Annotated in this window: 54 protein-coding genes (2 of these 54 cut by a window edge); 29 read left to right on the forward strand and 25 right to left on the reverse strand. The window is 64.0% G+C overall.

Translation table 11 applies throughout. From position 1 onward, the window contains the following. Nucleotides 1-179, reverse strand: partial view of a sensor histidine kinase gene (locus tag AC0QTX_RS08730; protein ID WP_474603444.1) — the 5' portion only. Its footprint begins 1,885 nt before the window's first position; 179 of the gene's 2,064 nt are visible here — the first part of the coding sequence; its start codon is at nt 177-179; its stop codon lies off the left edge, out of view. Between the two features lie 226 nt (nt 180-405). Between AC0QTX_RS08730 and AC0QTX_RS08735 the strand changes: the two genes are divergently transcribed. Both AC0QTX_RS08735 and AC0QTX_RS08740 read left to right on the forward strand, forming a co-directional pair. Beyond that, entirely contained in the window at nt 406-2,214 is a 1,809-nt protein-coding gene (locus AC0QTX_RS08735; RefSeq protein ID WP_474603445.1) for an ABC-F family ATP-binding cassette domain-containing protein, read from the forward strand. 107 nt (nt 2,215-2,321) lie between these two features. Further along, entirely contained in the window at nt 2,322-3,287 is a 966-nt protein-coding gene (locus AC0QTX_RS08740; RefSeq protein WP_474603446.1) for a DUF6454 family protein, read from the forward strand. Nucleotides 3,288-3,312: 25 nt separating this feature from the next. Here the strand turns inward: AC0QTX_RS08740 and AC0QTX_RS08745 are convergent, their stop codons facing one another. Next, complete coding sequence (locus AC0QTX_RS08745; protein ID WP_474603447.1) at nt 3,313-3,528, reverse strand: dodecin; 216 nt, start codon at nt 3,526-3,528, stop codon at nt 3,313-3,315. A 68-nt stretch (nt 3,529-3,596) separates the two neighbouring features. Next, nucleotides 3,597-4,352: a tellurite resistance TerB family protein gene (locus tag AC0QTX_RS08750; RefSeq protein ID WP_474603448.1), complete on the reverse strand. Its 756-nt coding sequence runs from the start codon at nt 4,350-4,352 to the stop codon at nt 3,597-3,599. A 187-nt stretch (nt 4,353-4,539) separates the two neighbouring features. On the opposite strand from AC0QTX_RS08750, the gene AC0QTX_RS08755 reads away from it, so the two are divergent. Beyond that, entirely contained in the window at nt 4,540-5,064 is a 525-nt protein-coding gene (locus tag AC0QTX_RS08755) for a DUF4142 domain-containing protein (protein WP_474603449.1), read from the forward strand. Nucleotides 5,065-5,154: 90 nt separating this feature from the next. On the opposite strand, the gene AC0QTX_RS08760 is transcribed toward AC0QTX_RS08755, so the two are convergent. After that, nucleotides 5,155-6,174, reverse strand: a complete 1,020-nt coding sequence (locus AC0QTX_RS08760; RefSeq protein ID WP_474603450.1) for a fumarylacetoacetate hydrolase family protein — start codon at nt 6,172-6,174, stop codon at nt 5,155-5,157. A 73-nt stretch (nt 6,175-6,247) separates the two neighbouring features. Here AC0QTX_RS08760 and AC0QTX_RS08765 point away from each other — a divergent pair, with 73 nt between their 5' ends. From AC0QTX_RS08765 to AC0QTX_RS08790, 6 genes are all read left to right on the forward strand, one after another. Continuing rightward, nucleotides 6,248-7,336: a TRAP transporter substrate-binding protein gene (locus AC0QTX_RS08765; RefSeq protein ID WP_474603560.1), complete on the forward strand. Its 1,089-nt coding sequence runs from the start codon at nt 6,248-6,250 to the stop codon at nt 7,334-7,336. Nucleotides 7,337-7,338: 2 nt separating this feature from the next. Beyond that, nucleotides 7,339-8,100, forward strand: coding sequence for a hypothetical protein (locus tag AC0QTX_RS08770; protein ID WP_474603451.1), 762 nt, complete (start codon nt 7,339-7,341; stop codon nt 8,098-8,100). A 140-nt stretch (nt 8,101-8,240) separates the two neighbouring features. Then, entirely contained in the window at nt 8,241-8,699 is a 459-nt protein-coding gene (locus AC0QTX_RS08775; RefSeq protein WP_474603452.1) for a MarR family winged helix-turn-helix transcriptional regulator, read from the forward strand. After that, a complete protein-coding gene (maiA, locus tag AC0QTX_RS08780; protein ID WP_474603453.1) occupies nt 8,696-9,322 on the forward strand; it encodes a maleylacetoacetate isomerase in 627 nt (208 codons plus the stop codon). The genes AC0QTX_RS08775 and maiA overlap by 4 nt, the downstream gene beginning before the upstream one ends. Nucleotides 9,323-9,407: 85 nt before the next feature. Then, nucleotides 9,408-10,523, forward strand: coding sequence for a 4-hydroxyphenylpyruvate dioxygenase (gene hppD, locus AC0QTX_RS08785; RefSeq protein WP_474603454.1), 1,116 nt, complete (start codon nt 9,408-9,410; stop codon nt 10,521-10,523). 504 nt (nt 10,524-11,027) lie between these two features. Continuing rightward, on the forward strand, nt 11,028-12,239 hold the full coding sequence (locus AC0QTX_RS08790; RefSeq protein ID WP_474603455.1) for a porin: 1,212 nt from the start codon (nt 11,028-11,030) through the stop codon (nt 12,237-12,239). A 146-nt stretch (nt 12,240-12,385) separates the two neighbouring features. Here AC0QTX_RS08790 and AC0QTX_RS08795 read toward each other — a convergent pair whose 3' ends face one another. Then, a complete protein-coding gene (locus AC0QTX_RS08795) occupies nt 12,386-13,267 on the reverse strand; it encodes an alpha/beta fold hydrolase (protein WP_474603456.1) in 882 nt (293 codons plus the stop codon). 44 nt (nt 13,268-13,311) lie between these two features. After that, a complete protein-coding gene (locus AC0QTX_RS08800; protein ID WP_474603457.1) occupies nt 13,312-15,354 on the reverse strand; it encodes a lytic transglycosylase domain-containing protein in 2,043 nt (680 codons plus the stop codon). Nucleotides 15,355-15,543: 189 nt separating this feature from the next. Between AC0QTX_RS08800 and dapA the strand changes: the two genes are divergently transcribed. Genes dapA through AC0QTX_RS08815 form a run of 3 tightly spaced genes read left to right on the forward strand, consistent with a single transcriptional unit; the run spans nt 15,544 to nt 17,495 of the window. Beyond that, nucleotides 15,544-16,428, forward strand: coding sequence for a 4-hydroxy-tetrahydrodipicolinate synthase (dapA, locus tag AC0QTX_RS08805; protein WP_474603458.1), 885 nt, complete (start codon nt 15,544-15,546; stop codon nt 16,426-16,428). A gap of 11 nt (nt 16,429-16,439) precedes the next feature. Next, a complete protein-coding gene (gene smpB / locus AC0QTX_RS08810; protein WP_474603459.1) occupies nt 16,440-16,913 on the forward strand; it encodes an SsrA-binding protein SmpB in 474 nt (157 codons plus the stop codon). A 51-nt stretch (nt 16,914-16,964) separates the two neighbouring features. Further along, nucleotides 16,965-17,495: a glycine cleavage system transcriptional repressor gene (locus tag AC0QTX_RS08815; protein ID WP_474603460.1), complete on the forward strand. Its 531-nt coding sequence runs from the start codon at nt 16,965-16,967 to the stop codon at nt 17,493-17,495. A gap of 68 nt (nt 17,496-17,563) precedes the next feature. On the opposite strand, the gene AC0QTX_RS08820 is transcribed toward AC0QTX_RS08815, so the two are convergent. The 6 genes from AC0QTX_RS08820 to rpoZ form a co-directional block, all read right to left on the reverse strand. Further along, entirely contained in the window at nt 17,564-18,208 is a 645-nt protein-coding gene (locus AC0QTX_RS08820) for a LabA-like NYN domain-containing protein (protein WP_474603461.1), read from the reverse strand. Between the two features lie 238 nt (nt 18,209-18,446). Then, the gene (pyrE, locus tag AC0QTX_RS08825; RefSeq protein ID WP_474603462.1) at nt 18,447-19,034 is read right to left on the reverse strand and encodes an orotate phosphoribosyltransferase; all 588 of its coding nucleotides are present in this window, start codon (nt 19,032-19,034) and stop codon (nt 18,447-18,449) included. Nucleotides 19,035-19,143: 109 nt separating this feature from the next. Further along, the gene (locus AC0QTX_RS08830; protein WP_474603463.1) at nt 19,144-19,854 is read right to left on the reverse strand and encodes an HAD family hydrolase; all 711 of its coding nucleotides are present in this window, start codon (nt 19,852-19,854) and stop codon (nt 19,144-19,146) included. Between the two features lie 14 nt (nt 19,855-19,868). Then, entirely contained in the window at nt 19,869-20,576 is a 708-nt protein-coding gene (locus AC0QTX_RS08835) for a gamma-glutamyl-gamma-aminobutyrate hydrolase family protein (protein ID WP_474603464.1), read from the reverse strand. A gap of 6 nt (nt 20,577-20,582) precedes the next feature. Continuing rightward, nucleotides 20,583-22,754 carry a RelA/SpoT family protein gene (locus tag AC0QTX_RS08840; protein WP_474603465.1) on the reverse strand — a complete coding sequence of 724 codons (2,172 nt, stop codon included), beginning with the start codon at nt 22,752-22,754 and terminating at the stop codon, nt 20,583-20,585. A 190-nt stretch (nt 22,755-22,944) separates the two neighbouring features. Further along, nucleotides 22,945-23,355 carry a DNA-directed RNA polymerase subunit omega gene (rpoZ, locus tag AC0QTX_RS08845; protein WP_474603466.1) on the reverse strand — a complete coding sequence of 137 codons (411 nt, stop codon included), beginning with the start codon at nt 23,353-23,355 and terminating at the stop codon, nt 22,945-22,947. Nucleotides 23,356-23,769: 414 nt separating this feature from the next. On the opposite strand from rpoZ, the gene fabD reads away from it, so the two are divergent. The 7 genes from fabD (at nt 23,770) to gmk (ending at nt 30,408) form a co-directional block, all read left to right on the forward strand. Then, nucleotides 23,770-24,717 carry an ACP S-malonyltransferase gene (gene fabD, locus AC0QTX_RS08850; RefSeq protein WP_474603467.1) on the forward strand — a complete coding sequence of 316 codons (948 nt, stop codon included), beginning with the start codon at nt 23,770-23,772 and terminating at the stop codon, nt 24,715-24,717. A 12-nt stretch (nt 24,718-24,729) separates the two neighbouring features. After that, complete coding sequence (fabG, locus tag AC0QTX_RS08855; RefSeq protein ID WP_474603468.1) at nt 24,730-25,467, forward strand: 3-oxoacyl-[acyl-carrier-protein] reductase; 738 nt, start codon at nt 24,730-24,732, stop codon at nt 25,465-25,467. Nucleotides 25,468-25,703: 236 nt separating this feature from the next. Next, nucleotides 25,704-25,940 (forward strand): acyl carrier protein, encoded by a 237-nt coding sequence (locus tag AC0QTX_RS08860; RefSeq protein WP_036347903.1) that lies wholly within the window; start codon nt 25,704-25,706, stop codon nt 25,938-25,940. Nucleotides 25,941-26,006: 66 nt separating this feature from the next. Next, nucleotides 26,007-27,269 carry a beta-ketoacyl-ACP synthase II gene (fabF, locus tag AC0QTX_RS08865; RefSeq protein WP_474603469.1) on the forward strand — a complete coding sequence of 421 codons (1,263 nt, stop codon included), beginning with the start codon at nt 26,007-26,009 and terminating at the stop codon, nt 27,267-27,269. A gap of 138 nt (nt 27,270-27,407) precedes the next feature. Then, on the forward strand, nt 27,408-28,772 hold the full coding sequence (gene mltG, locus AC0QTX_RS08870) for an endolytic transglycosylase MltG (protein ID WP_474603561.1): 1,365 nt from the start codon (nt 27,408-27,410) through the stop codon (nt 28,770-28,772). A gap of 93 nt (nt 28,773-28,865) precedes the next feature. Beyond that, entirely contained in the window at nt 28,866-29,753 is an 888-nt protein-coding gene (locus tag AC0QTX_RS08875; protein WP_474603470.1) for a YicC/YloC family endoribonuclease, read from the forward strand. A gap of 4 nt (nt 29,754-29,757) precedes the next feature. Then, nucleotides 29,758-30,408 carry a guanylate kinase gene (gmk, locus tag AC0QTX_RS08880; protein ID WP_474603471.1) on the forward strand — a complete coding sequence of 217 codons (651 nt, stop codon included), beginning with the start codon at nt 29,758-29,760 and terminating at the stop codon, nt 30,406-30,408. On the opposite strand, the gene AC0QTX_RS08885 is transcribed toward gmk, so the two are convergent. From AC0QTX_RS08885 to lptF, 7 genes are all read right to left on the reverse strand, one after another. Further along, complete coding sequence (locus AC0QTX_RS08885) at nt 30,405-31,004, reverse strand: hypothetical protein (RefSeq protein WP_474603562.1); 600 nt, start codon at nt 31,002-31,004, stop codon at nt 30,405-30,407. The genes gmk and AC0QTX_RS08885 overlap by 4 nt on opposite strands. A gap of 50 nt (nt 31,005-31,054) precedes the next feature. After that, on the reverse strand, nt 31,055-32,167 hold the full coding sequence (locus AC0QTX_RS08890; RefSeq protein WP_474603472.1) for a D-alanine--D-alanine ligase family protein: 1,113 nt from the start codon (nt 32,165-32,167) through the stop codon (nt 31,055-31,057). Nucleotides 32,168-32,317: 150 nt separating this feature from the next. Beyond that, nucleotides 32,318-33,178 (reverse strand): 16S rRNA (adenine(1518)-N(6)/adenine(1519)-N(6))-dimethyltransferase RsmA, encoded by an 861-nt coding sequence (gene rsmA, locus AC0QTX_RS08895; protein WP_474603473.1) that lies wholly within the window; start codon nt 33,176-33,178, stop codon nt 32,318-32,320. Next, entirely contained in the window at nt 33,175-34,185 is a 1,011-nt protein-coding gene (pdxA, locus tag AC0QTX_RS08900; protein WP_474603474.1) for a 4-hydroxythreonine-4-phosphate dehydrogenase PdxA, read from the reverse strand. The genes rsmA and pdxA overlap by 4 nt, the downstream gene beginning before the upstream one ends. Nucleotides 34,186-34,197: 12 nt before the next feature. Then, the gene (locus AC0QTX_RS08905) at nt 34,198-36,723 is read right to left on the reverse strand and encodes an LPS-assembly protein LptD (RefSeq protein WP_474603475.1); all 2,526 of its coding nucleotides are present in this window, start codon (nt 36,721-36,723) and stop codon (nt 34,198-34,200) included. A gap of 35 nt (nt 36,724-36,758) precedes the next feature. Beyond that, nucleotides 36,759-37,844, reverse strand: a complete 1,086-nt coding sequence (lptG, locus tag AC0QTX_RS08910; protein WP_474603476.1) for an LPS export ABC transporter permease LptG — start codon at nt 37,842-37,844, stop codon at nt 36,759-36,761. Nucleotides 37,845-37,846: 2 nt separating this feature from the next. Beyond that, a complete protein-coding gene (lptF, locus tag AC0QTX_RS08915) occupies nt 37,847-39,007 on the reverse strand; it encodes an LPS export ABC transporter permease LptF (protein WP_474603477.1) in 1,161 nt (386 codons plus the stop codon). A gap of 215 nt (nt 39,008-39,222) precedes the next feature. On the opposite strand from lptF, the gene AC0QTX_RS08920 reads away from it, so the two are divergent. The 4 genes from AC0QTX_RS08920 to AC0QTX_RS08935 all read left to right on the forward strand — a co-directional run bounded on the left by AC0QTX_RS08920 (nt 39,223) and on the right by AC0QTX_RS08935 (nt 43,454). Beyond that, a complete protein-coding gene (locus AC0QTX_RS08920) occupies nt 39,223-40,713 on the forward strand; it encodes a leucyl aminopeptidase (protein WP_474603563.1) in 1,491 nt (496 codons plus the stop codon). Nucleotides 40,714-40,830: 117 nt separating this feature from the next. Next, the gene (locus AC0QTX_RS08925) at nt 40,831-41,283 is read left to right on the forward strand and encodes a DNA polymerase III subunit chi (protein ID WP_474603478.1); all 453 of its coding nucleotides are present in this window, start codon (nt 40,831-40,833) and stop codon (nt 41,281-41,283) included. A 228-nt stretch (nt 41,284-41,511) separates the two neighbouring features. Continuing rightward, nucleotides 41,512-43,068 (forward strand): S10 family peptidase, encoded by a 1,557-nt coding sequence (locus AC0QTX_RS08930; RefSeq protein WP_474603479.1) that lies wholly within the window; start codon nt 41,512-41,514, stop codon nt 43,066-43,068. Then, nucleotides 43,068-43,454, forward strand: coding sequence for a hypothetical protein (locus AC0QTX_RS08935; RefSeq protein ID WP_474603480.1), 387 nt, complete (start codon nt 43,068-43,070; stop codon nt 43,452-43,454). Before AC0QTX_RS08930 ends, AC0QTX_RS08935 begins: the two co-directional genes overlap by 1 nt. A 105-nt stretch (nt 43,455-43,559) precedes the next feature. Here AC0QTX_RS08935 and AC0QTX_RS08940 read toward each other — a convergent pair whose 3' ends face one another. From AC0QTX_RS08940 to AC0QTX_RS08955, 4 genes are all read right to left on the reverse strand, one after another. Beyond that, entirely contained in the window at nt 43,560-44,231 is a 672-nt protein-coding gene (locus tag AC0QTX_RS08940; protein ID WP_474603481.1) for a calcium-binding protein, read from the reverse strand. Nucleotides 44,232-44,689: 458 nt separating this feature from the next. Continuing rightward, the gene (locus tag AC0QTX_RS08945; protein ID WP_474603482.1) at nt 44,690-45,097 is read right to left on the reverse strand and encodes a hypothetical protein; all 408 of its coding nucleotides are present in this window, start codon (nt 45,095-45,097) and stop codon (nt 44,690-44,692) included. Between the two features lie 297 nt (nt 45,098-45,394). After that, on the reverse strand, nt 45,395-45,577 hold the full coding sequence (locus AC0QTX_RS08950; RefSeq protein ID WP_474603483.1) for a hypothetical protein: 183 nt from the start codon (nt 45,575-45,577) through the stop codon (nt 45,395-45,397). 117 nt (nt 45,578-45,694) lie between these two features. Next, nucleotides 45,695-47,572, reverse strand: coding sequence for an ABC-F family ATP-binding cassette domain-containing protein (locus AC0QTX_RS08955; protein ID WP_474603484.1), 1,878 nt, complete (start codon nt 47,570-47,572; stop codon nt 45,695-45,697). 204 nt (nt 47,573-47,776) lie between these two features. Here AC0QTX_RS08955 and AC0QTX_RS08960 point away from each other — a divergent pair, with 204 nt between their 5' ends. Then, entirely contained in the window at nt 47,777-48,463 is a 687-nt protein-coding gene (locus tag AC0QTX_RS08960) for a Crp/Fnr family transcriptional regulator (protein WP_474603485.1), read from the forward strand. On the opposite strand, the gene AC0QTX_RS08965 is transcribed toward AC0QTX_RS08960, so the two are convergent. Next, the gene (locus AC0QTX_RS08965; RefSeq protein ID WP_474603486.1) at nt 48,460-49,374 is read right to left on the reverse strand and encodes a DMT family transporter; all 915 of its coding nucleotides are present in this window, start codon (nt 49,372-49,374) and stop codon (nt 48,460-48,462) included. The genes AC0QTX_RS08960 and AC0QTX_RS08965 overlap by 4 nt on opposite strands. Before the next feature lie 70 nt (nt 49,375-49,444). Next, the gene (locus AC0QTX_RS08970) at nt 49,445-50,113 is read right to left on the reverse strand and encodes a TetR/AcrR family transcriptional regulator (RefSeq protein ID WP_474603487.1); all 669 of its coding nucleotides are present in this window, start codon (nt 50,111-50,113) and stop codon (nt 49,445-49,447) included. Between the two features lie 137 nt (nt 50,114-50,250). Between AC0QTX_RS08970 and AC0QTX_RS08975 the strand changes: the two genes are divergently transcribed. From AC0QTX_RS08975 to AC0QTX_RS08995, 5 genes are all read left to right on the forward strand, one after another. Further along, on the forward strand, nt 50,251-51,438 hold the full coding sequence (locus AC0QTX_RS08975) for an HlyD family secretion protein (RefSeq protein ID WP_474603488.1): 1,188 nt from the start codon (nt 50,251-50,253) through the stop codon (nt 51,436-51,438). Nucleotides 51,439-51,443: 5 nt separating this feature from the next. Continuing rightward, on the forward strand, nt 51,444-53,036 hold the full coding sequence (locus tag AC0QTX_RS08980; protein ID WP_474603489.1) for a DHA2 family efflux MFS transporter permease subunit: 1,593 nt from the start codon (nt 51,444-51,446) through the stop codon (nt 53,034-53,036). 211 nt (nt 53,037-53,247) lie between these two features. Beyond that, nucleotides 53,248-54,417 (forward strand): ABC transporter ATP-binding protein, encoded by a 1,170-nt coding sequence (locus AC0QTX_RS08985; protein WP_474603490.1) that lies wholly within the window; start codon nt 53,248-53,250, stop codon nt 54,415-54,417. A gap of 2 nt (nt 54,418-54,419) precedes the next feature. Then, nucleotides 54,420-55,325 carry an ABC transporter permease subunit gene (locus tag AC0QTX_RS08990; protein ID WP_474603491.1) on the forward strand — a complete coding sequence of 302 codons (906 nt, stop codon included), beginning with the start codon at nt 54,420-54,422 and terminating at the stop codon, nt 55,323-55,325. Beyond that, nucleotides 55,322-55,819, forward strand: partial view of an ABC transporter permease gene (locus AC0QTX_RS08995; RefSeq protein WP_474603492.1) — the 5' portion only. Its footprint extends 306 nt past the window's final position; the window shows 498 of its 804 coding nt (coding positions 1-498); the start codon lies at nt 55,322-55,324; its stop codon lies off the right edge, out of view. Before AC0QTX_RS08990 ends, AC0QTX_RS08995 begins: the two co-directional genes overlap by 4 nt.

Genomic DNA, 55,819 nt, shown 5'->3' on the forward strand with positions numbered 1-55,819 from the left:
TGGACGCCGTCGAAGATCCTCTCGATTTCCGCGCCGACCAGCTGAGCCTGCCGGATCGCGAGGTCGTTCACCTCCGCTTCCCGGGCGCGGCGAAGGGACACCTCGGTATAAGTCCAGATGACGATCGCCGGCAGAACCGAGATCAACGCCAGAAGGAGCAGACGCCTCGTCAGTGTCATTCAAACGCTCAGCTTATCCTCAGCAGGGGAGCACAAAGATCGAAGACCGTCCACCCTTCTAGCGCATCGGCGGAAAAGTGGATCCGGTTTTCCGGCGATGCGCTGTCTTAGAGATAGAGCATCGGATGGATCCCAAAACTGTAGGTCCACTTTTGGGATCCATCCGATGCTCTAACACTCCGGGTGCGTCTTGCATCTGCGACCAAGAGGTGTCAGGGGAGCAGGAATGGCGCTTCCTCCTCTTTTGACTCTCCAGGATATTGCTCTCACCTTCGGCGGCACGCCCTTGATCGAGGGCGCGGAACTGTCCGTCGCCGCGGGCGAGCGGGCCTGCCTCGTCGGCCGCAACGGCTCGGGCAAGTCCACCCTGCTGAAAATCGCCGCAGGGCAGATCGAGGCCGATCGCGGCAAGCGTTTCGTCCAGCCGGGCGCGACCGTCCGCTATCTCGCTCAGGAGCCGGACCTGTCGGCCTATCCCACCACGCTCGCCTATGTGGAGGCGGGTCTCGGGCCGGGCGACGAGCTCTACCGGGCGCGTTATCTGCTGGAGCAGCTGGGGTTGACCGGCGAGGAGAGGACCACCGATCTGTCCGGGGGAGAGGCCCGCCGTGCGGCCCTGGCTCATGTGCTGGCGCCGGAGCCGGACATCCTGCTCCTCGACGAGCCGACGAACCACCTGGACCTGCCCGTCATCGAATGGCTTGAAGGCGAGCTGAAGAGCCTGCGTTCGGCCCTCGTGCTGATCAGCCACGACCGCCGCTTCCTGGAGAGCCTCTCCCAGGCGACCGTCTGGCTCGACCGCGGCCGCACCCGGCGCATGGAGCGGGGCTTCGCCCATTTCGAGGAATGGCGCGATCAGGTGCTGGAGCAGGAGGAGGCCGAGCACCACAAGCTCGGGCGCAAGCTCGTGGCCGAGGCCGACTGGCTGCGCTACGGCGTCACTGCCCGGCGCAAGCGCAACGTGCGCCGCCTCGGGAATCTCCACGCCATGCGCCAGCAGTACCGGCAGCGCCAGGGCGCGGTCGGCACGGTGACCATGAGCCTGGCCGAGGCCGAGCAGTCCGGCACCCTCGTGGTCGAGGCCGAAGGCATCTCGAAGGCCTACGACCGGCCCATCGTCACCAACCTCTCCTTACGCGTTCTGCGCGGGGACCGGCTCGGCATCATCGGCCCGAACGGCGCCGGCAAGACCACCCTCATCAACATGCTCACCGGCGTTCTGGCGGCCGACGAGGGGAGGGTGCGCCTCGGTGCCAACCTTCAGATGGTCACCCTCGACCAGCGCCGGGCGAGCCTCGACCCCGACGCCACGGTGGCCGAGACCCTCACGGGCGGGCGCGGCGACACCGTCACCATCGGCGGCCAGACCAAGCACGTCATCGGCTACATGAAGGACTTCCTGTTCGCGCCCGAACAGGCCCGCACTCCCGTGGGCGTGCTCTCCGGCGGCGAGCGCAATCGCCTCATGCTGGCCCGCGCCCTGGCGCAGCCATCGAACCTGCTGGTGCTCGACGAGCCCACCAACGATCTCGACTTGGAAACCCTCGACCTCCTGGAGGAGATGATCCAGGACTATTCCGGCACTGTGATCCTGGTGAGCCACGACCGCGACTTCATCGACCGCACGGTGAGCTCCGTCCTGTTGTCGGAAGGCGAGGGGCGCTGGCTCGAATACGCGGGCGGCTACACGGACATGGTGGCCCAGCGCGGGCGCGGCGTTCAGGCGCGCGTCGTCGAAAAGGAAGCCAAGCCGAAGAGCGCAGACAAGGCTGCTCCCTCGGCTCCGGCGCAGAACAGGCGCAAGCTCTCCTTCAACGAGCAGCACGACCTCAAGACGCTCCCCAAGCGCATGGCAGAGCTGGAGGCCAAGATCGCCAAGGTGCAGGAGATCCTCGCCGACGCGGATCTCTATTCCCGCGACCCGGCCCGGTTCCAGAAGGCCATGGACGCACTTACCCAACTGCAGTCGGAGCTGCACGCCGCTGAGGAGCGCTGGCTTGAGCTGGAGATGCTGCGGGAGGAGCTGGAGGGGTAGAAGGTCGAAGGCTCATCTCCCCAATCGATTGCGGAGAATCCACGCACGACACTAAACTGACATCACCCGCTCGCTAGAAGCGGGATCGTCACCGAAGGAGGAATGCGATGGACTGCCTATCGAAACGGAGCCTGACCACGATTCTGACGATGCTCTGCCTCGGGGCTGCGCCCTGGGCTGTCATGGCCGCGGAGCCCGACCGGAGCGTTCTCGCCGACCGCGTGACGAAGCTCTCTCGCGGCACGCAGTGGAAGCCTGTCTCTGCGGTTCCGATCAACTTCCTGACCCATCACCCGCAGGGCATGGTGAAGATCGGCGACACGCTGTTCGTGTCCTCGGTCGAGATCCAGCAGCCGACCAAGCGGTTCCCGCAGCCGGTCGACGGATATGACCGGGATACCGGTGCCGGCATCGGGCATTTGTTCAAGCTCGACATGAAGGGCAACCTCATTGCCGACATCACCCTCGGCGAAGGCACGATCTATCATCCGGGCGGGATCGACTACGACGGGAAGTACATCTGGGTTCCCGTGGCGGAGTACCGGCCCAACAGCCGCTCCATCGTCTACCGGGTCGATCCGGAGACCATGAAGGCGGAGGAGATGTTCCGCTTTGCCGACCACATCGGCGGCGTGGTGCACAACACCGATGATAAGGCCCTGCACGGGGTGAGCTGGGGTTCGCGCCGCTTCTACCGCTGGTCTCTCGACTCCGACGGAAAGCCTGCCAATCCGAGCGAGGCTCCCGAGAAGCTGAGAACCCTGAACACGTCCCATTATCTCGATTATCAGGACTGCAAATATGTCGGCAAAAGCCGCATGCTGTGCTCCGGCGTGACCGAGATGCGGGTCACGCCCGACGCGTCGCCGTTTCGCCTCGGCGGGCTGGATCTCGTCAATCTCACCGACGGCCGCCCGATCTTCCAAACGCCGGTGCTGCTCTGGTCCGCGTCAGGAATGGACATGACCCACAATCCGGTCTGGATGGAGGCGAGCGATGCGGGAATCCGCGGCTACTTCATGCCTGAGGACGACAAGTCCACGCTGTACATCTACGAGGCCGAGTTAAAGTAGATCCGCGCACGAAAGCGGGCAGCCGCTAGCTGCCCGCTTCCAAGGTGAACCCGGCCTTCAGCATGACCTGGTAGTGATGCACCTCGCCGTTCTCGATGTGCCCGCGGGTCTGGATGACCTCGAACCAGCGCAGGTTTCTCAAGGTCTCGTTGGCCCGCCGGATCGCGTTCTGGATAGCGTCCTCGATGCTGGTCTCCGACGAGCCGACGAGTTCGACGATCTTGTAGACGTGGTCGCTCATGAGGCGCTCCATGTGTCGTGGGGAGAGACGAGGCTCCATGGGATCGTCACGGAGCCCCGTCGGTTGGATCAGGCTCCCGGTGCGGTGGCAACCGTCTGGCGGACGGCGCCGATCTGCGCGTCGAGATGGGTGACCAGATCTGTCGGAAGATCCATCAGCGCAACCAGGCGGTCGAGATAAGCCTTCTCTTCCGGCGTATCCGCATCGCCGATGGCCACCCGCGAGGCCACATAGAGCTCGGCGGCCTGCTCCTTCGTCTTGGGGAGGCGGGCGATGGCGGCGGCATCGGCGGGCTTGGCCATGAGGTCGAGCAGGAAGCCCTTCTCCGCGTTGCCGAGGCCGAGCTGCTGGATCTGCTCCTGGATCCGGGCACTTTCCTCGCCGTCCAGGTGCCCGTCGGATTTCGCCGCCGAGATCATGGCCTGCACGAGGGCGAGGCCCATCTCATGGCCGTTCTTGTCCTTCTCCTCCTCGAGATGGAAGCCGCTGCCGGCCGGCGGCTGCGCGGGCACGGTTCCAGCCCGACTGGCGCCCGGCGCCTGGTTGGCCTGCCAGTCCTGATAGGCCTTGAAGGCCACGCTCGCGAGCACCGCGAGGCCGCCGGCCTTCATCAGCGAGCCGCCGGCGGAGCGTCCGCCGCGGGAGCCCAGGATCAGGGACAGAAGGCTTCCCGCCGCAAGGCCGCCCATCCCGCCCGGGATCTGGGAGCCGAAGCCGCCGGACCCGCCGAGCATGCCGCCAAGCCCGCCCTGCTGGTGCGGCCGTCGGCCGCCAAGCGAGCCCTGACTGCGCATCAGGCCATCGATGATGCTGCCGAGATTCATGGTCAATTCTCCCTGTGCTGAGGATGTGCATCAGGAAAAGACAGGGCAATTCCAAGAGTTCCGCACGGCAGCGTTCACCGATTGGTTAGGAATTCAGGCTGCGCGGCCGGAACTTGGAGCCGTGTTCCTTAGTTGGAGAGCCGTCAGCTCGGCCTTTTGGACCGGGCGCAGGAAGGGAACTCCCGCGATGAACCTCAAGATAGCTCTTGTCGCCGGTGCCATGGCACTCGGCGTTGCCGGCTGCATGACGCCCATGGCGTCGGCTCCGCCCCCGATGGCCGTCACCAGCGCGGCGGTGTTCGTTCCGACGGCGGTTTCGTCCAACCTTCTCGAGATCGAGTCGAGCCGTATGGCCCTGCAGCGCGCGCGGAATCCCGAGGTCCGCCGCTTCGCCCGGCAGATGATCCGCGACCACAACCTCGCGACCCGCCGGATGGCAGCGGTTGTGCGCAGCTCAGGCCTGCCGGTGCCGCCTCCCGCGATGATCCCGCGTCATCAGCAGATGGTGGCCTCGCTCCAGACGGCTTCCGATTTCGACTCGGCCTATATGGGCGTTCAGGTCATGGCCCATCAGGAATCCGTGGCCCTGTTCTCGTCCTATGCCTCGAACGGCGACGTTCCGCCGCTCGCGGCCTTTGCCCGCCAGACCCTGCCGAACCTTCAGATGCATCTGGAGCATGCGCAGAGCATCGGCGGGGCCCGCACCATGTAAAACTGCATTGCCTGCAAGACGACAAAGGCCGCCGGGACATCCGGCGGCCTTTGTCGTTCGAAGCGAGCTGAACGTGATCCAGGCCCAGCATCACACCTCTTTGCGGTAAGCCTGGACTTCCTGCTCGATGGCTCCGAAGATCGAGTGGCCCGCCCTGTCCTTCATCTCGATGCGGATCGTGTCGCCGAAGCGCATGAACGGCGTCCTGGCCTCGCCATGCAGGATCGTCTCCACCGTGCGCAGCTCCGCCAGGCAGGAATAGCCCTGACCGCCTTCCTCGATGGGCTTGCCCGGTCCGCCGCCCTCGTCCTTGTTGGAGACGGTGCCCGAACCGATGATGGTACCGGCACCGAGCGGCCGGGTCTTGGCTGCGTGGGCGATCAGGGTCGGGAAGTCGAAGGTCATGTCGATGCCGGCATTGGGCCGGCCGAAGGGCTTGCCGTTGAGGGTGGAGAGCAGGGGCAGGTGCAGCTTGCCGCCGTTCCAGGCGTCGCCCAGCTCGTTGGGCGTGACCGCCACCGGCGACAGGGTGGAGGAGGGCTTGGCCTGGAAGAAGCCGAAGCCCTTGGCGAGCTCGCCCGGGATCAGGTTGCGCAAGCTCACGTCGTTGACGAGAACCACCAGCCTGATGGCCGCTGCAGCCTCCTCGCGGGTGGCGCCCGCGCGCACGTCGCCGGTGATCACCGCGACCTCCGCCTCGAAGTCGATGCCATGGGCTTCGTCGGCGGCCGGGATCGGGTCCCTCGGCCCCAGGAAGGAATCGGAGCCGCCCTGGTACATGAGCGGGTCGGTCCAGAAGGAGGCGGGCATCTCCGCGCCGCGGGCTTTGCGCACCAGCTCCACGTGGTTCACGTAGGCCGAGCCGTCGGCCCATTGGTAGGCGCGGGGCAGGGGCGAAGCGCAGTCGTGCTCGTGAAAGCGGAAGGCCGGAACCGAGCCGTGCTCCAGCTGCTCGGCGAGGTCACGCAGGCGAGGCTCGACTTTTTCCCAATCGTCCAGGGCTTGCTGGAGCGTCGGAACAATGAAAAATGCATCCGTCGCGCGAGTCAGGTCCTTCGAGACGACGACGAGGCGGCCATCACGGCCTTGATTCAGGGAGGAGAGCTTCATTGCCACCGACCGGGTTGTTATGGTCCACTCAACTTGCAACGAAATGCTTTCCGGGGAAACGCCAATGACGACGATGAAGAGAAGAAACTTTCTGAAAGGCGCCGGGCTCGCTGCGGCAGCCGGCACGGTGGCGGCTCCTGCGATCGCCCAAAGCATGCCGGAGGTTCGCTGGCGCCTGACCTCGAGTTTCCCGAAGTCCCTCGACACCATCTTCGGCACGGCCCAGACATTCGCCAAGTACATGGCGGACGCGACCGACAACAAGTTCCAGATCCAGGTTTTCGCGCCGGGCGAGATCGTCGGCGGGCTTCAGGCCATGGACGCGGTGCAGAACGGTTCCGTGGAATGCGCCCATACCCCGACATATTACTGGGTCGGCAAGGAGCCGGCGCTGGGCATGGGCACGGGCCTGCCCTTCAGCCTCAATGCGCGCCAGCTCCATTCCTGGTGGCACTTCGCCGGCGGCAAGGAGATCATCAACGAAATCCTGGCGAAGTATAACTGCACCTCCCTGGTCTGCGGCAATTCCGGCACGCAGATGGGCGGTTTCTTCCGCAAGGAGATCAACACCGTCGAGGATTTGAACGGCCTGAAGTTCCGCATCGGCGGCCTCGGCGGCATGGTGCTGGCCAAACTCGGCGTGGTGCCGCAGCAGATCGCGCCCGGCGAAGTCTACCCGGCCCTGGAGCGCGGCACCCTCGACGCAGCCGAGTTCGTCGGCCCCTATGACGACGAGAAGCTCGGCTTCCTGAAAGTGGCGAAGTACTACTATGCCCCGGGCTGGTGGGAGGGCGGCGCCATGCTGCATCTCGTGGTCAACCAGCAGAAGTTCAATGAACTGCCCAAGCACTATCAGGCCATCATGTCCAACGCCTGCGAGGCGGCGAACAACTGGATGCTGGCCAAATACGATGCGGTGAACGGCCAGGCGCTGCGCCGCATGGTCGGCGCCGGCGCTGAGCTGCGCACCTTCTCCCCGGCCATCATGGAAGCCTCGCTCAAGGCGGCCAACGAGCTCTATGGGGAGCTGTCCGCCAAGGATGCGAACTTCAAGAAGGTCTACGATTCGATGGTGGCCTACCGCACCGACGTCCTGCCCTGGTGGCAGCTCAACGAATACGCCTTCGACACCTTCATGATCCGCACCCGCGGTCGGGTGTAACCGTGAGGTGCCGTCAGGCGAGGCTCGCTTCCTGCCTGACGGCCATACTCTTCAGCCTTGCCTCTGTCGTTGCGGTTCTCCCGTCTCGAATCGCAGCGGCTCAGGATCTCGCCATTCCCGAGGTGGCTTATCCAAGCCTGCCGCGGCAGGCCGAGACGGCCGAAGGCTTCGTCCCGCCGGGATGGATCCTTGATGCGCAAGCCTCCGGCGATCTCAATCGGGACGGCAATGCCGATCTGATCCTGGTTCTGCGCCAGAACGACCCTGTTAACGTCATCGAGGATTTCGACGGGCTCGGCGAGAAGCCGTTCGACACCAATCCGCGGATTCTGGCCGTCGCCTTCCGGGTCGCAGGCAAGTTCAGTCTGCAACTCGAGAACCATACCCTCATCCCCCGCCGCACCGAACCGGCCGCCGATGATCCCTTCGACAGAGAGACCGGGATTGCCATCCTGCGGGACGGGTTCCAGGTGCGCCTGAACTGGTTCATGAGCGCGGGCGGATGGGAGACTTCCAGCACGACCTATACGTTTCGGCACCAATCCGGCCGCTTCGAGCTGATCGGCTATGACCGAAATACAACTCACCGGGGGAGCGGCGACACGAGCTCTCTCAGCATCAACTACCTGACCCGTAAAGCGAAAAAGACCACGGGCAATATCAGCCGAGACTCCCATGGGGTCCGCTGGCACACACTTCGTAAGAGATCTTCTCTGACGCTCGAGAGCATCGGCGACGGGCTGAGCTTCGAGCCCGACCTTTGATCCGATCAGGGATGACTTGACGTTTCGTCATGCAAATCTAGTTGCTCGTGCAACGAATCCTGATATTGGTTGCGGCAGCAACGAACGGTAGGGCGATGGCAAGCGGATCTGCAGCGAGGAAGCCGGCATCGGAGCCCCTGGTGGTTCTGGAGGAGTTTCTGCCTTACCGGCTCAACGTGCTGGCCGGGCTCACGTCAAGCGCTCTGGCCCAGATCTATGCCGAGCGGTTCGGTCTCTCGATCCCAGCATGGCGGGTGATCGTGACTCTCGGGCAATATGAATGCCGAACGGCCAGGGACATGGCGCCCGACGGCGTCATGCACAAATCGACCGTCTCCCGGGCTGTTGCGGCACTGGAGAAGCGCGGTCTGGTCAGGCGCCGCCCGAATCTGGACGATCGGCGTGAGGAATGGCTCGCCCTGACGCCGGAAGGGCGGGCGATCTACGAGGCGGTGGCCCCTGAAGCCCTTGCTGTGGGCGAGCGTCTGCTGTCGGTGCTGACTCCCCAGGAGCAGAGAACGCTCTCCGGCTTGATCGACAAGCTCACCCGGCAGGCGCGGTTGCTGGCGCCGCAGGCAAGTGGGGAGGACGAGGCGTGAGGCTCTACACGTATTTCCGTTCGTCCGCGGCCTACCGGGTGAGGATCGCCCTCCATCTCAAGGGCGCATCTTATGAAGCCGTGTCCGTGAACCTGCTGAAGGGGGAGCAGCGCGAGGCGGATTATCAGGCCGTCAATCCTCAGAGGCGGGTGCCCTCCCTCGACATCGGCGGGACGACGCTCATCCAGTCACCCGCCATTCTCGAATATCTCGACGAGATCTATCCCGAGCCGCCGCTGCTTCCGATGGGTGCGGTCAACCGAGCCAAGGTCCGGGCCATCGCCAGCCTGATCGCGTGCGATATCCACCCGCTCAACAATTCCGGAACGCTGGCCTATCTCAAGAAGCGTCTCGGGCACGATCAGGCCGCCGCGGACGAGTGGTACGCCCACTGGGTTCGTGAGGGTTTCGAGACCATCGAAACCCTGCTCGGGCCGGGACCCTATGCTTTCGGGTCCAAGGTGACGCTGGCCGATGTCTATCTCGTGCCGCAGGTCTTCAACGCCCGACGCTTCAACGTCCCGCTCGAGGCCTATCCGAAAATCGTCGCCGTGGATGCGGCCTGCGCCGAGCTCAAGGCCTTCCAGGATGCCGCGCCGGACAACCAGCCCGACGCTGCCTGACGAAGAATTGCATCCGCCGAATGGCGGATGCGTTGGTTTCACACGCAAACGCCTCCCTCAGGGGAGGCATGACAGGAGGAAGACCATGGGACCGTTCCCGCACGATGCGCCCCCGGCGGAGATTTCCGAAGAGAACCCGATGGGGACCGATGGCTTCGAGTTCGTGGAATTCTGTCATCCCGATCCGGCGGCCCTCGACCGTCTCTTCAGGACCATGGGCTTCAGCGTGGTTGCCAGGCACCGTTCGAAGAACGTGCTGCTCTATCGCCAAGGCGACATCAACTTCATCGTCAATGCGCAGCCCGGCTCCTTCGCCGAGCGGTTTGCGACTCAGCACGGCCCGTCGGCTCCGGCCATGGCCTTCCGTGTCGCCGATGCGAAATACGCCTACGAGCGCGCGCTCTCCATGGGGGCAAAGCCCGTGCAGACCCAGGTCGGCCCCAATGAACTCGAGATCCCTGCGATCGAAGGCATCGGCGGCCTGCAGATCTATTTCGTTGATCGCTATGGCGCGAAGGGATCGATCTACGATGTCGATTTCGAATGGCTCGGCGAAACGGATTCGAAGCCGAGGGGCGTCGGTCTCCATTACATCGATCACCTGACCCATAACGTCTATCGCGGGCGGCTCAATGAATGGGCGGGCTTCTATGAGCGCCTCTTCAACTTCCGCCAGATCCGCTACTTCGACATCGCGGGCAAGCTGACGGGCCTTCACTCCCGCGCCATGACGAGCCCGGACGGTAAGATCCGCATCCCGATCAACGAGGACGCGGGCGAGACCGGGCAGATCGAAGAGTATCTACAGGAATACAAGGGCGAGGGCATCCAGCACGTGGCCCTGGGCTCTCACGACCTCTACGAAAGCATCGAATCGCTCATAGTCGCAGGTCTCGAGTTCATGCCGGCGCCGAACGAGATCTACTATTCGCGCATCGACAAGCGCCTTCCCAAGCACGAGGAGCCTCTCGAGCGGCTCAGGAAGAACGGCATCCTCATCGACGGGGAGGGCGTGGTCGAGGGCGGTTTCACGAAGGTGCTGCTCCAGCGCTTCGGCAAGACGGCCATCGGGCCGATCTTCTTCGAGTACATCCAGCGCAAGGGCGATGACGGATTCGGCGAGGGCAACTTCAAGGCGCTCTTTGAATCGATCGAGGAGGATCAGATTCGCCGGGGAGTGATCGGTCCGAAGGTGGCCTGAGGCCGTTCACAACAACGATTCGAGAAGAGGCCGGACCTGCTCCGGCCTCTTTTCTTTCGGAATTGGGACGGAGCTGTGGCCGCCGGTGCGACGCTGTTATTCACAGGGGCAGCCCCACGGGAGAGCGGCCGAAAGGGGCTTGCCTGAATGATCACGCGACTTTGAGAGGCTGCCAAAAGCCTTTTTTCTTAAGGATTTATGAAGAACCGGGCCGAAGTCTTAACCAAAAGTAAAGAAGTCCGGCGGGAACGTTGCGTTTGTGCAACATGCCCCTGAAAAGCCCCCTCTGCCGCCCGTTTTGCGCCTTCATTTGGTTGCTTGCGGGGCAGTGATGGATAATGTGGCTCCAGCGACGGGGGCACCCCAGTCGTGATCCTGGTGGGTTCGACCGAGAAGGCGAGCCGCCGGGTACTAGGGGAAAAGGGACGTGTTTAGGGCTTCGATGAAGTCACCGAGGCACAAAAACCCGGCCCCCCAGGGTCTCGAAACTTTGGAGGTTTAACCATGAAGCTCGCTAAGAGCCTCTTCCTCGGATCGGTCGCGGGTCTCGCGGCTGTTGCCGGAGCTCAAGCTGCCGATCTTCCCGTCCGGAAGGCCGCTGCTGTTGAATACGTTCGCGTCTGCTCCACCTACGGCGCAGGCTTCTTCTACATCCCCGGCACTGAAACCTGCCTGCGCGTCTCCGGCCGCGTCCGCGCTGAGTATCAGTACCTCGAGCCGCTGTCCCGCGCCAGCAACGCCATCGGCTTCCGCGCTCGTGGCCGTGTCGCTCTCGACGCCCGCACGGCAACGGCTTACGGCCTCCTGCGCGCCTACATCCGCATGGAGATGGACCGCAACACCGGCGTCTACTTCTCTGGTGCGGGTACGGGCGCTGGCACTTCTTCGAACCTCGCTCAGGCCTACATCCAGTTCGGTGGCCTGACCGCCGGTCGTACGACCTCGTTCTTCGCCAATGGCGATCTCCCGAACGAGAACATCACCACGCTCCGCTTCTACGACTATCCGGACGTGAACCTGCTCGCCTACACCTTCTCCTTCGGCAATGGCTTCTCGGCCACTCTGTCGCTCGAAGACGGCCAGAGCACCATTGTCAGCAACGACATCGGCTTCGGTCAGGGCGGTCAGCGTTATCCCGACCTCGTCGGTAACGTGAAGTACGCTGGCACCTGGGGTTCGGTGCAGGTCTCCGGTGCTCTGCACCAGGCTCGCAGCGCTTTCGCTGACTTCGACAGCGAGCTCGGCTGGGCCATCGGCACGCAGATCGGCTTCAACCTGCCGGCTCTCGGTGCAGGCGATGCCCTCTGGTTCTCTGCCGCCTACGCTCAGGGTGCTCTCGGCTACCTCGGCTTCACTGGCGCCACGACTGGCGTGAGCGATGCGTCCGCCCCGACCGTCGACGCCTATATCGGCGCTGACGGCGGCGTCGAGACGTCAAGCGGCTGGCAGGTCGCCGGTGGTCTGCGTCACTACTGGACGCCCACCATCCGCTCGGCCGTCCATGGTTCGTACGCCAGCGTTGAGTACGACGACGCTCCGATCGGCCTGGCTGACTTCACCGAGTGGCGCGTTGGCGTCAACACCTTCTGGACCCCGGTTGCTGGTCTGAACATCGGTGTTGAAGCTCTCTACGCGAACCTCGATGTCGATGGCGTCGTAGCCGGCGTCGACGACGACCGCTGGGAAGCTCGTCTGCGCATCCAGCGCGACTTCTAATCGGCTCGTCTGATCGGACAGGAAAACCCCGGTGGCAACACCGGGGTTTTTCTTTTGGCCGTTGCCGAAGCTCTGGCAAACGACTGCCGTATCGTTAGGGGTTAGGCGTAAGAATCCGTGCGAGATGGGCCGTGCGCGTCCCCGCTTCAGGCGGAGCCTTCCACCGACAGGATGAATTGATCGATCACCTGCGTGAGATCGCCATCGAGGGCAGGGGCATGTCCCTGCCCCGGAACCGTGATCGCCCTGAGCCGTGGATGCCTTTCCTGCATGGCCCGCAACGTTTCGTCCGACAGCAGGTCCGAATGCTCGCCACGGATGGCGAGAACGGGGAACGGCTTCAATCCCTCGAAGAGCGGCCACAGATCAGGCAGCGGAGCCTCCGGATCGGCAGCCTCGAGCGTCTTCATCAGGTTCGGGTCGTAGTTGAGGATAAGCTGGCCGTCGCTCTCCCGCCATGTGACCCGTGCCAAGGCCTGCCACTGCTCATTCGAGAACGCGGGAAACTCGGCTCCTGACATTTGTCGAAGGATCTGCACGGCTTCCTTCATGGTGCGCGGCTCCGGCAACTTTCCGACATAGCCTCGGATCCGCATGAGTCCTCGGGCTTCGAGCACAGGACCGATATCGTTGAGAACCGCACCGGCGATCAATGTTGGGCGAATGGCGCTCATGGCCATGGTGATCAACCCGCCCCGGGACGTGCCGACGAAGAATGCCTTCTCGATGCCGGCTGCCGTCAGCACTTGCAGAACATCGTTCAGCTCGATCTTGACGTCGTAATTGCGCCAATCCCGATCCCAGTCGGAACGGCCGCGGCCGCGATAGTCCAGGGACAGAACGCGGCGGGGACGCGACGAATCGCGGCTCAGAGCCACAGCGAGCGCGTGAAAATCCTCCGATGATCGCGTGAGGCCTGAGAGGCATACGACCGGCAAGACTCCAGGCCTGCCTGGGGCGTAGTCTCGAGCATAGAGGCGCAGTCCGTCGGCTGCGGATGCGAACAGATCCCGGTAGGTGTCGCTCATCTCAATCCATTGTCATGGGCATCGATGAGCCGCATCTTGCATGACTAGTTGGTGCTTGTCGCGTCCGCAGTTGCCGGAGCCGCCGGCGCGGCTTTCTCGTTCAGGCGCTGCCGGTAGACCCTCAGGTTTTCAAGAACGCGCTGCACGTAATTGCGGGTCTCGTAGAAGGGGATGCGCTCGACCCAGTCGACCTCATCCACCTCGGGCTTGCGGGGATCGCCGTAGGACCGGACCCATTTGATCACGTTGCCGCCGCCCGCATTGTAGGACGCGAAGGCAAGGATATGGGAGCCTTTCCAATCCTCCATCAGTTCGCCGAGATGGGCGGAGCCGATCTTTGCGTTGTAGGACGGATCCTCGATCAGGCGCTTCAGGTCGAACCCGACGCCGAAGCGCTGGGCGGTTCTCTTGGCGGTGGCCGGCATGAGCTGCATGAGGCCGCGGGCCCCGGCGCTGGAGATGGCGCGGGGATTGAAGGCGCTTTCCTGGCGGGCGATGGCATAGACCATGGCCGGCTCCACCTCATCACCAACCGGCTGGAAGTCCGGAATGGCGGCCAGGGGATAGGCGTGCTGGTCGAGCGGGAATCCCCTCTGCAGGGCGATCTTGCCGATGGCGAGAACCGCCCGGGGGTTCTGCTGCGATGTGGCGAGGCCTGCCAGAGCATCGAGCTGGCCAGGATCGCTCATGGTCTGAGCCAGGTCGGAATACAGCCCCATAGCCAGATCCTGCTCGCCGATCTGCTGCAGCAACTGCAAGGCCTGCACCGGAACGAGGGCGTTGAAAGCCTTGCGCTCATCCTCCGTGAGAGGATCGACTTTCCTCAAGGCGATGGTTCGACCGAGCTTCTCCTGGGCCAGCTGCCCGTAATAGGTCGTGGGGTTGTCTGCGGCGCGCTCATAGGACAGGCGGGCGTTCTGAGCCTCGCCGGCCGCCTCCGCCGCTCGACCCTGCCAGTAGGCGACGCGCGAGAGGGAGATGGGTGTCGAGGCCGTCTTGGCGACGGCAGCGAAGTGCTGGGACGCCTTCGACGGATCGTTCAGGAAGCGCAGGGCGATCCAGCCCGCATGGAACTCTGCCTCGATCTGCTGCACCGGGGATTCGGCCGCATGGTGGCTTGCCACCTCATAGGCCGTCTTGGCATCGCCCTTGTCGAGAAGCTCGCGGGTGATCAGGCGCTGCTCGACCCACCACTCGTCGCCATCGACCCGGAGCTCCGGGTCGCGCGGCGCCTGCATGATGATGCCGGCGGCCTCGATCAGGTTGTTGCTGCGGCGCTGGAGCAGGGCACGGGAGAACAGATAGGACGGGTCGCTGCGCAGCGAGGTCGGAACGGCAGCGAAAGCCTTCTGGGCTTTCTTCTTGCCCTGGAACACGGCCATGCGCGCCTTGACGAGGAGTTCGTAATCCTTGCCAGCATGACCTGCAGCCCGCTGGGCTCCGCCCCAGTTTTCCTTGAGGAGAAGCCGCTCCATGCGGAAGCGGTGATCGGCCTGGGTGAGCACGCCGGGGAACTGGTCGAGGATGCGGCGCTCCAGATCGGGGCCGAACGTGTCCTCCCGCCACACATGGCGGATCTTTTCATGAGCCTCCTGATCGAGGCCGTCCGCCTTCAGGGCGAAGGCAAGCGCAATCCGTCCACCCACCGTGACGGGGGCTTGATCGGCGAAGAAGAAGCGAACCTGAGGCGGCGACCGGCGGTCGGACAGCAAGGTGTCCTCGCTTCTGCGCCGGATCTGGTTCGTCAGGGGCCAGTCCGGATATTCCTTCCGGAAGGCCATGATCCGGTCGAAGGTGATGGGGGTGCCGCTGCGGATCGCGAACCACTCCCCGAGGGCACGGGCGGCGGGCTGCGTGAGCTTGGTCCTGAGGATCTCGGCCTCGGTCAGATCGTTGTCCCGATAGGCCTTGAAGATCCCGGCCAGATGATCCAGGTCTCCCGGCACCGGATTGGCCGGAACGAAGGATTCCAGGGTGCTGGTCTGAGGTGCCTCGATTTTCGAAGGGGGCGTTTCGGTGGCATGAACCGCGAGGGTGGAGAGTTGGACAAGCGCGACCGATGTCACAAGACGTATGAGAAGACGCATGTTGAGGCTCACCCGCTAACCCCTTTGCTGTCGCCCGTATCCCATAGTGACGACGTTTCTCTTGAGGAAACACTATGAGCCGAGCTAGGACAACTCCCCGAAGGAACGTTTGCGCCCATGCGCCGCACCCCCTATGTGTTAAACCCTTGTGGCCTTTAGGACCCGGCGCATTTTACCCGAGGAAGATTCATGACCCAATTCAAAGGCTCCATCACGGCCCTGGTGACTCCGTTCAAGGATGGCGCCGTGGATGAGGCGGCGTTCCGGTCCTTCATCAATTGGCAGATTCAGGAAGGCACCAGCGGCCTCGTTCCCGTGGGAACGACCGGTGAGAGCCCGACACTGAGCCACAAGGAGCATGACCGGGTTGTCGAGATCTGCGTCGAGGAGGCCAAGGGTCGGGTGCCGGTGATCGCCGGCGCCGGCTCCAACAGCACGGGGGAGGCGGTGGCCTTCGCCAAGCATGCGGAGAAGGTGGGCGCCGATGCGGTGCTCATCGTCACGCCCTATTACAACAAGCCCACGCAGGAAGGGCTCTACCAGCACTTCAAGGCGATCAACGACGCCATCGGCATTCCGATCTTCATCTACAACATCCCCGGCCGCTCCGTGATCGACATGTCCGTGGAGACCATGGCGCGGCTCTACGAGCTGAAGAACATCGCCGGCGTGAAGGACGCCACCGCCAACATGGCGCGCGTCAGCCTCCAGAGGCAGATGCTGGGACCCGATTTCATCCAGCTCTCCGGCGAGGATGCCACGGCTCTCGGCTTCATGGCCCATGGCGGGCATGGCTGCATTTCGGTCACCTCCAACGTGGCGCCCCGCCTCTGCGCCGAAATGCAGAATGCCTGCCTCAGCGGCGATTACGCCTCGGCCCTGAAGGTGCAGGACCGGCTCATGCCCCTGCATACGAACCTGTTCATCGAGACCAATCCGACGCCGGTGAAATACGCCGCGTCGCTGCTCGGCCTCATGGAAGCCGATGTGCGCCTGCCGCTGGTGCCGGCCTCCGACAACGCGAAGCAGGCCGTTCGCTCGGCCATGGTCCATGCGGGCCTGATCAACGCTTAAAAACAGAGCTCATGGCAAAAGACCCGAAGAGTCCCAACCGCGTCGTCGCCGACAACAGGAAGGCGCGGTACAATTATGAGATCATCGATACCTATGAGGCAGGGATCGCGCTCACCGGCACGGAGGTGAAATCCCTGCGCCAGGGAAAGGCGACCATCGGCGAGGCCCATGCCGGGCCCTCGGGGGAGGAGTTCTATCTCTTCAACGCCTATATTCCCGAATACCTGCAGGCCAACCGCTTCAACCACGAAACCAAGCGCCCCCGGCGCCTGCTGCTGCACAAGCACCAGATCGACAAGCTGATCGGCGCCACGCAGCGGGAGGGGTTCACGGTGATTCCGCTCAAGATCTATTTCAACGAGCGCGGAAGGGCGAAGGTGGAGCTGGGCCTCGGCCGAGGCAAGAAGCTGCACGACAAGCGCGAGACGGAGAAGGAGCGCTCCTGGAACCGGGAGAAGGCCCGCCTCATGCGCGACAAGGGCTGACGCAACGGCATCGTGCGCTAGATTTCCCTGGACTCGTTCAGGAGGAAAGACATGGCGTCCGTGGCTCTTGTGTCGGTTCTCGGGCCCGATCGGGTCGGGCTGGTTGCGGCCATTGCCGAGCACCTGTTCGACATCGGCGTGAACCTGCGGGACACGACCTTTGCGTCCCTCGGCTCCGGGGCCGAGTTCGTGGCCTTGTGCGAGCTCCCGCCGGGGGTGACGGCGGGCGAGGTAGAGGCCGGTCTCAGGCAGCTTGCGGAACTCGACGGCGCCGAGATCCGGGCGGTGCCCTATGCTTTCGACCCGAGCCCAGGCCCTGCCGGAAGCGTCACTCATCGCATCGCCATCAGCGGCGGCGATCAGCTCGGGCTGGTCGCCCGCCTCGCCGAGGTGTTCAGGCAATACGAGGCCAATATCGTGCGCCTTGAGGCTCGCAAGCTGCCGGACGCTGAGGGCGGGCTTTACGTGACGCGCTTCGCGGTTTCGATCCCGCCTGAGCGGACCGATCCGTGCCTGGCCACCGTGAGCAACACCGCCGGCGCCCTGGGATTGAGCTGCCGGGTGGAAGAGAGTTCGCTCTGATCCGATAAGACAATGGCTGTACCCGGCTTGGTCCGGGGACGGCCATGATGCAGTTAAGACCGATCCTGTCAGATATCGAGTTCGTCGTCCTGCGGCTGGCGGATGCCGTAGCGGCTCTCGAGGGCGCCATTGCGCGGCTGCGGCCGCTGGCGATCCCCGTTCTCGCTCAAGGGACGTTGCGGCCGATCCGAGGGATCGCGGCCGATTCGGGACGCGAGTTGCGAGAGGTCGAGGAACTCGTCCGCCTGCCGGCGCAATTCGTCGGCGACCATTGGCGGCTGCGTGGTGACGGTGGACACCACCGAGACCCGCACGCCCCGCCGCTGCATCGCCTCGACGAGGGAGCGGAAGTCGCCGTCGCCGGAGAACAAGACCATGTGATCGATAAAGGGCGAGAGCTCCAGCGCATCGATGGCGAGCTCGATGTCCATGTTGCCCTTGACCTTGCGGCGGCCGGCGGAGTCGACGAACTCCTTGGTCGGCTTCGTCACCACCCGGTAGCCGTTATAATCGAGCCAGTCGATCAGCGGACGAATGGAAGAATATTCCTGATCCTCAACAAGGGCCGTGTAGTAAAATGCCCGCACAAGCGAGCCGCGGCTCTGGAATTCCTTCAGGAGGCGCTTGTAATCGATATCGAAGCCCAGAGTTTTCGTGGTAGCGTAAAGGTTGGCGCCATCAATGAAGAGAGCGATCCGCTGCTGGCCTGACATAAGTATTCTCTATCCGTGTCTGCCGGAGCGGCCTAACAACCTTCATTATTCAAGCAACATCTATTATTTACGCAGGCAATATAACTGCGCGAAAAATGTATGACGTGCCCCAGAACAGGCTGTTATTAACCCTTCGGTCCAGTAATCCTGACAATGGAAAATACTTAATGGCGTGTAAATTCCAAGAGTCAAGTTGTCGGAACCAAGGCAGTCAAGCCATTCTGTGACAAATGAACAGCTATTTTGATTTCAGGCTTCGGCTGCCCGGTTTGATGGCTGGAAGTGCCGCCAGTTCGGGCGGCAGCTGGTCCGGCGCATAGGCCGGAATGTCGAGCTGAACCAGGGACACGAGCGGCACGCCGAGATCGGCTTTGCCGCCGGAGCGGTCGATGAGGCAGGCGGCACCGAGGATCGTTCCGGGATGCTCACGCAGGGCCGTCAGGCATTCCCGAGAGGAAAGTCCAGTCGTCACGATGTCTTCCACCATGACGACGCGCGCGCCCTCCGGAATCGTGAAGCCGCGGCGTAGGACGAACTCCCCGCTTTCCCGCTCGACGAAGATGGCTTTGGCGCCGAGATGCCGCGCGGTCTCATAGCCGGGCACGATGCCGCCGACGGCCGGAGAGACCACGTAATCCACGGACCCGAAAGCGTCCATGATCTTCTGCGCCAGCGCCCGGCAGACCCGCTCGGTCCGCGCCGGATCCTGAAACACGAACATCTTCTGCAGGAAGACCGGGCTGTGCAGCCCCGACGAGAGAATGAAGTGCCCCTCCAGCAACGCGCCTGCGGAGCGGAATTCATCGAGAACGTCGTTCGGGGTCATGGGAGCGTCTCCTGCTAGAGCGCTTTTGGCAGGGGTCGGGGCGGGAGGCAAGATCATACAGAAGGACAATCCTTCTCCGTAAGCCTGCTCGGGTTATGGATCCCTGAGGTCAGCCCATTCGATCTTCCGAAACCTCTGCCAACCACCGCGGCAATTCCCCGAGCGTTGGCAACTCCGCGAACCGGGGATGCTCCGTCGGAAGCGGTGCGTCCTCGTGGGCCCAGACCAAGTGGAACGGTATGAGCGCCGCATAGCTGCCGGCTTCGAGCGCCGGCAGCACGTCCGAGCGCACGGAGTTGCCGGCCATGGCGGCGTGCTCCGGACCCGCGCCGTGGCGCGAGAAGATGCGGGTGTAGGTCTCGGCCTTCTTCTCGCTGACGATCTCGACCCCCGAGAAGAAGCCGCCGAGGCCGGAGCCGGCGAGCTTCGATTCCTGATGGAAGAGATCGCCTTTGGTGATCAGCACGAGCTTGTACTCCGCCGAGAGCGCTTCGAGCGCTTCCCGAACGCCGGGGAGGGGCTCCACGGGATGGTTCATCAACTCGCGTCCGATAGTGAGGATCTCGCTGAGGGCTTGGCTCGACACCTTCCCGTCGCTCACCTGGATGGCGGTTTCCATCATGGAGAGCGTGAAGCCTTTCGCTCCATAGCCGTAGAGGCCGAGATTGCGCTTCTCCGTCGCCTCGATCGAGGCTTCGAGCGTCCCCGCATCCACGAAGTCGGAGAGGAGTTCGTTGAAGCGCTGGCGCGTCATTTGGTAGAACGTCTCGTTGTGCCAGAGGGTATCGTCGGCATCGAGACCGAGAACGCTGATGGGCATTCGGGATTCCTGTATCAGCCCTGCCGGCGATCGTATGCAGCCTGCACGAAGGCGCTGAACAGCCTGTTGCCGGGATTGTCTTGAGTCGCAAAGGCCTCCGGATGCCACTGGACGCCGATGGCAAAACGCCTGGACGGGATCTCGATGGCTTCGATCACGCCATCATCTGCTCTGGCCGCGACGACAGCCTGATCGGAGGCTGCAACAACCGCCTCCTGATGGCGGCTGTTCACGTCGAGCCGCGTCGTTCCCAGGATGCGCGAAAGCATCGTGCCCGGTACGATCTCGACCGGGTGCATGGCGGTCCGCTCATCATGAGTGAGAATGTGCGGGCCGGCTTTGCGCACCTCATGCACCATGCGTCCGCCATGCAGACAGGCGAGCATCTGCATCCCGTTGCAGATGCCGAGCACCGGCTTGTCGCGTTCGAGAAATCCCCGCATGAGCGCCTGCTCGACCTCGAGCCGCTCCGATGACGGGTAGCGCGATTCGTCTCCGGGAACGTACCAGTCACGGGGAAACCGGATGCGCCCGCCGACGCTCACGAAGCCGTCGAATTCCTCCACGACCGGCGCGACCATCTCGGGAATGTAGGGAATGCCGAAGGGCAGGCCGCCGGCGCGCTGGACGGCGACGAAATACGCCTTCGTCGTATCGTAGCGGGTGCCGTCGCCGCTGGTGTTCTCGTCCATGATGACGGCGATGCGAGGATTATGAGACATGGAATTCTACCCGGTTACACGATCGACGCGACTCACCACGCGCTTGGCGCGAAGCTCCGCGATGATAGCATTGAGGTGCTTCAGGTCCCAGACCGTCAGGTCGATGGTCATGTCGGTGAAGTCCTGGGTGCGCCGCTTCATGGACACGTTGTCGATGTTGCCGTCATGATCGGCGATCACCTGCGTGATCTGGGCCAGCGATCCCGGCTCGTTGATCGATTGCAGCTTGATGCGCGCCGGGAAACGCTGGGTCGAGTCTGCCTCAAGGTCCCACCGCACGTCGATCCAGCGGTCCGGCTCGTTGTCGTATGCCGCCAGGGACGGAGACTGGATCGGGTAGATCGTCACGCCTTCGCCAGGCGTCATGATGCCGACGATGCGGTCTCCCGGCACGGCGCCGCCGTCCGGCGCGAAGCGGATCGGCATATCCGTGTTGAGGCCGCGGATCGGAATGCCGCTCGAATGCTCGCCGGCGCTCTTCTTGGCCACGCCGTCGGGCTGTCCGCCGCCCCTGCCGTCGCTGCCGGCGCGCCGTTCCTCGAAATAATCGGGATAGACCGCCCGCACCACGTCGCCGGAGAACATCTCGCCGCGGCCCACTGCCGCCAGGACATCCTCGACGGAGACGCGGGCCAGCCGGGGCAGGGCGCCTTTCAGCTTCTCGTCCGAGAAGGTGCGGCCGGCGCGCTCGAAGGCGCGCTCCAGGATCTGATGGCCGAGGCCGGTATATTGCCGGCGCACGGCAGCACGGGTCGCGCGGCGGATCGAGGCGCGCGCCTTGCCGGTGACCACGAGGGACTCCCAGGCGGCGGGAGGCGTCTGGCCCTCGGCCCGGACGATCTCCACCTCGTCGCCGTTCTGCAACTCGGTCAACAGGGGCGACATGCGGCCGTTGATCTTGCAGCCCACCGCCGTGTTGCCGACATCGGTGTGCACCGCATAGGCGAAATCGATGGGCGTCGCGCCGCGGGGCAGGGCGATGAGGCGGCCTTTGGGCGTGAAGCAGAAGACCTGATCGTGGAAGAGTTCGAGCTTCGTGTGCTCGAGAAACTCCTCCGGATTGTCGCCTTCCGCCAGGAGGTCGATGGTGCGCCTGAGCCATTGATAAGCCCGGCTTTCCGTGGCCAGGCGCGAATCGTTGTTCACGCCTTCCTTGTAGAGGGCATGCGCGGCGATACCGAATTCCGCCACCTCGTCCATGTCCTCGGTGCGGATCTGAAGCTCGACGCGCTGGCTGCCCGGCCCGATCACCGTCGTGTGGATGGAGCGGTAGTCGTTCTGCTTCGGGGTCGAGATGTAGTCCTTGTACCGGCCCGGCACCATGGGCCAGCTGGTATGCACGATGCCGAGCGCCCTGTAGCACTCGTCGATGGTCTTCACGATGATGCGGAACGCGAAGATGTCCGAGAGCTGCTCGAAGGAGACGGATTTCCGCTCCATCTTGCGCCAGATGGAATAGGGCCGCTTCTGGCGTCCCGAGACGATCGCCTCGATCCCCTGGGCGCGCAGCTTGGTGGTCAGGGTCCGCTCGATCTCCTCGACCAGCTTCTCGCTCTTGGCCGAGAGTTCGCCCAGGTGGCGCCGGATGGCCTCGTAGGCCTCCGGGTCCAGGTTCTGGAAGGACAGCTCCTCCAGCTCCTCGCGCATCTCCTGGATACCCATGCGGCCGGCGAGCGGCGCATAGATGTCGAGGGTCTCTTCGGCGATGCGCTTGCGCTTCTCCGCCGGCATGAACTGCAGGGTGCGCATGTTGTGCAGCCGGTCGGCGAGCTTGACCAGGAGAACGCGCACGTCGTCCGCGATTGCGAGCAGCAGCTTGCGGAAGTTCTCGCCCTGAGCGGCCCGCTTCGAGACGAGGTCGAGGCGCTTGATCTTGGTGAGGCCGTCGACGAGGGAGCCGATCTGGGGGCCGAAGGTCTTGTTGATCTCCTCGAGGGTCGCCTGGGTGTCTTCCACCGTATCGTGAAGGACCGCCGCCGCGATGGTCGCGTCGTCGAGCTTGAGGTCGGTCAAAATGGCCGCCACCTCGAGAGGGTGGCCGAAGAACAGATCGCCGGATGCCCGCTTCTGGGTGCCATGAGCCATCATGGCGTACACGTAAGCGCGGTTGAGAAGCGCCTCGTCGGCCGAGGGGTTGTAGCGCTTGACCCGCTCGACGAGTTCATACTGGCGCATCATACGGCCGACATCTCCTTTGGGCCCGGTCGATCTGGCTTAAAATCAGGAAGGCATTGAAGATATTGTACAACGTCTATCGACCGCAAGCTGAATACCTTGCCGCATGGCAGGCATGCCGGGCAGTGGTCAAGGCGTTCAACAAAAAAGCCCGGCAAGGGGCCGGGCTTTTCGAAACAAGGTTTGAGCGCGCTTACTCTCGGTCGTCGTCGTCCGCGCTGCTGCTCGGGGGCACGAGGCCCTCCAAGCCGCGCAGCAGGTCTTCCTCGCTCATGCGGTCGAACTGCACGTCCGCGTCGTTGTCGCTGCTGCCTGTGGTAGGGGCCGCGGCGGTGTTGCTGAGCATCGGAACGGCTTCCGCCTCAGGCTCGTCCACCTCGACGTATTTCTGCATGGAGTGGATCAGCTGCTCCTTCAGGTCGTCCGGAGCGATGGTCTCGTCGGCGATCTCACGGAGGGCCACGACCGGATTCTTGTCGCGGTCGCGGTCGATGGTGAGGGGCGAGCCCGACGAGATTAGGCGGGCCCGGTGGCTGGCCAGCAGCACGAGCTCAAACCGGTTGTCGACCTTGTCGATGCAGTCTTCGACGGTCACGCGAGCCATGCGGGGCTCCTTCTTCAGGTTCAAGGAATATCGGAAGAGGGACCGGATACACCGGTTGTCTCAAGAAAACAAGAGGATGCGTTCTGCGGCAGGGGCTTGGGGAGAGAGCTGCGGCCACGTGCGGGCCCGCACCGCGGGGTGATCCGGGTTGGGTAGGATTTCCTAAGGTCAAGCCTGAGGGAGTTGGTCTTGAGCGTCCTGAGTTCCGCCCTGCGAAGTTTCGGTCATGCCGTGGACAACGTCCTGAGGCAGCTGAGCCTGCATCGCCCTCCGGTCAACCGTCAGATGCTGCGGGGATGGCGGCGCCTTATCTGATCACAGGTCAAATGCGGAGCAGTGCGCGCTCTGCCTTGACTCCTTGCCTTCCGGGTGCGAGTCCCGCGCGGATTCGTTGAACTGAGGGTTCCGTTCCTGATGAAGCGCGCGTTCATTTTCCCCGGCCAGGGAAGCCAGACGGTCGGGATGGGCAAGGCCCTCGCCGAGGCCTTCCCGCAAGCCAAGGCCGTCTTTGACGAGGTGGATGAGGCTCTGTCCCAGAAGCTTTCCACCCTCATGTGGGATGGCCCCGCGGAGGAGCTGACCCTCACGGCCAACACCCAGCCGGCCCTCATGGCCGTGAGCCTGGCGGCGATCCGTGTCCTGGAGGCCGAGGCGGGTCTCGACCTGAAGCAGCACGCGGCCTTTGTGGCCGGTCATTCGCTGGGCGAGTATTCGGCTCTCGCGGCCGCCGGCAGCCTCTCCGTCTCCGATACGGCCCGGCTTCTCAGGATCCGCGGTAACGCCATGCAGAATGCCGTTCCCGTGGGGCAGGGCGCCATGGCGGCGCTTCTTGGGCTCGAATACGACGCCGCTCTCGAGGTTGCCCGCGAGGCGGCTGAAGGAGAGGTCTGCGATGCGGCCAACGACAATGGCGGCGCCCAGGTTGTCGTGTCGGGCCATAAATCCGCCGTCGAGCGGGCGGTGGCGATCGCCCAGACCAGGGGCGCCAAGCGCGCCGTCATGCTGGCCGTGTCCGCCCCCTTCCATTGCGCGCTGATGCAGCCGGCGGCCGATGCCATGCGCGAAGCCCTGGACAGCGTGACGGTGAATGTTCCAGTTGTTCCGGTCGTGGCCAATGTGGAGGCCGCCCCCATCACCGAACCGTCAGCGATCCGCGATGCCCTGGTCCGCCAGGTCACCGGCACCGTGCGCTGGCGCGAGAGCGTGGCATACATGGCCTCGCAGGGGGTGGATTCATTCCATGAGGTCGGCTCCGGCAAGGTGCTGACCGGCCTCGTGAAGCGCATTGCGGCGGGCGCCACGTCCGCCGCCATCGGAAACCCTGACGATGTCGCCGCCTTCAAGGCGTCCCTGAACGGATAAGAGGAGCCTCGCATGTTCGATCTCACCGGCCGCAAGGCACTCGTCACCGGCGCTACGGGCGGCATCGGCGGCTCCATCGCCCGCGCCCTTCATGCCCGGGGCGCGACCGTCACCCTCTCCGGCACCCGCCGCGCCGCCCTGGACGAATTGGCCGCCTCCTTGGGCGAGCGGGTCCATGTGGTCGAGGCCAACCTGTCCGACAAGGACTCGGTCGAGGCTCTCGTCCCGGCCGCCGAGGCCGCCATGGAGGGGCTCGACATCCTGGTCAACAACGCGGGTGTGACCAAGGACAACCTGTTCATGCGCATGAAGGACGAGGAGTGGGACACGGTGATCGCCGTGAACCTCACCGCCTCCTTCCGCCTGTCGCGGGCCGCCGTGAAGAACATGATGCGCCGCCGCTACGGCCGGATCGTCAATATCGGCTCCGTGGTGGGCTCCACGGGAAATCCGGGGCAGGGCAACTATGCCGCCTCCAAGGCGGGGCTGATCGGCATGACCAAGGCGCTCGCCGCCGAGGTCGCCAGCCGCAACATCACGGTCAACTGCGTCGCTCCGGGCTTCATCGAGTCACCCATGACCGACGTGCTCAACGAGAAGCAGCGCGAAGGCATCCTGGGCACGATTCCCATGGGGCGCCTGGGGCAGGGCGAGGAAATCGCTTCATCCGTAGTTTATCTCGCGTCCACTGAGGCCGCCTACGTGACGGGTCAGACCCTTCACGTGAATGGCGGAATGGCCATGTTCTAAAGGAACTTATCGCCGTTTCCGGAATCTGTTTGCAGGTGCCGGCACCCCCTCGCCAGAGGGGATAAGCCTGTGTTAAGCATGATCCCGATCAGGTCAAAGGGGTTGACCGGCGCTTAAAAATGCGGCTTTGCACGGCGCAGGGTAGCCGTTTCAGCGTTGTCAGCTGAGCAGCTGATCTAAAAATTGATTTCTTAATCCGCCCGATTCCTGAGGCGGCAGCCACTGAGGAAAAAACGATGAGTGACGTCGCTGATCGCGTGAAGAAGATTGTTGTCGAGCACCTCGGCGTCGAAGCCGACAAGGTGGTCGAGAACGCGAACTTCATCGACGACCTGGGCGCCGACAGCCTTGATACGGTCGAGCTGGTGATGGCGTTCGAGGAAGAGTTCAACGTCGAGATCCCGGACGATGCGGCTGAGACCATCGTGACGGTCGGCGACGCTGTCCGTTTCCTCGAGAAGAACGCAGCTTAAAAGCCTACGGGGCGTCGGGTGATTCATCCGACGCCCGAATTTTATCAATCGATAGGGCAGGAATTCATGCGCCGGGTAGTTGTTACAGGTCTTGGCATGGTCACTCCGCTGGGCAGCGGGGTCGATGCCACATGGTCTCGCCTCGTCGAGGGGCAGAGCGGCGCCGGCAAGATCACGGATTTTCAGGTCGATGACCTGGCCTGCCAGATCGCCTGCCAGATCCCGCGCGGCGATGGCTCGGACGGCACCTTCAACGCCGACGACTGGATGGAGCCCAAGGAGCAGCGCAAGGTCGATCCCTTCATCGTCTATGGCATGGCCGCCTCCACGATGGCGCTGCGCGACTCCGGCTGGGAGCCAAAGACCTATGAGGAGCAATGCGCGACCGGCGTCCTGCTCGGATCCGGGATCGGCGGAATCGGCGGCATCTACGAGGCCTCCGCCACCCTAATCGAGCGCGGCCCGCGCCGCATCTCCCCCTTCTTCATCCCCGGCCGCCTCATCAACCTCGCCGGCGGCTACGTGTCCATCCAGCACGGCCTGAAAGGCCCCAATCACGCGGTGGTGACGGCCTGCTCCACCGGGTCGCACGCCATCGGCGACGCCGCGCGGCTCATCGCGCTCGGCGATGCGGACGTGATGGTGGCCGGCGGCACGGAATCGCCGATCAACCGCCTGTCCATCGCGGGCTTTGCCGCCTGTCGCGCCCTGTCGACGAATTTCAACGACGACCCGACCCGTGCCTCACGCCCCTACGACAAGGACCGTGACGGCTTCGTCATGGGTGAGGGCGCCGGCGTCGTGGTGCTGGAGGAGTACGAGCACGCCAAGGCGCGCGGCGCCAAGATCTATGCCGAGGTCATCGGTTACGGCCTGTCGGGCGACGCCTACCACATCACCTCGCCGTCAGAGGATGGCGACGGCGCCTATCGCTGCATGGCCGCAGCCCTGAAGCGCGCCGCCATCGACGTGTCCGAGATCGACTATGTCAACGCTCACGGCACCTCGACGCCGCTAGGGGACGAACTGGAGCTGAAGGCGGTCGAGCGGATCATGGGCAATGCCGCAGGCAAGCTCTCCATGTCGTCCACCAAGTCGGCGATCGGCCATCTGCTCGGCGCGGCCGGCGCCGTCGAGGCGATCTTCTCGATCCTGGCCATGCGCGACGGCATCATTCCCCCGACCGTCAATCTCGACAATCCGTCCGTGGAGACGGCCATCGATCTCGTGCCCAAGCAGGCCAAGCGCAAGGAGATCAACGTGGCCCTGTCGAACTCCTTCGGATTCGGCGGCACTAACGCTTCGCTCATTCTTCGTCGCGTATCGTAGCGCGTCGCGCGGAAAAGCCGAGCCCGGTTTTCCGCACGATGCGAGAACTGCGGGAGCCCCTACGGCTTTTCGCCATAATCCCTGCTAGGGTGTCGGCGGACCGGCAGGACCGCCGGCCGATACCAGAAAAGCGGCGTGATGTTCGGACGTAAGAAAAAGATCCTTCTCCCTTCTGTCGACGATTCCGACAACGGATCGTCGCAGCCGCGCCTGGCGCCCCGGTCCCCGAGCGAGGCCATCAAGCCATCGATGGCTCCGCCGCCCCCGCCCAAGCTCCGCCGCCGCCGCAGGGGCATGCTGTCCCTGCTCAGCGGGCTCCTGACCCTCCTCGTGGCCGTATCCATCGCCGGCATCTTCGGCTTCTCCATGGTGCAGCAGGCCGTAACGACGGACGGGCCGCTGCAGAGCGACAAGGTCGTCGTGATCCCCCGCAACACCGGCACGGGCGAGATTGCCCAGATCCTCAAGCAGGAGGGTGTCGTCGATCAGCCCCTGCTGTTCCAGGCCTATGCCTACATGAACCGTCAGCGCGGGCAGCTCAAAGCCGGCGAGTTCCAGTTCAAGGCTGGCACCAGCGTCGAGGAGGCCATCGACACACTGATCCAGGGCCGAGCCATTCTGCACACCGTCACTGTCCCGGAGGGGCTCACCAGCGAGCAGATCCTGGCCCGCCTCTATGAGCACGAGATCCTCACCGGGGATGTCAGCGAGACCCCCCGCGAGGGCTCGCTCCTGCCAGACACCTACAAGTTCGAGCGCGGCACCACGCGCCAGCAGATGATCAACACCATGCAGGCGGCCCAGCGTCAGGCGATCGAGCAGATCTGGCAGCGCCGTTCGCCCGAATTGCCGATCAAGTCGCCGCAGGAGCTCGTGATCCTTGCATCCATCGTGGAGAAGGAGACGGGCCGGGCCGATGAGCGCACGCGGGTCGCCGGCGTCTTCATCAATCGCCTCATGAAGCGCATGAGGCTCCAGTCCGACCCGACCATCGTCTACGGGCTCGTGGGCGGAAAGGGCACCCTGGGGCGCGGGATCCTGCGCAGCGAGATCGAGGCGGCGACGCCCTACAACACCTATGTGGTCGAAGGGCTGCCGCCCGGCCCCATTGCCAATCCGGGACGGGCTGCGCTCGAAGCGGTGGCCAACCCGTCCAGGACCAAGGATCTGTACTTCGTGGCGGACGGCTCCGGCGGCCACGCCTTCGCCGAGACCTACGAGCAGCATCAGCGCAACGTGGCCCGCTGGCGGCAGCTCGAAAAGAGCCGTCCCGCGGCGGCCGGCCCTGCGGATGTGGACCGGGTGCTGCCCGACGGAGAACAGACCAGCGTGCCGCCCGGTGCCGCACCTGCGCTGCGCGGCACCGCGAATGCTCTACCGGCGGCAGGCGGCCGCCCGGGACGCGGCTTCGATGCCAGCGAGGGTACCGACAAGGACCCGCTCAGGAACAAGAGCTTCGACCTGAGCAACCCGAAGAGCGTTCCGGCCCTCCGGCAGCCCTGAGCCGCCGGGGAGATCCCCGATCCTTGCAATCGACTCTTGGATCGGCGCGCATTATGGTCGCGCCGATTTTTCATTCCCTTCGAGGTTTCACGCATGTCCATTGCGAGCATGACCGGCTTCGCCCGTGAGGCTGGAGTCACCGGCGCCTATCAATGGGCCTGGGAACTCAAGACCGTGAACGGCCGCGGGCTCGAGGTGCGGGTTCGGGCGCCGTCGGGCCTCGACGCCATGGGCGAAGAGGCGCGCGGGCAGATCCTCAAGGCGCTCACCCGCGGTCAGGGCCAGCTGAATCTCTCCCTGAGCAAAGCGTCCTCCGCTCCGAAGCTGCGCGTCAATCAGGACGTTCTGCAGTCGCTCCTCTCCGCCCTCGGCATCCTGTCTCTTCCCGAGAACGTAAAGCCGGCCTCTCTCGATGGTCTTCTCGCCGTGCGCGGTGTGGTGGAACTCGACGACGATGCAGCCGATCCCGGGCAGGATGAGGAGCTCGTGACGGCTTTGAGATCCGGTATCGGTGCCCTGATCGAGGCACTCAAGGCAGCCCGGCTGAAAGAAGGGCAGGCGCTCTCCACCGTCCTGGGGCAGCAACTGGATCTGATCGCGCGGCTCGTCGATGAGGCCGAGGCAGCGCCCGCCCGCCGGCCGGAGGCAATCCGCTCCCGGCTGGAGGCGCAGATCGCAGAGCTGTTCGAGGGCAAACATGGCCTCGACCCGGCGCGCCTCCATCAGGAGGCGGTGCTGATCGCGGCCCGGGCGGATATCCGCGAGGAGCTCGATCGCCTGCGCGCCCATGTGGATGCAGCACGGGGCCTGCTTCACGAGGGCGGTCCGGTCGGCCGGCGTCTCGACTTCCTGGCTCAGGAATTCGGGCGCGAGGCGAATACCCTGTGCGCGAAAGCCAATGATGTCTCCCTGTCGCGGATCGGCCTTGAATTGAAGGCCGTGATCGAGCAATTCCGCGAACAGGTTCAGAACGTGGAGTGATGCGGTGAGCCAAGATCCCAAATCTCCGGTCGACCGTCGCGGCCTTATCCTCATCCTGTCGTCACCGTCCGGGGCCGGCAAAACCACGCTCACCCGCAGCCTCGTGGAAGAGCGGGCCGGTGTCCTCTCGGTCTCCGTCACCACACGTCCCAAGCGCCCGTCCGAGATTGAGGGGAAGCACTACCACTTCATCGACGTGGAAGAGTTCAAGGCGATGCGCGATCGCGATGAACTCCTGGAATGGGCCGAGGTGCACGGCAATTTCTACGGCACGCCGCGCAAGCCCGTGGAGAGGACGCTGGCTGCCGGCCAGGACATGGTCTTCGACATCGACTACCAGGGCACCCGCCAGGTGCGGCAGAAGCTGCCCGACGACGTGGTGACCGTGTTCGTCCTGCCTCCGAGCTTCAGGGAGCTCAAGGCGCGCCTCGAGCGCCGGGCGGAAGATGCGCCCGAGGTCATCGCCAAGCGCCTCGCCAATGCGCGCATCGAGATGGAGCGCTGGGTCGAGTACGACTACGTGATCGTCAACGAGGATCTCGGCAAGTCTTTCGAGAGCCTGAAGGCCATCCAAGCCGCCGAGCGCCTCAAGCGCGAACGTCTCGTCGGCCTCTCGGACTTCGTCGAGGGACTGCTGGCTGAGAAGATCGATTAGGTCGTTTCAAGATTACTCAGAGGCGCTGAGGCGTGGATTGCAATGCCGCGTCCGGCAAAGAACCTGCCGAAAATCTTTATGGGAAGCGTAACATCGGCTTGCGTGTCAGGTGTGTGGCCTGAGGGGTTATGAAAAGTGACACCAGCCTCGGATGCAGCAAGGACAAGAACAAGGTGCCCTCCCTTGGCAGGCGGCTCCTGGTCCGGCCACCGGATGGAAGGGTGCACCGACGCCATGAAGTAGGTGGACGTCCCAAGAGTTTTTGGGAGATCGCCGGCCGTGATCCCCGCAACAATCTCTGCCCTGATTCCGAACTCGTGGCGGATGAACTCGATGAAAGGCGCATAGATCAATCCTTTGATCTCGCCCGCTTCACTGACCGTATAACCACCGTATTCCGTACAGCGACGGGCTAGCTCCATTGTCGGAACGATGCGCCCTGTCTGAGCGGCGAGCACCATCTTGAGACAGGCCATTCCGCATATATTGTTGGCCCAGGTGACATATTCCTCAAGGCTTCGTGCACCTGACAACGGCCAATTGGGATCCCGTGCCAATGCAATGCCCGCTCCTTCGGCCAGGACAGCGGAAGTCATGGCGGGCGTTTCCCATTGACTGAAGAATGGAACTGCTTCGGTGCCGGTGCTCAAAGGAGAGCCAGCTGGTTTCGGCGCTCGTGGCGGGCGATGGCGTGCCCGAGCAGCACCTCCATCAGCTCGCTCTGCGGCAGGCCGCCTGCCTCCCAAAGCTTCGGGTACATGCTGATCGCCGTAAAGCCCGGCAGGGTGTTCACCTCGTTGACGAACAGGCTGTCCTCGTTTGTCGGATCAACGAAGAAGTCGACGCGGGCCAGCCCTTCGCAGCCGAGAACCTTGAAGGTTTCGACCGCAAGCTCCTGAATGCGCTGTGCCCGACCGGCAGGGAGTTCGGCCGGAATGCGCAGGAGGGCGCCGTCCGCGTCGATATACTTGGCGTCATAGCTGTAGAAGCCGTGGCTGCCGGCGGGCACGATCTCGCCGAGCGGGGAAGCCTTGACCTCGCCCGCGGCGTTCTCCAGCACGGAGCATTCGATCTCCCGCGCTCCCGTGACGCTGCGCTCCACCAGCACCTTGCCATCATAGCGGAAGGCGCGCTCGCAGGCTTTGTCGAATTCGTCCGGCGATGTGGCGCGGGACACCCCCACCGAGGAGCCCATATTGGCGGGCTTGATGAAGAGATCACTCGTGCCGAGCGCGTCCACTGCTGCTTGGTAGCTGACGCGGGTGCGGGGCGTCAGTGTCAGGAAGGGAACAACAGGCAGCCCGCTGTCGCGCAGGAGACGCTTGGCCACGTCCTTGTCCATGCCGGCGGCCGAACCCGTCACCCCTGAGCCCACATAAGGAATATTGGCAAGTTCGAGGAGGCCCTGGACCGTTCCGTCCTCGCCGTTAGGCCCGTGGAGGACGGGCACGACCGCGTCGAGGCGAAGCGTGGCGGGGGCTGAGGCGCCATTGAGCACGAGCATCTCGCCCGCCCCGCCGGGCAGCAGGGCGACCTGGGGCGCGCCCTCGGGGATCTCCAGGGATGTCGCACCCCGCCCACCGCCATTGCCGCTGTCGCAAAGCAGCCAGCGCCCGTCCCGGCCGATGCCGATGAGGACGATGTCGTAGCGGTCCGGATCAAGGGCGCGCAGCACATTAGCTGCAGACATTTGCGAGACTTCATGCTCCGCAGAGCGCCCCCCGAACAGAAGCCCGATCCTCTTGCGCGGCTGCGACATGCCCGCTTCCTCCTCTCGCGGCTGTATGAGGCCGCTCCCTTAAGCTGATCATGGGAGACACGGCGTTAAGGTCCCATGAAAGGCCCGGCCCGCTCCCGTCGAGCGCTGCATATAGGCGGTATCGGGAGCGGGGCGAGCGTTGGACCCACTTTAAGCCCGCGAGCCGCGCATGGCGTCCAAGGCATTGGCCAGCGCCACATAGCCCTCGACCGGGATGTTCTCTGCCCGGATCGTCTCCTCAAGCCCGGCCGCCTGGATGATCTCGCCCGGATCCGGCGCGATGGATTTCAGGCTCTGGCGCAGCATCTTGCGGCGCTGCCCGAAGGCCGCGCGCGTCACCGCCTCCAGCGCTTCGAGGCGGCAGGGCAGAGGGTTCGCCCGTGGGGTGAGGTGTATGACGCTCGAGGTGATCTTCGGCGGCGGCACGAAGGCGGAAGGCGGCACGTCGAAGAGGATGCGCGATTCCGAGCGCCAGCCGCAGAGGACGCCCAGGCGGCCATAGTTCTTAGGGTCGCCCGCGTCGGCAACGATGCGCTCGGCCACCTCACGCTGGAACATGAGGGTGAGCGAGGCCCACCAGGGCGGCCAAGCGTCGACGGTGAGCCATCCGGTGAGCAGGGCCGTGCCGACATTGTAGGGCAGGTTGGCGATGATCCGGACAAGGCCATCGCCGGCCATGGGGCGCGGATCGAATTCCAGGGCATCGGCCTCAACTACGTCCAGTCGCCCCGGATAGCGCTGGGCGATCTCGGCGAGCGCCGGCAGGCAGCGGGTGTCGCGCTCGATGGCGATGACTCTTTTGGCGCCGGCTGCGAGGATCGCCCGGGTCAGGCCGCCGGGACCGGGCCCGACTTCGATGATCGTGGCGTCTTCCAGCGGCCCGGCGGAGCGGGCAATGCGGCTGGTGAGATTGAGGTCGAACAGGAAGTTTTGGCCGAGGGACTTCTTGGCCATCAGGCCATGGGTCCGAACCACCTCGCGCAATGGAGGAAGGTCGTCGATCCGGCTCATGAAGCCCCCAGACGGGCGGCGAGCTTGATGGCGGCGATGAGACTGTCGGGCCTTGCAATGCCCTTGCCTGCGATATCGAAGGCGGTGCCGTGGTCCGGGGAGGTGCGCACGAAGGGAAGCCCGAGTGTCACGTTCACCGCCTCGTCAAATGCGATTGTCTTGATGGGTATCAGGGCTTGGTCGTGGTACATGGCCAGCGCCGCATCATAGCGACTGCGGGCGCGAGCATGGAACATGGTGTCAGCGGGCAGGGGACCCGCTGCCTCGATCCCCTCGGCGCGCAGGATGTCCATAGCCGGGGCGATGATGCTCCCGTCCTCCATTCCCATCGCGCCGTTCTCGCCCGCGTGAGGGTTGAGGCCCGCGAGCGCCAGCCTCGGATTTGCGATGCCGAAGCGCTCCCGCAATTCCCTGGCCACGATCCGGCCGGTCAGCACGATCAGTTCCGTGGTGAGGGCGGACGGCACGTCCGAGAGGGGGATGTGCACGGTCACGGGCACCACCGCCAGGTGCTCGCTCCAGAGCATCATCACGGGATGGTAGGTCTCACCCCTGCCTTCGGATGCGAGGGCAGCGAGAAACTCCGTATGGCCCGGATGCCGGAAACCCGCCTCATAGAGCACGTGCTTGGCGATGGGATTGGTGATGAGGGCCGAAGCTGATCCTTTCTGGACAAGCCGCACGGCCATCTGGATGGATTCGACCACCGACGCCGCAGCCTTCGCATCGGGCTGCCCCGGTTGGGCCGAGACCGAAACCTTCAAGGGAAGAACGGGAAGGGCTTTTGGGAAAGCGGCCGGGATCTGTACCGCCTCGACAGTCAGGATCGGAACGTCCCAGCCCTGGTTCTGCGCGACACGCTCAAGGAATGTGGGGTCGCTCAGCACCGCGAAGGGGGGCAGGTCCTGTTCGTTCCGCAGCAGCCAGGCCCTCAGGGCTAGTTCCGGCCCGATCCCGGCAGGGTCACCCTGCGTCAGCAGGAGTGAGGGCTGGTTCAAAGCCGACACCCGTGTCTACCGTCACTCATCGTCGGAACCGCTAAGTCTCTGAGTATAGCCCACCTCGCCAAGGGAGCGGAACTCGAGACTGAACGCGACCGTGTGGTTCTGCTCCTTCTCGCCCGACGTCAGGGTGACATCGCGCGGGGTGATGCTGTAGCTCAACGAGAAGGTCGTGCACTCGTCCATGTAGCCCAACCCCAGGGACAGGCCGGCGACATAAGCGACGTTCTCACGTTGGGAGATCGCTGCTCCTGGAGCGGCAATCGTAATACCACCCGTTTGGCGGGCCACCAGGTAGCGGTCGAGATCGAGCAGGAGCGAGCCCGAGACGTACCAATTCGGCGTCAGGTCCCAGCGGGCAGAGGCCAGCAGGCCCTCGCGGCGGGTCGGGAAGCCGATGGCGGGCTGAGCCTCGTAACGGGCATAGGTCAGCGAGGTCGAGACCGGCAGATAGGGATTGAAGTTCGCCCGAATGCCGGCTTCGAACCGGTTCAGGCTGAAATCTTCCTGATCGAAGCGTCCGCGCGACACGAAAGCAAAGTTGGCATTCGGCGAAATCTGAAAGCGGCCGACATAGTCGGAAGCCCGGGATTCGAGGCCTGAATCCAAGCCCACATTGGCCAGGTCGCCTTGCCGGAACGAGTTGCGTCCCGCGATCTGGTAGGACTGGCCGAACAGCACGTTGGCATAGAAGTCGTCCGCCCCGGTGACGGTGTATTGCAGGCCGACATTGGCGCGCACGCCGCCCTCGACGCGGTCGTAGCCGGAGAACTTGTCCCAATCGAAGAGCGACGTGTCGTCGAACACGAGGCTCTGGGCATCCTCGTTGGGAAGGGTGCCGATCCGGGTCTCGTTCGGGCGGGCGACAATCTGTGCGATCGGCTCCAGGATCTGCTGGCCCGAGGTGCCGAGGCTGGCGATGAAGGGATAGCGGTATTCGAGACCGATCGCCGGTGTGGCGCGGAAGAGATAATCGTCATCCGCATCGATGAAGTTGGCAAGCTGCGGGTTCTGGTAGCCGTAGAAGTCGGGGGCAATCCAGAAATTGTCAGCCCGCAGATAGGCGAACGGTGTCCAGACCTGACCGATCGGGTCGATGAACTCGCGCCGCCAGGACGCCGTGACAGAAGCTCGGGACGTCGAGCCACTGATGCCGCGTACGAGGCACGATCTCGGGTCGAATTCGATGCAGGTCCGGGCAATACCGAAGTAAGCAGTATTCTGTCTGGTAAGCGGGTCGAACTGGGCGGCCTCGCGGGAGAGGCTGGTGACGTTCACGTCGAGCGCGAACTCGCCGCCGATGGTCGGAGGCGTGAAGCGCTTGTTGTAGTCGACCACCGGAGCGACGATCGGCTGCTGCTTCTGCCAGTCATAGGTGGAGAGGGTCTGGAAGTAGTAGCCCCGCGCATCAAAGAACGAGCGATCTCCCTGGCCCTGGAGGTAGACGGTCGAGATCGATTCCTTGACGTAATACGAACTCAGGCTTTCGCTACGGATGCGATAATTCGTTAGGAACCACTTGTCGGACACAAGGGCGATGTCCCAGCCCCAACGCCAGTTCTGGTTGATGAAGAATTCGCCCGATGACTCCAGGGAGCCACGGAAATCGCGATCTCCTGCTCCGAGCGGGGAGGGGAGAAAGGCCTCCGGATCCAACTGGTTGATCCCGGCCGCGCGGATGTTGTAGGTGCCGGTATCCAGGCGATGGCGCCACTCGACCTGCCCGAGAAGGCCCTGTCGGCTCAGGATGGTCGGGCTGATCGTCAGGTCGTAGTTGGGAGCGATGGCCCAGAAGAACGGGATCGAGCCGCCGTAGCCCAGGGTGTTCGAGAAGACGTATCGGGGCGCCAGGAAGCCCGTCTTGCGCTTGACGGTCGGGTCCGGCGTCCAGAAATAGGGCAGGTAGGCGACCGGGATGCCGAGAAGCTCAAGGGTAGCATCCTCGTAGTAGATCGTCCGCTCGCTGTTGTTGTGAATGATCTTCGCCGCCTTCACCTGCCAGAGCGGTGGGCGTTCCGGGTTGTCCTTGCAGGGTTCGCAGGCGGTGTAGGTGCCGCGCTCGAAAACCGTGGTCTCGCCCTCGGCGCGTTCGGCCCGCGGGGCGGAGAAGCGGGTCGTGAGAGGCCGGCCCTGTTCCACTGTGGTCTGAACCACCCTCAAGGAATCGATGAAGCCGTTCTTGAAGTCGTCGGTAAGCTCAAACCGGTCACCTGTTGCAACGGTGCCGTTGGCATCGGTCAGGCGCGCATTGCCCTCGGCAAAGACGCGGCCGGTGTTCCGGTCGTAGGTGACCCGGTCGGCCTGGAGCGTCCGACCCTGGTAGTTCATCTGCACGTCGCCGGAGGCCGCAATGGTGTTCCGGTCGTTGTCGTAGACGATTTCCTTAGCGTCAACGAGGAGGCGATCCTCCCCGGATCCCGACTGGGCGCGGGCGCTGATGGCCTCGTTGAGGGTGGCTTGGGCAAGCGCAGGCATTGACCCAGCGGCATAAATCAGTGCCGCTGCGACCGCAGACGTTGCGATCGTTGTCTTGAGCCGCCGCATCCCTACTCCTTCGCAATACTTCTTCTCGAGAACGGTCAGCCGTCCTCTTGGTACAATAAGGCCAAGGTCCCTAAGAGACTGCCTACTACAGCAGGGAACCAAGCCGCAACCAGGGAACTGATGATTCCGGAGGCTCCAAGCTCCGCCATAAGCTCAGTGGCGACATAAAGCATGAACCCGGCTGCGACGCCACCCAGAACCATCATGGCTACACCGCCAAATCGAAAGAATCTTAACGAGACGGATGCGGCTACGAAGACCATGGCGATGAACAGCAGGGGGCGGGCCAGAAGCTGGTCGTAATGGAGGCGGTACGTGGTGGCGTTGATGTCCGCCTGTTCCATCCGGTTGATCGTGTCCTTGAGGTCCCAGAAGGGAACTGCATCGGGATCGATGAAGCTCTGTCGAACCTGCGAGGGCTGCAGGCTCGAGGCGATCAGGTACCGATCATGGGATTGGGGCTCCTCGGTGGCGGACAGAACCCTGGCTTCCTTCAGTTCCCAGAAGCCCTCGTGCAGGTTCGCTTCACGGGACTCGACCCTGTGGCTGAAGACGCCATCGTGGTCGAAGGCATAAACCGTGACGTCATAAAGGGTCGCCGCGTTCGTCGCCGAGCCGTTCGCACGGAAGATGGCCTGGCCGTCCAGGCTCCGCTGACGAAGCCAGATCGGCTTGTCCCGGGTTTGGACGTTCCGGGAAAAGATGCTCGTTTCCAGTGCGGAGGCCTGCTGCTTCAGGATGGCGGAGAGCGGGTTGTAGACGGTGACGGAGAGCACGCCGATCAGCACCGCGATCAGGAGCCCCGGCTGAAGGAACTGCCAGGCGGAGATCCCGGCCGCACGCGCCACCACAAGTTCGAGTTTGCGGCTGAGCTGCAGGAGAGCCGCCATGCTGCCGAACAGCACGGCGAAGGGCATTACCTGCTCGGCGATGGCCGGGGTGCGGAACAGGGCCAGTTGCGCGATGGCTCCTGTGGTCGCGCCTGGGGCGTCACCGGCCCGGCGCATGAGTTCCACGAAGTCCAGGGTATAGACGAGGGTGAAGACTGTCGCGAAGACCAGGAATATAGTCTTGATGAACTGCCGCGAAAAATAGAAGCCAAGTGTCCGACCGATCAGCATGGTCAGACTTTCTGGATCACGGGAGACCGTGCCGGGATTGGATTTCTGAACAGCTTCGAAAGCTTGGCTTGGGCTGACCACATGGCCGGTCCCTTCAGGACCAGCAGCAGGCTGATCAGGATGCTTATCAGGGGCACAGCATAGATTGCAGCGATCGCGACCGGTGTTCGAGCAACGCCACTCGAAGCGGCAAAGCCAAGAATCCGCATCAGCACGATCGCCACCACCGCGCTGGCGATCGCCATGCCACGGCCCTGGCGGGTCGTGCGGGCTTCGCCGAGAGCCGCGAAGGCGATCATCATCATGGCGAGCGGGTAGAGCCAGGAGGACAGGCGCTCGTGCAGCTCGGCCCGGAAGCGCCCCGACTGCTCCTGGTAGATGGGTTCGCTCTTGTCCGGAAACAGGAGCTGGGTGGTGCTTCGCTCGCGCGGCTTGTAGACCACTTCGCCGCCTTCCTTGTTGAAGGCCGACAGATCGACCGCATAGCGCTCGAATGCGACGATGGATGAATCGCGGCTGTTCGGCTCCTTGCGCTGAACGCTGCCCTTTTGAAGAACGAGATAGGCCGTTCCGTTCTGCTCGACGGTCTGTCCGCGCTCGGCCAGATAGACAATGGGTTTGTCCTTCTCCCGGAGGTCCTCCATGAAGATCCCGAGCAGGGAATCGCCCTGCCGCTCCCGGTAATGGAAGGTGATGCCGTTATCCAGGCTGATGAACTGACCCTCCTTGGCCATGGTGCCGACGAAGTCGGCCCGGATCTTGGTGAAGAGCTGCCGCATCTCCTGAAAGCTCGCGGGCATGATGTGGATGGAGATGATCCCTACGGCCAGGCAGACGAAGGCCGCCAGCGCCAGGAAGGGCCGCAGCAGCCGCCCTGGGGGCATGCCTCCGGCGCTCATGACGATCAGTTCGGAATCCCCGTTCAGCTTGTTCAGGGTGTAGATGGTGGCCAGGAAAAGGGCCACGGGGGCAATGACGCTGATCAGGGCCGGCAGCGAGAGCCCGGTCACGGTCAGGAAGATCAGGAGGGTCTGGCCCTTGCCGGTTAGCAGGTCGAGCTCGCGCAGAGCCTGGGTGATCCAGATGACCCCTGTCAGGGCAACCAGGCAAGCGGCGAAGGCGCTGAATGTGATCTTCAGGATGTAGCGTTCGATAAGTGTCATTAGGCCCTTCGCCCCCGGGCGGTCGCGCCCTGGGTATCGTGTCACAGGATCCCAGGCAAGACGGCCGTTCTCAACATCCTGAGATTGTGCCGATTTCACGGCAGCTTCCCCGTGCCCCTTCACGACATATGATATATGTCTCAACCGTCCGCATCGCGCGTCAGCGCCGCAGCCGGCTTCAAGACGGGGCAATGCACCAGAACAAAGAGGATTTCATGGCCGACAGCTTCAAGATCGACTTCCAGGCCCACGGCAAGGTCGAATCCGGCGATCTCATCGTCTTCGTCGGGGAGAACCTCAAGCCCAGCGCCGTTGTGGCCAAGCAGCTCGGACCGAAAGCCGTCGATCTGATCGCCAAGGCTGCGGCCGCGGAGAGCTTCAAGGGCAAGGCGAAGTCTGCCATGTCGATCGTGGTTCCCGCGGGTCTTTCCGTCGACCGGCTGATCGTGATCGGCACCGGGGGCGAAAAGGACCGGGCGAGCATGGACTTCGTCCAGCTGGGCGGCCTGCTCGCCGGCAAGGTGAACGGCAAGCTCGCGACGGCTGTGCTGGATCTGCCCGAGATCCAGGTCACGCCGGAGGCTGTGGCCGATATCGCGCTCGGCGTTGGTCTTCGCCGCTACAGCTTCGACCGCTACAAGACCAAGAAGAACGACGAGGACGACAGGAGCGGTGGACGCTTGGTCCTCAGCGTGGCGGATCCTGCGGCGGTCAAGAAAGCCTACAAGGCCCGCGAGGGTGTCCAGCAGGGCGTGATCATCGCCCGCGATCTCGTGAACGAGCCCCCGAATGTGCTCGGGCCGCAGGAATTCGCCGCCCGCGCCCAGGCTTTGACCAAGCTTGGCGTCGAGGTCGAGATTCTGGACGACAAGGCCATGAGGAAGCTCGGCATGGGGGCGCTGCTGGGCGTAGCCCAGGGTTCTGTGCGCGGCGGGCGGGTGGCCATCATGCGCTGGAACGGCGGCAAGGCGAACGACAAGCCCATCGCTTTCGTCGGCAAGGGCGTGGTGTTCGATACCGGCGGCATCTCGATCAAGCCCGGTGCCGGCATGGAGGACATGAAGGGCGACATGGCAGGCGCCGCCTGCGTGGTCGGCCTCATGCATGCCCTGGCGAGCCGCAAGGCCAAGGCTAACGTGGTCGGCGCCATAGGGCTCGTGGAGAACATGCCCGACGGCAACGCCCAGCGGCCCGGGGACATCGTCACCACCATGTCGGGTCAGACCATCGAGATCATCAACACGGATGCCGAGGGCCGCCTCGTGCTGGCCGACGTGCTCTGGTACGTGCAGAACCGCTTCAAGCCCAAGTTCATGATCGATCTGGCGACTCTCACGGGTGCGATCATGGTGGCGCTGGCCCAGGAATACGCCGGCCTGTTCTCGAACAACGACGAGCTCGCCGAGCGCCTGACCGTTGCCGGCAAGGCCACGGGCGAGCGGGTCTGGCGCATGCCGCTGGGACCCGAGTTCGACAAGATGATCGAGTCCAAATTCGCCGACATGAAGAATTCGACTGGCCGCTTCGGCGGGTCGAGCACGGCGGCAGCCCTGCTCCAGCGCTTCGTCAACGACGTGCCCTGGGCCCATCTCGACATCGCCGGCACGGCCATGGGTTCGCCGGCAACCGAAATCAACCGGGGCTGGAGCTCCGGCTGGGGCGTGCGCCTCCTCGACCGCCTCGTGCGCGATCATTACGAGGCGTGAGCCTCCGAAGCGTCATCCCGGGGCTGCCGAGCAGAACCCGGGATCGCTTGACGAGAATGACGCTTGATCCTGACGGCGATCCCGGATCTTCGCTCCGTCCGGGATGACGGGAGTATTATGACCGAAGTCCTTTTCTACCATCTCCAGCACCAGCCTCTCGAGGCCGTGCTGCCCACGCTCCTGCAGAAGACGCTCGAGCGGGGATGGCGCGCGGTGGTGCAGGTGACGACCGAGGAGCGCCTGTCCGCCCTCGACGATCACCTGTGGACTTTCACTGACGAGAGCTTTCTGCCGCACGGTACCGACAGGGAAGCCCACGCGGGGGATCAGCCGATTCTCATCACCCTGTCGGGCGCCAATCCCAATGGCGCCTCCATCCGCTTCCTGGTCGAGGGCGCCGACCTGCCGGAGGACATGGCCGCCTACCAGCGCCTGGCGATCCTGTTCGACGGCAACGACATCCAGGCGCTCGCCTTCGCCCGCGACCAATGGCGGGCGGTGAAGGAGGGCGGCCACGACGCAACCTACTGGCAGCAGGACGAGAGCGGCCGCTGGCAGCGGAAGGCGTGAGTTTTCAAAGAGCAATCCTGAAGCCCTTATCCTGAGGAGGTCGCGCATCGACCGTTTCGAAGGAGGATCCAGTGCTCTCTGGAGGCTCCTTCGAGACGCAGACTACGTCTGCTCTTCAGGATGAGGGTTGAGACTGATCTGCAAGCTGGGAACACGAACTCTTCATCGCCGCGGCGCTTGCCAGCGGGACAAGGGTCTCCAGTTTCAGGACGTCCAAAGGATGTTCCGATGATCCCTAAGCTGCGCCTTCCTCTTTATACCGCTCTGTTCCTGTCGCTTGTTCTGCCCCTCGGAGTCGGAGCCCAGGAACAGCAGCCGCAAGGGCAACAGCAGGAGCAGCGCAGGCCCCGGCCAGAAGCCAGGGATACGCAGGCGCTGCCGCCGGAATCGGTCACGCGGCACACGCTTCAACTCCCCGGCCGGACCCTGTCCTTTACCGCAGCGGCCGGGCATCTGACGCTGGCCGATCCGCAGGGCGCGCCGCAGGCGGAGATCGGGTTCGTGGCGTACACGCGCGACGATTCGGACCCGGCGACCCGGCCGGTGACTTTCGTGGTGAATGGCGGCCCCGGCGCGTCCTCGGCCTATCTGCATCTCCTCGCTGTCGGACCATGGCTCCTGCCTCTCGACGGCGCGACGATCAGCCCGTCGGCCCCTCCGGCGCTCCTGCCCAACGCCGAGACCTGGCTCGATTTCACCGATCTCGTCTTCATCGATCCGCCTGGCACCGGCTACAGCCGCGTGGTCGGCGGCGACCCGGTGCGGGAGAGGTTCTACTCCGTTCAGGGAGACATCGACGGGTTGGCCGCCTTCGTGATGCGCTGGCTCAAGGAGAAGAACCGGCTCATGTCGCCGAAATTCTTTACCGGCGAGAGCTATGGCGGCTTCCGCGGGCCGCTTCTAGCCCAGAAGCTCCAGAGCGATCAGGGCATCGGTTTTAGCGGGCTGGTTCTCGTCTCGCCCGTGTTCGACTTCGACTGGCTCGATCAGGGCGCCGGCGCACCTTGGACGAGTGCGGCGATCCTGCCCTCGCTTGCGGCGGCGAACCTGTCACGGAAAGGCCCGGTGTCACGCGAAGCGCTGAGGGAGGCTGAGGCTTATGCGTCCGGTGACTACCTCGTCGACCTGATGCGCGGGCTCCAGGACAAGGAGGCGGTCGAGCGCGTCAGCCGCCGCGTCGCCGAACTGAGCGGGCTCAGCCCCGAGGTCTCGCGCCGCCTTGCTGGTCGCATCGACATGCGGGCTGCCCAAAGAGAGTTGCGGCGCGGCTCATCCGAGATCGTCAGCGCCTATGACACCAACGTGGCCATCGCCGATCCGAACCCGAACGCCCAGGTGTCCCGATTCGAGGATCCGGTCCTCGACGGCATGACGGCGCCCCTGTCGAGTGCGATCATTCATCATCTGACCCATACCCTGAACTACAAGACGGAGGGGCGCTACAGCCTGCTCAACGGATCCGTCAACGGCGCATGGCGCTGGGGCGGCGGGCGCAACGGCCCGGAAAACCTTGAGGAATTGCGGCAGGCTCTTTCGCTCGACGGCAAGCTGCGCGTGCTCGTCACTCATGGGTTCACGGACCTGGTCACCCCATACTTCGCGTCCCAGCTGCTGCTGAACCAGCTGCCAGACCTCGGCCCCCGAAAGCGCGTGGAGCTGACGGTTTACGAAGGCGGCCACATGTTCTATTCGCGGCAGGCGTCACGGCAGGCCTTCAAGGCCGATGTGCAGCGGCTCTTCGACGAGGCCCTGCAGGCGAGGGCTGCCAACGATAACAGGGATTGATGGGAATGCGCGTGAAAGTTCTGTCCAGCATGGTTCTCATGGCGCTGGTTCTCGCCGCGTGCAACAGCACGCGCAGTGCGCCGCCGTCTGCGGCGGCCATGACCACCGCGCCTGGGCCTTCCGCTGCGTTAGGTCCAGTGATCGATGGTCCCGTCCTCGGTCCGGACGGCCGCTGCACCGGTACGCCTGCGGGAACGGCTGCAGCCATAGAGCCCGGCATCACCGAGTGCGATCTCGTGCGCCTGAAGGGCAAGCCCGCCACCGACGTGCTGGTTGGCGAGAGCGGAAAGGGCCAGCGCGAGGTGCAGGTGCTCTATTCCGAGCCCGGCGGGCGTGAGCTGTACTTCTTCGTGAACAACAGGCTGGATCGGGTGGTGAAGCCTTGAGCTCCATTGGCTCGTTCTGAGTCTTTCCGGCATCGAGATCTTCAAGCCCGCAAACCAAAATGGCCGCAGCAAGTGCGGCCATTCTCCTGAGAGCGGAACGTGGTCTCAGATGATGTAGAGATAGCTCATGTCCGATGCGAGGCCGGCATTCTTGAGCACCACGCCCGTTTCGAACACGCCGTCCGCATTGAGATCCGACACGAGGAAGCCTCTGTCGATGTCGGGATTGAACAGGAACACGTGCCTGACGTTCGTGTCGCCGTACACGAAGTCGGCGTCCGAAGCGGCCGTCGCGATGGAGCGGGCGTCCGTGTTGATCTCACGGTAGTTGCTCCTGGTCCCCTTGATTGTCATGTCGATAAAATCGAAGGACCTGTTCCAGTCGGTGATCGTGTCGGCTGTGCTCGTCGACAGGCCGGAATCGCCTCTCTTGAAGACGAATTCATCCTCTCCCGTTCCGCCGATCAGCGTGTCGCGCCCTGTCCCGCCGGACAGAAGATCGTCGCCCGTGCCGCCGGAGAGGTAGTCGAGGCCTGAACCGCCATACAGGTCGTCGAAGTCTGCGCCGCCAAAAAGGTCGTCATGGCCGGCGCCGCCGATCAGGTAGTCGTCCCCAAAGCCGCCATAGATCATATCGTGGCCCCAGTCGCCATAGATGTCGTCGTGCCCATACCAGCCGTCGATCCGATCGTCGCCGCTATAGCCGTAGATGATATCCGAGGTGTCGAAACCATCGATATCGTCGTTGAAATCATCCCCGTAGATGGTCGGCATCATTGTCTCCGCAGTCTTCTGTTGCCGGGCTGCTGTCATTGCGAGACCCGTCGAAGGTGTCAGGCCCGAGTTGTGCCATAGGACAGTTAACCCCTCGTGACGGCATCATCGGACAGGATGGCTGAATGACGGCAAGTGGGCCCGTTCATCGGGCGTATAACTGGCGGCGCGGTCGCGACCTGAGATCATGATTAACCAAGGATGAAACTATGATTTCAGGGTGAGGGGCAGGGGAAGGCCTGTGGCCGCGCAAGCCAGCAAGGGCAGCTCAAGTCAGGCAGCTTGCTCAAACACTCCAGCCCATCGGCTGGATACGGAGGGATCATGGCCTGTCGTGACTCATCGCACGCTTGAGAGACGGGTGGGGAAGCTCCCATCCAATGGCGCGGAGGGGAGCGCGCAAACCTTGCGCGCCCGCGTCTTTGATGTCTCGGCCAGGAACCGGCCAGCCGCTCCGTGGATCAGTAAACCTCGTAGGAGCGGTAAGGACGATCATATCCTTCGTCATAGTCCCGACGGCTGCGATCGTACTCACGGAAGGATCTGCGATAACCGTCGTCATATTGTCTGGAGCCCTCATCGTACCGTCTCGGACCCCGGTCGTATCCGCGGGCGATATAGGCGCAGCGCTTCACCACGCCAGGAGCGGGATCGCCGAATGCCCTGTTGGAACAGGGGATGCCGCCCTCCCTGACGAACACCTCGACGCTCCGGCCGGGAATGCCGTAGATCACGCGGGTCGGATAGGGAACGCGGCAGAAGCCATGCTCCCTCGCGCATGGCACCAACCCTTGCGCCTGCGCTTCCGATGATATGCCGAGCATGGTGCCGCTGAAGAGCACTGCCGTTGCCAAAACTGCACGAAGCATGGTCCGTTCTCCATCTAGGTGTACCGATGTACACCTCTCAGGATGAATGCAGCAGTAACGCCGAGTGTTCGCAGACCGGGGACGGCATCACTGCCACACGCTCGGGAGCGGCGCCAAGGGGTCATCGTCATTGGCGCTTGCCACAGGCCGCGGCTTGATCATGACCATCGGAAAGACTGCGTGGGAGAACAGTTTCGCGGTGCAATAGGACAGGACCTGGACCATCAAAACCTCCATCGAGGACAGCCGGAAGCTACCTCCGGAGGGAAGCACCCGATGTGCTCTCCCGCACTCTGCTTACGAAGCGGCCTGACGCGTCAGTTCGGCAGCATGCCTCCAATGCAGACGAAGCCTCCACCTGGATTGAGGGTGGGTCGTGTTGTCGTTCACGGCCGACGCCGATGAGGTCGTCAGCTGCGCCATCGGCAGGAGGCCCTTGGCGAAGGCCCTGTCCGTGCAGGCCGAAATTAGGATTCTCATGGTCAGCCTCCCCAAAAGGCTATGATCAACTTACGACTTCGCGTCGATTCGGGGTGTGCTCGGAGGAGGTAGCTCGGCTGCTCTGGGGGAGTAGGTGCGGGCAGGTGTCTGCCCATCCTAGGCACCCGCCTCCTCGATCTCACTGCTCAGCGCCAGCCACTCCTCCTCGACCGTCTCCAGGGTGGACGCGGCCTCGGCCCGCATCCTGGACAGCTCGGACGCCTTTGCCGGATCCTTCTGAAAGGCAGTGCCATCGGCCAGGGCCGCATCGACCTTGCGGATGACCTCGGCGAGTTTCGCCATCCGGCTCTCGAGCGCCTCGAGCTTCTTGCGCAAGGGGGCTAGGGCCGCCCGGCGCTCTGCCGCAGCACGACGCTCGTCAGTCTTGGAGGCGGTGGGGGCCTGGGGCCTGTCGGAGCGCTTCTGCGGATCGAGCTCTCCCGAGAGGACGAGCTGGCGGTAATCGTCCATGTCTCCGTCGAAGGGCTTCACGCCGCCGTTGCCGACGATCCAGAGGCGGTCGGCGCAGGCCTCGATCAGGAAGCGGTCGTGGCTGACCAGGATCACCGCGCCCGTATAGTCGTTGATCGCCTCCATCAGGGCGGTGCGGCTGTCGATGTCGAGGTGGTTGGTCGGCTCGTCGAGGATGAGCAGGTGAGGACCGTTGAAGGCGGCAAGCCCCATGAGCAGGCGCGCCTTCTCGCCGCCCGAGAGCGCGGAGACCGGCGTATCGGCCTTCGCCCCGGGAAAGCCGATCTGCGCCGTGCGGGCGCGGATCCGGGCGACGGGCGTATCCGGCATGCGTTCGGCCACATGGTCGTAGGCGGTCGCCTTCGGGTTCAGCTCATCGAGCTGGTGCTGGGCGAAATACGCCACGTCCATGCGGGTGGGCGTGCGCATCTCGCCCTTCATGGGCGCGAGCCTGCCGCCGATGAGCTTGCAGAAGGTGGACTTGCCGTTGCCGTTGGAGCCGAGGAGCGCGATCCTGTCGTCCGGGGAGATTGTCAGGTTCAAGCGATCGAGCACGATGCGATCGCCATAGCCGACCGCACCGCCCTCGACCGTGATCAGCGGCGGCGCGGCGGGGCGCTCCGGACCCGGCAGGTTGAAGGGCACCACGTCGTCTTCCACGATGGTCGTGATCGCCTCCATCTTCTCCAGCCGCTTGACGCGCGACTGCGCCTGCCGGGCCTTGGAGGCCTTGGCCTTGAAGCGGTCGACGAAGGCCTGCAGGTGCTTGCGCTCGGCCTCCTGCTTGGCTGCCATCTTCGCGGTGAGCTCGCGCTTTTCCGCGTATTGCTTGGCAAAGGAGGTATAGCCGCCGCGATAGATCGCGAGCCTGCCCCGGTCGAGATGGAGGATGTGGTTGACGCAGGTGTCGAGCAGTTCCCGGTCGTGGCTGATGATCAGCACCGTGTGCGGATAGCGCCCGAGATAATCGTAGAGCCAGAGCGTGCCTTCGAGGTCCAGGTAGTTGGTCGGCTCGTCGAGGAGCAGGAGGTCGGGTTCGGTGAAGAGCACGGCCGCCAGTGCCACGCGCATGCGCCATCCGCCGGAAAAGTCCGAGCAGGGCCGGTTCTGCGCCGCGGCGTCGAAGCCGAGGCCGTGGAGAATGGCGGCCGCGCGGGCGGGGGCCGAATGGGCCCCGATGTCGGTGAGCCGCGTCTCGATCTCCGCCCTGCGCAGGCCGTCCGCCGTCTCCGCTTCCGCGAGCAGGGCAGCACGCTCCTTGTCGGCGGCGAGAACCACCTCGATCAGGGTGTCGGGCCCGCCCGGCGCTTCCTGCGCCACGGCTCCGATTTTCATGCCGCGGGGCAGGGTGACGGTGCCGCTCTCGGTGGCGAGGTCGCCCTGAATGATCTTGAACAGGGTGGTCTTGCCCGCACCGTTGCGCCCGACGAGGCCCACCTTCGCACCGTCAGGCAGGTTGAAGGAGGCGCGGTCGAGGATCAGCCGGTCGCCGATGCGGTAGGTCAGGTCGTTGACGTGGAGCATGCCGCCTTTTGGCGCGGGAAGGCCCCGCTGGCAAGGTGTTTGGGCGACATCAGGGCTCTGGCGCTGCCTCGAGCATGGTCTGTGCGATAGCCGGAATCGCCAATGACAGGATCCTGGAGGCTTGACAAAGAGATACGGCATCTCTTCCGTACCGAAAGTACGGGATCTATGGTATAGCCAAGATGTCGTGCAGGGAGGAAACCGATGGGGCGGCTCACTGGGATCAAGTTGTTCAAGGGGCTGGAGATTGACCTTGCGCCTTTCGAGACGCGGGCCAATTGGCGCCGTTTCGACCCTGAAGAGGTGGTCGTCGACTTCGACGAGCCCTCGACGGACGTGTATTTCCTTCTATCCGGAGAGGTGCGGGTCCTGATGCGCACGGCCTCCGGCAAGGAGGTCATCCTCCACGAGATGAGGCCCGGCGACCTTTTCGGCGAGCTGGCCGCTCTCGACGGCGTTCCCCGCTCCGCCAACGTCACGGCGCTCACCCGAGGGGAGGCTTGCGTGATGCCGGCTTCCGTCTTCAAGGAAATGCTCTTTTCCCACCAGCCGGTGGCTGAGCGCCTGTTCTGCCTCATGGCCTCCCGCATCCGCGAGCTGAATGCCCGCTTCATGGAGCAGACGGTGCTCGATCTGCGGCACCGGCTCTACTCCGAGCTTCTGCGTCTCTCGACGCCGCGGCAGGACAAGTCCGGCGAGCGGGTGATCACGCCGCCGCCCTTCCACCATATCGTCGCCGCGCGCATCGGCTGCCGCCGGGAGCAGATCACCCGTGAGTTCACCATGCTGACCCAAGAGGGCCTGATCGAGCGCACGCGGGGCGCCCTGATCCTGCGCCAGCCGGACGTGCTCAAGGCCCGGGTGGCCGAAGCCTTTCGGACCGATCACTAGGTCGACATCGCTGCACGCTTGCTCTCGGTGAGGGCGAGCGCCGTGGCGGACAGCATCACGCCCATGCCGATGGCTTCCGGCCAGCCGAAGGCCTCGTTCGCGAAGGCGACGCCAACGGCGACCGCCACGACAGGGCTGACGAACGAGTACAGCCCGGCCCGGAAAGCGCCCCAGTCGCGCACCAGCCAGAGATAGATCGAGAAGCCGCCGAGCGAGCCGCCGAAGACGAGGATGGTCAGGCCCAGGATCGCGCGCCCGTCCATGAGCCCGACGAAGTAGGCGGGGTCATAGCCCTCCACCAGAAGTGACATGGGGATGAGGCCGAGTGCGCCGATGCTCGTTTCCCAGAAGGCGAGGGTGATTGGGTGAATCGCCTGCATCAGCGGGCGGCTGACCACCGCGCCCCAGGCATAGCTCAAGGTTGCAACCGCCACCGCAGCAAGACCGAGCAAGGCGCCGTCCTGCGCGGTGCCGGTCCGTCCGGAAAAGAGCATCACGAGACCCAGGACGCCAAGGGCTATGGCCCCGAGCCTGCGCGGTGTAATCCGCTCCTGCCCGTAGAGGGCGCCGACGAGGATCAGGAAGATCGGCATGAGGGAGAGGTTGACGATGGACGACAGGCCGGTCGGCGCGCGGGCGACGCCCCAGAACAGCAGGCTGTAACAGCCGGTCGTGATGAGAAGCGATGCGACGATGACCCGCCCCGGCTGCTCCATCTTCAGCGGCAGTCCCTTGGCGAGAATGAACCCGAGATAGCAGAGGCCGGCGAGCAGGAAGCGCACCATCGCCAGGAAGATCGGCGGCACGGCCTCGGAGGCGATCTTCATCGGCAGCCAGGTCAGGCCCCAGATCAATGCCATGGCGGCAAAGGCCGCGATGTGCCCCGCTCCGTTGCTTCCGCGCTTCCCCATTGATCCCTCCCGGCCGCCCTCTGGGTAAGCCTAGAGAAGGGCAGGGCGGTGTGGAAGCTCGGGCAGACCCTTATTGTTTCGGCGCATCAGGCCCATAGGCGGCAAAGAAGACCCGCAGGGCATTGTCGACATTCTTCTGGATTTGCTCTTCCGTCGGCGGATCACCCACAGAGAACAGCAGGCGGCGCAGCATGCCGGAGACGCAAAGGTCGAGGAAATGCTGCGCGGCGACCCCTGTGTCCTCGATGGAAAGCCGTCCCGCCTCGACCTGCCGGTCGAAGTAGGCCTTGAGCCGGGCGATGCCCTGGCAGGGGCCGGCCTCATAGAAGGCCTGGCCCAGGCGCGGAAATTTCTCCGCCGCACCCATGACCATCCGGATCGACGAAATATGCTCGGGCTTGCCCATGCGGCGCAGGTAGCTGACGCCGAGCTTCCGCAGGACGCCCCGGACGTCGGGATCCTCCGGATCGAGCTTGAACAGCACCTCCGCCAAGCCCTGCTTTTCTTCCGTCGTCAGGGCTTCGAATAGGCTCTCCTTGCTGTCGAAATAGACATAAAGCGTGCCCTTCGAGACACCGGCCACCTTGGCGATCTCGCCCATGCTGGCGCCGTCGAAGCCTTGGGCGAGGAACACCTTGCGAGCGCCATCCAGGATCTGACGGCGCTTGGCGCTCTCTGTGCTCTCCTCCGCGGCGGCGGAAGGCGCCTTGTCCAGAATGTCGTCATGCACGGAGATCATAGCTTCTATAAGTTTCCTCATTAACTATTGACCGAACCGTTCGGTCAAAGCATATATGACGAGCAATTCGATAAAGATCAAGGCCTGTCCGGCAGTTCGATGCAAGCAGATTCTGCAGGCCTTGCAGAGGTTTAACCATGGCTTATCGGGAAGAGTTCGAGCAGGGCGCGAAGAGCAGCCCCGAAGGTGCCGCAGACGCGCCGGCACGTCAGGCGGGTCAGGGTGCTCCCCAGGCGGCTGCGCCTGAGGCCAAGAAGAAGGGCCTCGGCAAGAAGCCGCTGATCCTGGCCGTTCTGGCAGGCGCGCTCGCCTTCGGCGGCTACGAGGGTCATGGGTGGTGGACGAACGGCCGCTTCATGATCTCTACCGAGGACGCCTATGTGCAGGCCGACATCACGATCCTGTCGGCGAAGGTGTCCGGCTATGTTCAGTCCGTCGCCGTCACCAACAACCAGAGCGTCAAGGCGGGCGACCTGATCGCCAGGATTGACGACGGCGACTATCGCTTCGCCCTTCAATCGGCCAAGGACAAGCTCGCGACACAGGAAAGCGCCATCACGCGCATCGGCCGTCAGATCGAGGCCGGCCGCGCTTCCGTAGCGCAGGCTCAGGCGCAGATCGCCGCCGCCAAGGCGGAAGCCGAGCGCGCCGAGAGCGATTATGCGCGCCAGCAGCAGCTCGCCCGCTCCGACTACACCAGCCGGGCTGCGCTCGAGAACGCCAAGGCCGCCCGCGATCGCGCACAGGCCAATGTGCAGAGCGCCGAAGCCTCGTTTGCCGCCGCTAAGGCGAATGTCGACGTTCTTGCTGCGCAGCAGAACGAGGCCCAGCGTGTGGCCGCCGAACAGCAGACTTCCGTCGAGAAGGCGGAGCGTGACCTGACCTTCACGGAGATCCGCTCGCCTGTCGATGGCGTGATCGGCAACAAGGCCATGGAGGTCGGCACCTATGTGCAGCCCGGCGCCCGGCTCGCCGCCCTGGTGCCCCTGACGAGCGTGCATGTGGACGCCAACTTCAAGGAGACGCAGCTCGCGGCCCTCAGGGTCGGCCAGAAGGTCCATATCGAGGTCGATGCGTTCCCGGACACCGACGTGGTCGGCACGGTCGAGAGCGTCTCGCCGGCCTCGGGCGCCGTGTTCAGCCTGCTGCCGCCGGAGAACGCCACCGGCAACTTCACCAAGATCGTTCAGCGCGTGCCCGTGCGCGTCTCGGTCAACCCGGAGATCGTCCAGCAGGGCATCCTGCGTCCCGGCCTGTCGGTGGTGGTCGATGTGGATACGCGCACATCGGCCGACACCGAGAAGACGGCGAGCCTCAAAGAGTAAAAACCATGGCCGCATCGGCTGCCATCTCGGACAAGCAAGGCCCAATGCTGGCCGCGAAGCCGGCGCCCGTCAGCGGACGCCGGACCTTTGCGTTCTTCTGCATGGTCTTCGGCATGTTCATGGCGATCCTGGACATCCAGATCGTCTCCGCCTCGCTTGCGGAAATCCAGGCGGGCCTCTCCGCATCGTCGGAGGAGATCTCCTGGGTGCAGACGAGCTACCTGATTGCCGAAGTGATCATGATCCCGCTGTCGGGCACGCTCTCTCGCGTGCTCTCCACGCGGTGGATGTTCGTGATCGCATCGGGCGGTTTCACGTTCATGAGCTTCATGTGCGCGACGGCCACCACCATCGATCAGATGATCGTCTACCGCGCACTGCAGGGCTTCATCGGCGGCGGCATGATCCCCACGGTCTTCGCCTCGGCCTTCACGATCTTCCCGCCGGAAAAGCGGCCCGTGATCTCGCCGATCATCGGTCTCGTGGCAACGCTCGCGCCCACCATCGGCCCGACGCTTGGCGGTTATCTCACCGACCTGTTCTCCTGGCACTGGCTGTTCCTCGTCAACATCGTGCCCGGCATCTTTGTCACGATCTCCACCTATCTGCTGGTGGATTTCGACGAGCCTGACTTCAGCCTCTTCAAGAGCTTCGACTGGGCGGGCCTCGGCTTCATGGCGGCCTTTCTCGGCAGCCTTGAATATGTGCTGGAAGAGGGACCGCTGAACGACTGGTTCCAGGACGAACTGGTGCTGATCCTCACCATCGTGTGCGTGGTCGGCGGCTTCGGCTTCTTCTATCGGGCGTTCACGGCGAAGCAGCCGATCGTCGACCTGCGCGCATTCGCCGACCGCAACTTCCTCGCAGGCTCGTCCTTCAGCTTCGTAATGGGCATCGGGCTCTACGGCCTGACCTATCTCTACCCGGTCTATCTGGGCAGCGTACGGGGATACTCGTCCCTGCAGATCGGAGAGACCATGTTCGTGTCGGGCGCGACCATGTTCCTGATGGCACCGGTGGCGGGTATCCTGTCCCGCAGGATGGACCCGCGCGTCATGATGGGCATCGGCTTTGCCGCCTTCGCGTTCGGCACATGGATGATGAGCGGCCTGACCAAGGATTGGGATTTCTGGGAGCTCTTCGTGCCGCAGATCTTCCGCGGCGTCGGTCTGATGATCTGCATGGTGCCGATCAACAACATCGCGCTCGGCACGCTGCCGCCCGACCGGATCAAGAACGCTTCGGGCCTCTACAATCTCACCCGCAATCTGGGTGGCGCCGTCGGCCTGGCGGTGATCAACACGACCCTCAACGACCGCCTGGACCTGCACCTCCAGCGCCTGCGCGAGAGCGTGAACTGGGGCCGGTCGACGGCGGTCGAGACCCTCAATGCCATGACCCTGAAGTTCCAGTCCCTCGGTCCGGATGCCGGTACAGCGGCCCTCAAGACCCTGTCCAACATGGTTCATCGCGAGGCGATGGTCATGGCCTTCGCGGATGTGTTCCTTCTGCTGACCATCCTGTTCTTGGGCCTGATCCTCGCCCTGCCGTTCATCGAGAAGCCCCGGGCGGCTCCTGCCGGGGGCGGCGGACACTGAATTGACCTCCATGACTTCAGCCCGGCTTCATGCCGGGCTTTTTCCTGTTCGGCGGGTTCCACCCTCCGTGGTCGAAAGAAGCAGCCTGCTCCTTGTGCCTGCCATCCGGCACAAAGGGTGGGGACGCTGGGCTTTTAAGCTGTTGTTCTTGCAGCCCAAACATCATAGTTTGCGCGCTGGTTTTTCCTCCGATAGGTGAAGTTCAAGCATCTTGCCTCCTCCATCCCGTCAATCCGCCTCCGTCGGCGCCGTGCGCCGCTCCTTCGCCCCTTGGGCGAATCCCGACGCCAAGCCGCTCATCCGCTTCGAGAACGTGACGAAACGTTTTGGCGAATCCACAGCGGTCGATCATCTCTCCCTCGACATCTTCGAAGGCGAGTTCTTCTGCCTGCTGGGTCCCTCCGGCTGCGGCAAGACGACCCTCATGCGCATGCTCGCCGGCTTCGAGACCCCGACTGAGGGCACGATCACCTTAGGCGACCAGAACCTTGCCGGAGTGCCGCCCTACCGCCGGCCGGTGAACATGATGTTCCAGTCCTATGCGCTCTTTCCGCATATGAGTGTCGAGAAGAACATCGCCTTCGGACTCAAGCAGGACGGGATGCCCAAGGACCAGATCGCGGATCGGGTCGGCGAGATGCTGCGTCTCGTCCAACTCGAGAAGCTCGCCCGCCGCTACCCGAGCCAGCTCTCCGGCGGCCAGCGCCAGCGGGTGGCGCTCGCCCGCGCGCTTGCCAAGAAGCCCAAGGTCCTCCTCCTCGACGAGCCGCTGGGCGCCCTCGACAAGAAGCTGCGCGAGGAGACCCAGTTCGAGCTGATGGATATCCAGCACGACCTGCACATGACCTTCGTGGTCGTCACCCACGACCAGGAAGAGGCCATGACCATGGCCGACCGGATCGCCGTCATGGACCACGGCCGGATCGTGCAGGTCGCCACGCCGGGCGAGATCTACGAGCAGCCCAAGACCCGCTTCATCGCCGAGTTCGTCGGCGACGTGAACATCATCGAAGGCCATGTGCAGGGCCAGGAGAACGGCCTCTGGCGGGTGAAGACGTCGTCGGCTCAGTCGTCGCTCACCATCGACGATCCCGATGAGGTGCTGCATTCCGGTCAGGCGGTGGCCATCGCCGTGCGCCCCGAGAAGATGGTGATCCAGCGGGATCGGCCGGGACCCGGCGCCATCAACGTGCTCACCGGCGAGGTGTGGGATATCGGCTATCTCGGCGACTGGACCGTCTACCGCGTGAAGCTCGCCACCGGCGAAATCCTGCGCGTGACGCGCGCCAACGCCTCCCGCTTCGTCGAGAATCCCATCGAGTGGGACGAGCAGGTCTACGTCACCTTCGCGCCCGGCGCGGCGGTCATCCTGGCGGAATAGCCATGATGGAACGCACCCTCACACGACGCCTGAGCGCAGGTCTCGTGCCCGCATTGCCTTATCTCTGGCTCGGCGTTCTCTTCCTCGTGCCGTTTCTGATCGTCCTCAAGATCAGCCTCTCGGACCCGGCCGTCGCCCAGCCGCCCTACAAGCCGGTCTTCGAGTGGAGCGACATCGCCGGCTTCTTCAGTGGCCTCGATCTCGAGAACTTCGCGCTGCTGACGGAGGACGACCTGTATTTCAGGGCGACGCTGTCGTCGGTGCGCATCGCAGCGGTCTCGACATTGCTGCTGCTGCTCGTGGGCTTTCCCATCGCCTACGCCATGGCCCGCGCGCCCGAGCGCTACCGGTCGCTCCTGGTCGCGGCGATCATCCTGCCGTTCTGGACGAGCTTCCTCATCCGCATCTATGCGTGGGTTGCCATTCTCAAGCCCGAAGGGCTGCTGACCCAACTACTGATGAGGATCGGCCTGATCTCCGAGCCCCTCGACATCCTCAATACCGAGACCGCGGTCTATATCGGCATCGTCTACGCCTATCTGCCCTTCATGGTGCTGCCGCTCTACGCGACCCTTGAGAAGATGGACGATACGCTGCTCGAGGCGGCGCTCGATCTCGGCTCCACCCCTTGGCGCTCCTTCTGGACCATCACGGTGCCGCTCGCCATGCCGGGCATCATTGCGGGCTCGCTCCTGTGCTTCATCCCGGCTGTCGGCGAGTTCGTGATCCCGGATCTGCTCGGCGGTTCGGAGACCCTGATGATCGGCCGGCAGCTCTGGAGCGAGTTCTTTTCGAATCGAGACTGGCCGCTCGCCTCCGCGGTCGCCATCCTGCTTCTAATTGTTCTCGTGGTGCCCATCGTGATCTACCGCGATGTGGAAGCCCGGCGCGTGGAGGCGCGGCCATGAACCGGCGTCCGAGCGTCTTCAATGTCACCTCGCTCGTGATCGGCTTCGCGTTTCTCTATCTGCCGATCCTGCTGCTGGTGATCTATTCCTTCAACGCCTCGCGGCTTGTCACAGTGTGGGGTGGCTTCTCCACCCAATGGTACGGCGCGCTGTTCCGCAACGAGGCGCTCATGGAAGCGGCCTGGGTGACGCTGCGTGTCGCGTTCCTGTCCGCGACCCTGGCGACGGTTTTGGGAACCCTTGCGGCGCTCGCGCTCACCCGCTATGGGCGCTTTCCCGGGCGAACGCTGTTCACCGGCATGGTCTATGCACCCATGGTCATGCCGGAGGTCATCACCGGTCTTTCGCTGCTGCTGTTCTTCGTGGCTGTTGATTTCGACCGGGGCTTCTGGACCATCACGCTCGCCCACACCACGCTCACCATGTGCTTCGTGACCGTGGTGGTGCAGTCGCGCCTCATGACCTTCGACAGGTCGCTCGAGGAGGCGGCGATG

This window comes from Microvirga sp. jy35, from assembly GCF_056148915.1.

Bases quoted from the DNA above. Each gene is read 5' to 3' on its own strand.
- AC0QTX_RS08735 (WP_474603445.1), top strand. From the start codon at position 406: ATGGCGCTTCCTCCTCTTTTGACTCTCCAGGATATTGCTCTCACCTTC.
- AC0QTX_RS08740 (WP_474603446.1), top strand. From the start codon at position 2,322: ATGGACTGCCTATCGAAACGGAGCCTGACCACGATTCTGACGATGCTC.
- AC0QTX_RS08745 (WP_474603447.1), bottom strand. From the start codon at position 3,528: ATGAGCGACCACGTCTACAAGATCGTCGAACTCGTCGGCTCGTCGGAG.
- AC0QTX_RS08750 (WP_474603448.1), bottom strand. From the start codon at position 4,352: ATGAATCTCGGCAGCATCATCGATGGCCTGATGCGCAGTCAGGGCTCG.
- AC0QTX_RS08755 (WP_474603449.1), top strand. From the start codon at position 4,540: ATGAACCTCAAGATAGCTCTTGTCGCCGGTGCCATGGCACTCGGCGTT.
- AC0QTX_RS08760 (WP_474603450.1), bottom strand. From the start codon at position 6,174: ATGAAGCTCTCCTCCCTGAATCAAGGCCGTGATGGCCGCCTCGTCGTC.
- AC0QTX_RS08765 (WP_474603560.1), top strand. From the start codon at position 6,248: ATGAAGAGAAGAAACTTTCTGAAAGGCGCCGGGCTCGCTGCGGCAGCC.
- hppD (WP_474603454.1), top strand. From the start codon at position 9,408: ATGGGACCGTTCCCGCACGATGCGCCCCCGGCGGAGATTTCCGAAGAG.
- AC0QTX_RS08790 (WP_474603455.1), top strand. From the start codon at position 11,028: ATGAAGCTCGCTAAGAGCCTCTTCCTCGGATCGGTCGCGGGTCTCGCG.
- AC0QTX_RS08795 (WP_474603456.1), bottom strand. From the start codon at position 13,267: ATGAGCGACACCTACCGGGATCTGTTCGCATCCGCAGCCGACGGACTG.
- AC0QTX_RS08800 (WP_474603457.1), bottom strand. From the start codon at position 15,354: ATGCGTCTTCTCATACGTCTTGTGACATCGGTCGCGCTTGTCCAACTC.
- dapA (WP_474603458.1), top strand. From the start codon at position 15,544: ATGACCCAATTCAAAGGCTCCATCACGGCCCTGGTGACTCCGTTCAAG.
- smpB (WP_474603459.1), top strand. From the start codon at position 16,440: ATGGCAAAAGACCCGAAGAGTCCCAACCGCGTCGTCGCCGACAACAGG.
- AC0QTX_RS08815 (WP_474603460.1), top strand. From the start codon at position 16,965: ATGGCGTCCGTGGCTCTTGTGTCGGTTCTCGGGCCCGATCGGGTCGGG.
- AC0QTX_RS08820 (WP_474603461.1), bottom strand. From the start codon at position 18,208: ATGTCAGGCCAGCAGCGGATCGCTCTCTTCATTGATGGCGCCAACCTT.
- pyrE (WP_474603462.1), bottom strand. From the start codon at position 19,034: ATGACCCCGAACGACGTTCTCGATGAATTCCGCTCCGCAGGCGCGTTG.
- AC0QTX_RS08830 (WP_474603463.1), bottom strand. From the start codon at position 19,854: ATGCCCATCAGCGTTCTCGGTCTCGATGCCGACGATACCCTCTGGCAC.
- AC0QTX_RS08835 (WP_474603464.1), bottom strand. From the start codon at position 20,576: ATGTCTCATAATCCTCGCATCGCCGTCATCATGGACGAGAACACCAGC.
- AC0QTX_RS08840 (WP_474603465.1), bottom strand. From the start codon at position 22,754: ATGATGCGCCAGTATGAACTCGTCGAGCGGGTCAAGCGCTACAACCCC.
- rpoZ (WP_474603466.1), bottom strand. From the start codon at position 23,355: ATGGCTCGCGTGACCGTCGAAGACTGCATCGACAAGGTCGACAACCGG.
- fabD (WP_474603467.1), top strand. From the start codon at position 23,770: ATGAAGCGCGCGTTCATTTTCCCCGGCCAGGGAAGCCAGACGGTCGGG.
- fabG (WP_474603468.1), top strand. From the start codon at position 24,730: ATGTTCGATCTCACCGGCCGCAAGGCACTCGTCACCGGCGCTACGGGC.
- AC0QTX_RS08860 (WP_036347903.1), top strand. From the start codon at position 25,704: ATGAGTGACGTCGCTGATCGCGTGAAGAAGATTGTTGTCGAGCACCTC.
- fabF (WP_474603469.1), top strand. From the start codon at position 26,007: ATGCGCCGGGTAGTTGTTACAGGTCTTGGCATGGTCACTCCGCTGGGC.
- mltG (WP_474603561.1), top strand. From the start codon at position 27,408: ATGTTCGGACGTAAGAAAAAGATCCTTCTCCCTTCTGTCGACGATTCC.
- AC0QTX_RS08875 (WP_474603470.1), top strand. From the start codon at position 28,866: ATGTCCATTGCGAGCATGACCGGCTTCGCCCGTGAGGCTGGAGTCACC.
- AC0QTX_RS08885 (WP_474603562.1), bottom strand. From the start codon at position 31,004: ATGACTTCCGCTGTCCTGGCCGAAGGAGCGGGCATTGCATTGGCACGG.
- AC0QTX_RS08890 (WP_474603472.1), bottom strand. From the start codon at position 32,167: ATGTCGCAGCCGCGCAAGAGGATCGGGCTTCTGTTCGGGGGGCGCTCT.
- rsmA (WP_474603473.1), bottom strand. From the start codon at position 33,178: ATGAGCCGGATCGACGACCTTCCTCCATTGCGCGAGGTGGTTCGGACC.
- AC0QTX_RS08905 (WP_474603475.1), bottom strand. From the start codon at position 36,723: ATGCGGCGGCTCAAGACAACGATCGCAACGTCTGCGGTCGCAGCGGCA.
- lptG (WP_474603476.1), bottom strand. From the start codon at position 37,844: ATGCTGATCGGTCGGACACTTGGCTTCTATTTTTCGCGGCAGTTCATC.
- lptF (WP_474603477.1), bottom strand. From the start codon at position 39,007: ATGACACTTATCGAACGCTACATCCTGAAGATCACATTCAGCGCCTTC.
- AC0QTX_RS08920 (WP_474603563.1), top strand. From the start codon at position 39,223: ATGGCCGACAGCTTCAAGATCGACTTCCAGGCCCACGGCAAGGTCGAA.
- AC0QTX_RS08925 (WP_474603478.1), top strand. From the start codon at position 40,831: ATGACCGAAGTCCTTTTCTACCATCTCCAGCACCAGCCTCTCGAGGCC.
- AC0QTX_RS08930 (WP_474603479.1), top strand. From the start codon at position 41,512: ATGATCCCTAAGCTGCGCCTTCCTCTTTATACCGCTCTGTTCCTGTCG.
- AC0QTX_RS08935 (WP_474603480.1), top strand. From the start codon at position 43,068: ATGGGAATGCGCGTGAAAGTTCTGTCCAGCATGGTTCTCATGGCGCTG.
- AC0QTX_RS08940 (WP_474603481.1), bottom strand. From the start codon at position 44,231: ATGATGCCGACCATCTACGGGGATGATTTCAACGACGATATCGATGGT.
- AC0QTX_RS08945 (WP_474603482.1), bottom strand. From the start codon at position 45,097: ATGCTTCGTGCAGTTTTGGCAACGGCAGTGCTCTTCAGCGGCACCATG.
- AC0QTX_RS08950 (WP_474603483.1), bottom strand. From the start codon at position 45,577: ATGAGAATCCTAATTTCGGCCTGCACGGACAGGGCCTTCGCCAAGGGC.
- AC0QTX_RS08955 (WP_474603484.1), bottom strand. From the start codon at position 47,572: ATGCTCCACGTCAACGACCTGACCTACCGCATCGGCGACCGGCTGATC.
- AC0QTX_RS08960 (WP_474603485.1), top strand. From the start codon at position 47,777: ATGGGGCGGCTCACTGGGATCAAGTTGTTCAAGGGGCTGGAGATTGAC.
- AC0QTX_RS08965 (WP_474603486.1), bottom strand. From the start codon at position 49,374: ATGGGGAAGCGCGGAAGCAACGGAGCGGGGCACATCGCGGCCTTTGCC.
- AC0QTX_RS08970 (WP_474603487.1), bottom strand. From the start codon at position 50,113: ATGATCTCCGTGCATGACGACATTCTGGACAAGGCGCCTTCCGCCGCC.
- AC0QTX_RS08975 (WP_474603488.1), top strand. From the start codon at position 50,251: ATGGCTTATCGGGAAGAGTTCGAGCAGGGCGCGAAGAGCAGCCCCGAA.
- AC0QTX_RS08980 (WP_474603489.1), top strand. From the start codon at position 51,444: ATGGCCGCATCGGCTGCCATCTCGGACAAGCAAGGCCCAATGCTGGCC.
- AC0QTX_RS08990 (WP_474603491.1), top strand. From the start codon at position 54,420: ATGATGGAACGCACCCTCACACGACGCCTGAGCGCAGGTCTCGTGCCC.